Raw genomic sequence first — 57,671 nt, 5'->3', positions numbered from 1 at the left:
TGAAACTGTTGAAATAACACCAGCTTCCAAGCTGCTTCGATTTCTGCTTTAGGATACGTCACACCACAGCTTACGGTTGCCAAGGTAGCAAATAGTTCAGCTTGATACAATAAATTTTCACAACGACGATTCCAACGTTTTTGATCTGCGTGAGTAGTGTAGCAACCGCGATGGAATTCTAAGTATAGTTCGTCATTCCAGGTGGGGAAGGGAGGGGGAGCAGGGGAGGCAGGGGGGGAATTATAATTACTGACAGACGCGATGAATCGCGTCTCTACAATTTGCTGTAAATATTTTTCAGCCGTTGTGAATTCTAAGTTTGGGAAGAAAGGCGACTTTTGCCAGCGTTGGGCGGTTTCTAACATATCACGGGTGGGGCCGCCGCCGTGGTCACCGACACCGGGAAGCCAGAGAGATTCTGGTAAACCAGTTTGGGATTGCCACTCAAGAGCATAGGATGCCATTTTAACTGGGTCTATAGCTTCACCGATAGGTGCAGACATCAAACTAAAGACTTGGCACCCGTCAGGCGATCGCCACCAAAAAGCCCCATAATCAAATTTAGTAGTATCATTCCACCGCAACTTCTGGGTGACAAAATACTCAATTCCGGCATTAGCGAAAAACTGCGGTAAAGTTGCACAAAAACCAAAAGTATCTGGAACCCACACCACAGTTGAAAGCTTACCAAATTTTTCTTGGATGTAGCGCTGACCATACAATAGCTGACGGACTATTGATTCACCAGCAATCAGGTTAAGTTCCGGTTCCACCCACATCCCACCGATAACTTCCCAACGTCCTGCGGCTACCTGTGCTTGAATCGCTTGAAACAAATCTGGGCGATGTTCTTCAATCCAAGCATAAAGTGCGGGAGTCGAATGACAGAAAATTAACTCAGGAAAATCTTCTTGTAACTTCAGAACCGACTCAAAAGTATTTTGCGCCGCATTCCAAGTTTCACTCACAGGCCATAGCCATGCTAAATCTAAGTGAGCATGACCCAATAAGAAAATTTTAGATTTTTGATCCCCCCAACCCCCCTTCAAAAGGGGGGCTAATATATCGGAATGAATTAGGTTTTGGCGTAAAGATAAAAATGACCTTACCAACTCTTCTTTCTCTGTGTCCTCTGCGCCTCTGCGGTTCGTAACCTCCCCTACCATCGCCGCCAAAACTTCCAGCTTCTCCGGCGCAAACCGTTCCAAATAAAGTTGCAGCACAGCTAACTCATCAGCCACAAAACCCGGATCGGGATTATTATCAACAGTAGACTCATAAACTAGGAGCGATCGTACTAAAGCACCATCACAATGTCCCGGACTCACTAACCGCAAAGCCACAGTAAATTCTTCCCCTGGTGTCACCCCTCGACCCAGAAGCACTCTAGGCGAACAATCAAATAAATCACCCTCCAGCACTAACTCCCCATTCACATAAATCTCAGCAGAATCTGCCCACCAAACCAGCGCCAACCGCAAAGATAACCCAGCTAAGGGATAGCCCTGTAAATCTTGGGGAACCACCAATCTTTGCACTAGCCATAGCACTTTTTTACCGCCTGTCCAAGCGATATGTTCTTTAGCATTCAACTGAACAGGTTGCCAATGAGACAAATCAGCAGCTACAACATCAGTAATAATCAGGTCAGATTCCTGATATAGCCATGTAGACTGAAGATTAACTTGACAAAAAGAGCGCAGTTGCTCGATTGCTTGGGAGATAAATTTGGTCTGGGATTGAGAGACAGTCGGGGTCATATTTTCGCTAAGATGAGGTGTTGGTTGTTTTTATTGTTTGGCGCGAGTCTCACAACTTAACAAGACTTGAACTAAAAAATTACTACTATGTCTTCTGGTTCTTCTGGTCGTTATCAAAGCAGACTATTTAACTTTGTCCACCAGCAATCTCGGCGGGTGACAGAACAGTGGGAACACACCTTCCGGCATTTGCAAGTTGCTACTAAGTGGGGTGTGGAGGTACTACTTTACCCAGTGTATCTACTGTTTCAGTCATCTGAATCATCTGGGAAAACGCTACAGACCAAAGAACCACAAACTAGACTAAAGTTACAACCAAATGATACCGATTTCCAGTCCGAAATTCCAAATGTTGATAGTCCCATTCAACATGTACTAGAGGCAGTCAATTATCTGTCATCTGATGAACCCGCCTCTACTCTTACGAAAACATCTGAACCTTTCAATCCCTTGGTTTTTTTGGGAGTGTTGCGGCTGAAATTCCTTGATAATAACTCTACAAATAACGCTAGTCTTACAGAATCATCAAATATTACAGAGAATCAAGCCAGAAGTATCAACCCTTCACAGCTAGAGAACGCTCTCAAACAATATCTTCCAGTAGTGCGGGGAATCGCCACAAATTTGATGAATCGTAGTTTAGTACTTGTTACTACCGACAATGAAATTTTAGATGTTTTAACACCTCAACAGCAGGCAAAATTAGAAGACCGAATTATTAGCGAAGTTGCTAATTACTGGCAGTCTTCTCTACGAGACGCTGCGCGTTCGCGTAGCGTTCCGTTGGTGCAGCCTCTCGTAGAGAAGGAAAGGCAATTGATTACAGCTAGAAAAGAAACGGAGCTGTTACCACAAATTGACCGTTTATTAGCAAAGCTTACTGATGGGAATACAGCTAAAATGCCAGTTTTAGCTGAGGGGATATTAAAAGATTTCATTAATACAGATAAATTATTAGCATTTCTAGATATAGCCGTTGCTAAGTTGGAATCAAATGCTTTAGTACCTGTGCAAGAACGTAGCCAGGAAATTGTCCAAGTTGCCCAAACTCAGTTAAACATATTTCTTTATGGCAAAGAGCAATTAGCTGTTAAGGGAGAAATTGCAACTACTGCTGATGGTTTGGAAACTCATACACTGAATCTTCAGGCTTTGATTGAGGCTGCGCTTAATTACTTTTTTGGTGTTGGTAATAGAAAAACACTTGAGCCAACAACCAGTGATGAGCGATTGCCAGGTAAACTATTATCTTCACGCCTTAGAAAAGCCTTGTCCAAAAGCCGTCAGTTGCAGAATCAGGATTTAACAGATGATCCTTGGCTAACGTGGAATGATTTATTTGGTAATACTGAAATAATTGCTGATAAGCCAGTTACACTTTCTCAAAGAAAAAATCCTGCTTTCGCCTCAAGTTTATCAGTAGGAAATTTTTCACAAAATAATTTGACTGTAAAACAACCTAAAGTTAAATCTGGCTTGGTGCAAAGGAAACAATTAACTAGTAATCTCGCCTCAAGTCAAAAAATATCTGGAAAAGTTGCCTCTGCAAAACAAACCCGAACCAGTATTTCCCAAACTAAAAGCGAGAGTCGTAAAGGGGAAATGTTGCAACAACAGTTTCATCAAAGCAGTCAAGTTGAGGCACAACCAGACTGGATAGAAACCAAAGCAACTTCAACGGGCTATGAGAAGCACCCCTTAGAGCAACTTTTGGAATGGGTTGATTATGCTATGCTCTGGCTAGAAGAGAGATTTGTAAAGATTTTTAGGTCGTTACGGCAACTATGGCAGGGGAAATAATATTAATTCGTAATTCGTAATTCGTAATTCGTATTTCGCCAAATATTAGTTTGGTTTACAGCTTTATGGCTGTAGCCTAATTTTGGATAATCGGTATAAGCTGATCGATATTTTTTAAAAAACTATTATAATATTTACATTTTTTCAATTAAAGGATAATTTTGATTATCTATAATCTTATTGGTGGTTATCTAAGTGAAAATTATTGTTTACTGTAAATACTTCAATTTCAAAAATCCACTAGATAAACCAAAAGTTGAGACATTTGTGGTAAATATACCTCAAATCCCTAAGATAGGTGAAACAATTGTAGTTGAAAGAATTTCACCTCAAAAGGAGTTCGTAATTATCTTTGAGTACATTGTGACAGCAGTCCAGTTTAATGCATCTAGGGAATCGGCTGACTCGGCAGATGCTCAAGTAAACGCATTTTTAAACCACTGTTGGGAGGGAACATCAAATTTCAAAGTTACAAACTTTTTAGAGCAATAATCTCTTACCACAACATGTGATTTAGGAAAGAACGTAACAGCTTTAATCCTGTTGGTTCTTGATAGTTAGTTGGCAACAGAGCCAGCATAGCATTCTGTAACATTTCTAAAGCTACGTCCACTTCCTGGCGCTTTGGTCTGGTTGTTTGGGTAAAATGTAACGGTTCACCTACCCGAATTGTTAACTCTTTTCCCAAATAAAGGTCATGAGTTCCAATTAGCCCAACTGGAATAATCGGTACACCAGCCCGCAAGGCATAAATTACAGTCCCGCGTTTCAAAGGGAGATGCAACTTACCCTCAGCAGTTCCTAGTCGTCCTTCAGGAAAGAGAATCATCCCATCTCCACGAGTCAAAATTGCCAGAATAATGCGGTCTATTTGTCGCAGTGTGTGTATATCTTCCCCTGTCGGTACTGTCTGTTTAATTGCTGCGGCTAGTTCAACTAAATCTTGCCTTCCTGCTTTAGCCGCTTCCATAACAGCAACTTCTTCTTTCCACACCCGTTCCAAAGGAATCACACCCCCCGCAAAACCCAGGATTAGGCGCTTCCACCACTTGTTATAGAGAGTACGGGCATCGCCCAGGATGTAATAGTGGGGTTGGGTAGGGAGTTCGGCTAAGAGGAGTAAGGGATCGATGTGGTGGAGATGGTTGACAGCTAGAATTGCAGGTTCCTGAGGTATTCTTTCGAGGTGTTCGACCCGTACCTTGAAAAAGGAATGGATGAGCGATCGCATTACAAAACGACGCAGCCCAGAGTTGGCTCTAGGTTCCGAATGTCCCTGATTAATACCTTCCAAGCGATTGAGAGTTTTTTCGATAATTTGGCGAACAGCGCGATCGCCAGCCGCAGCTACACCCTCTTTTACCCGCTTGATACTTGCAGCAGTCAAACTTTTTAATTGTGTACTATCTTCCTGCTGATGGTTGGATTTTGAGTCGGCATGAACTTCGGAAGTTACCCCATCAGCTAGGTTTTCCTGAACAGATTCCCTAGAAGAACTTTTGATAAAAACCTCTTTGAATTCATGAATAAATCATAATTCTTGAGGTCATATTATTAACCAACCCACGGTTAGAAGCTGTGGAATTATTTTATCGATATTTTAAATACATAAGGATAACTCAATTCACTGTAATTATTCCCATAGCCAGAAGCTATTTTTACTACAATGACTGTTGACATGTTAGTAACTTGCTGGGAAAATACGTAAAAAATTAACCCTATGATTGACCATAGTGATCGCGTAGCGTCTCGTAGAGAAGGCACATTCCAAGGTGTTGGAGGACTTGACCTGTATTACCAAAGCTGGCATCCAAAGGGTAAAGTACGGGCAATATTAGCCATTGTGCATGGACTTGGAGCGCACAGCGATCGCTACAGTAATGTAATTCAGCATTTGATACCCAAACAATATGCTGTCTACACCTTAGACTTGCGTGGTCATGGACGCTCACCAGGTCAGCGAGGCTATATCAACGCTTGGAGTGAGTTTCGAGAAGACTTAAAAGCTTTCTTAGAGTTAATTCAGACTCAGAATTCTGGATGCCCAATTTTTCTCTTGGGTCATAGTTTAGGTGGGGTGATCGTTTTAGATTACATTCTGCGCTATCCCCAACAAGCATCAGTTTTGCAGGGTGCGATCGCTTTAGCGCCAACCTTGGGGAAAGTCGGGGTTTCACCTATCCGGGTACTTTTAGGAAAAATGCTCTCACGGGTGTGGCCGCGTTTCACCCTGAATACAGGCATTGACCTGAGTGCTGGTTCACGAGATCAGCAGGTTTTAGCTGCCTATGCCCAAGATAAGCTGCGACATACCCTTGCCACAGCCCGTCTAGCTACTGAATTCTTTGCAACAGTTGATTGGATTAATGCTCATGCAGGTGATTGGCAATTACCATTGTTGATTCTCCACGGTGGTGCAGACCGAGTTGCTTTACCTGCGGGAAGTGATATCTTTTACCAACGGGTAAAGTGCAAAGATAAGCTAAGAATTGAGTATCCGGGAGCCTATCACGAAATTCAGAGCGACCTCAATTACCCTGAGGTAATGGCTGATTTGGAAGATTGGTTGGAGCGACACCTACCACCTGAAACAGCAAAGTTAGCACGGGGAAGCACTGAGTTAGAGTTTCCCAGTTCTTAGCTTTCAGTACTGAGGCTTGATCACTGTATCTTACCAGAGCGATCGCATATTAAAGAGTCAGTTATGTATATTATCTGAAAAATATGTTGCTGAGGATACAGAGTTTTTGCCAACCAAGATAGGTTCTCCCTTTACTCCTCCACGGGTAAGAGTACAAATTTTATAAAGGTTTTCGCACTCAAATATTGCCATAACTAACTCTTTCCCGGTTTGATAAGAGGATGGTAAGGGTTTACCTACCTCGCATTCCATATCAATTTCGCGATCGCGCCACTGTAACTTCCAAATACGCTTTTCGGTTATTGGTGCTTTCACAGACTGAGCGATCGCACTATACACCTGCTCTGCTTTGATATCATCCTTAGCTGCTGGCACAAAAAACTTCATAGGCTTTGGTTACAAATAACGTAAATTTCACTAGCACCAGCGTAACGCAGTTACCAAGGCAATCTGCTTCCATCCCACGAGAAAAACTGTCCACTATCGCCTTCTTGAAGCTGTTCGATAACAGTCAGTAATTGGATAACGGTGCGTTCCACTGAGAATAATTTTTCCGCAGCTACATTTCCCTGGAAAGGCCGGGAAAGACGCGTATCAGTTGTACCAGGATGCAATGTCACTATGAATGCTTTAGGACAGCTTCTTTTATACTCAATTGCCGCAGTTCGCATCAACATATTGAGTGCTGCTTTAGAAGCGCGATAGCCATACCATCCACCAAGTTGGTTATCGCCAATACTGCCCAATTTAGCAGAAATAGTGGCAAACACGCTGCGTTCTCCATGACGGAATAAAGGTAATAGATGTTTAGCTAGCAAGACAGCACCGATACTATTTATCTGAAAGTAGCGCAGCAAATTTTCTGAATTTATCTGTCTTAAGCTTTTTTCAGGTTGCAAAGTATCTTCATGCAATAGTCCTACACAGTTGACTACCAAATGCAGTTTGTCAACTTGGGTACGTATTTTTTGAACAGCTTCAATAATCTGCAACTCGTCAGTAATATCCATCTTAAGACAAATTAATCGCCCAGAATGTTCGCTTGCAAGAGCTATTAAATCAGAGGCTGACTCTGGTTGACGAGAAGTTGCATAAACTTTGGCTATTCTGTCATCTTGTAGCAATTTTTTTACAAAACCCAAACCAATACCTTGGCTGGCTCCCACAATCAATGCATTGACAGGATTAACTTCATTGATCAAAGACATATAAACTTAGGATTTGACAATAGTAACAATTAATACAAATTAGGATAGATATTGGGTTTGGTTTGCTTCACCAACTTAGTAAAATTAGCAAAATTAGAATTATTTTGGTTTATTTACCAATACAAAATTTGCTAAAAATTTTATCTAAAACTGATTCCGTTACTTCTTCACCAGTAATTTCTCCTAATGCCTGGATTGCACCACGTAAATCAATTGTCCAGAAATCAAGAGGGAGTTGCTGGGCAATTGTTACCTCTACTTGTTCCAAGGAAATTTTAGCTTGAGTTAAGGCTGCTGCTTGCCTTTGGTTAATGGCTAAATCCATATCAGCAGCTTGGATTTTTTCAGATTTAATTATCTCTAAAATTGCTTTTTCTAAACTATCAATGCCTTGATTTTTGGCTGCTGCTGTAACAATTTTAGATTTGGAATTTGGAATTTGGGATTGAAGATTTTTTCTTTCGTATTCTTTTACTAAATCGATTTTGTTAATAACTAGAATTAATGGACGGTGTTGCACTTGTTCGTAAATTTCTTGATCGCCTTCTGTCCAACCTGCTGAAGCGTCGATGGTAAGCAAGACTAAATCAGCTGCATTGGCGGCACGACGCGATCGCTCTACGCCAATTTTTTCCACTTGGTCTGTGGTTTCCCGAATCCCTGCTGTATCTAGGACTTGTACGGGAATTCCCCCGACAACTAACTGAGATTCCACCACATCGCGGGTTGTACCGGGTAAGTCAGTGACGATGGCGCGATCGCTCTGGCTCCAAGCATTCAATAAGCTCGACTTACCCACATTGGGCCGCCCAACAATTGCCACTTTTAAGCCAGTGCGTAGCAACTCACCTTTGTCTTTGGTTTCTATTAAACTAGTGATTTCGGCGGCAATTTTCTCGATTTCTGATATTATTGCTTTATCATCCAACGGAGGAAGGTCTTCCTCAAAATCGATTCGAGCTTCGATTTCTGCCAAAATATCTAAACAGTTGGCGCGTAACTGGCGGATCGGATGAGCTAATTTCCCCTGCAAACCAGCTAAGGCAGTTTGGGCAGCTTGGGGCGATCGCGCTCCCACTAAATCAGCAATACCTTCAGCTTGAGTTAGATCCAATCGTCCATTCAAAAATGCACGGAGAGTAAATTCTCCTGGTTGGGCTAATCTAGCGCCGTTTTCCAGACACAGTTGTAATACCTGCTGCACTGCCATAATTCCCCCGTGACAATGGAATTCCACCACATCTTCACGGGTGTAAGAACGGGGTGCTTTCATAATCAACAGCAGGGCTTCATCTACCAGTTGTTGCGTCTGGGGATGTCGAATGTAACCGTAGAGAATCTGGTGACTTTCCCACACTTGTCGCCCTGGTGTGTGAAAAAGAGTTTGGGCTAGAGCCATTGCTTGAGAACCAGACACCCGCACAATACCAACACTACCTTGTTGAGGGACAACAGCAGTAGCGATCGCAGCGATAGTTCCAGTAGTAGCAAAAACTTCTGACATGAGCGCCTTTCATAAGAGTGAGAAGTTAGGAGTCAAAATCATAACTCATAACTGATAACTTTCTAAATGGTAAGTATTTAGACTAATGGGATGGCAACTGGCAAGGTAAAATTTACCTGGAGGATAATGCCTGATAGTAAAGAGTTAAAGGTGAAAATTATAACTCCTGTACAGACGCGATTAATCGCGTCTCTGCTCATAACTTTTAAAGAGAGGAATTTATTGTGGAGCAAAAAATTAACTGCGCTGTAGCCTGTGTTAACGGCTGTGTTTTAGGGGATAAATGCCCCAATATCGAGTTTAGAGAGGCCGCTGCAAAATTTATTGAAGAGACTCCCTTAGACAAAATGTTGGAGTTGGCACAAGAACGCCTGCGGAAAAAAATGACAGAACCACCAAAATGGGTTTTTCCTGAAGATCCATAGCATTCGCGCCAACAGGCAAAAGCAAGACAGCGCGGAGGTTAAATAGTGTTTGGGGATCTATATTTAATTCTCGCAGTTTTGCCGCCAAGCGATCGCTGCATTGTTTCTCTTGGTTAGCGCGTTGCTTTTGTTGTTCAGCCTGTTGGGCAACTTCTTCTGGTGCCGGAACTAGTTCTCCTCCAGGCGTAAAAAAGCCTAACTTTTCTTGATAAGCACCTAAATATAAACCTAGCTGTTGACTTCACAACCAGCCTTGTGGATTGGGTTCCAACGCTTGATATTCACCATCAAGCGAATGTAACCCTTCAAATTCTAAGGTTTCTGGTCAAACCAGAAGTAAACATATTGTCTTCTTACAATCTTAACCAAAACCTCGCAGGAATAGGGCTACTCCAAGAATAAACTGGAGCACCCCTGCAAATGATCAAATCACTTAGATGTAACTAATCTTATGTTCGGTTTCTGCTCCAAGGGCCCCAAATCGCACAGGTAATTCCAGGACTCTGGATATTGACAAACATTGTGCGGTCATCAGGTGAGAAGCAAGCACCCGCGAATTCACTGCCGTTAATAGCATTTGCTGCAAACCTATACAGATCGCCTTCTGGGGTAACGCCGATCACGAATTCAGTATTGCTACCGTCTTCGCACAAGAAGATATCTCCAAAAGGAGCCACAGTAATGTTATCGGGGAAATTGAGTATATTCTCTGCGGGAGACTCCACAACCAGGGTGATAGTACCACTGTTGGGGTCATTATTGTTAGGTTTATAAGCAAAAACCTGCCCTTGCCCTGCATCGCCACCACTGCTACAGGTAAAGTAGATTAAGCCATTGCCATACCAAGCACCTTCACCACGTGCGAAGATGGCTGCACCCTTATCTTGCCCCTGCTGCCGCACGGAAGTAGCAGCACTATTGCTAGCAGGATCAACATTATCAATCTTTACCCACCTAACTGATAATGGTTGATTTTTATATTGAAGAAAATTCCTGCGAGTATCTTGAGGAGCACCTTCAATAACCAGGGCCTCAAGTATTCCATCACCACGAGTTTGAAGATCGCCATATTTAGTAGGACGGACATCAGCACGGAAGCGATAGAAGCAGCTAGCTCCGTCATCTTCAGTTTCATAAATCCATCCGCTTTCTGGATCAACTGCGACAGCTTCATGGTTAAAGCGACCCATTGCCACAAGGGGAATCGGATCGGCAACCTGAATGTCGGCTGTTGCTGGAACCTCAAAGTTGTAGCCATGCCTTTTCATAGCTCCACCCGTTCCAGGAAGAGTCAGATTTTCTTCACAGCTAATCCAGGAATCCCAAGGAGTCGGTCCTCCAGCACAGTTACGAATAGTCCCTGCTAGAGAAACAAATTGCTTTCTCACCCGACGGTTAGGGCCTACAACAATCGTCGTTGTACCTCCTCCAATCTGGTCATATCGCGGCAACACATTGAGTCCATTAGAACTAGGACTTAGCTCATGATTTCGCACCAGAATTGTAGTGTTATTAGGCCCAGCAAAGGCAGCCATCCCATCATGACCACCTGGTACTATTGTCCCATCATCCATAGGTTGCCCAGTAATCGATATTGCGGTGTAGTTAAAACCGGGGGGAAGTTCAAGCAGGGGAGTAGTCCCCAAGTTAATTCCACTACGAACAACACCAACAAGTTCATCCGCATTTTCTGGCATTTTTGGTGTTAATGGGCCGTAACCACCAGTTAATCCGACAACTTGGCCATTAGCACGTCTTGCATATAAGGCTTCCAGAGGAGAAAACATCGTAACACCGACAGCACTCGCGCCAGCCAATGTAAAGAAGTTACGTCTTGATAAATTCATTAGTATACTGTCAGCAAAAGTTCAGAAACCTAATGAATGGTAAAAGTTTGCCTTTAAGGTATTATTAAGAAAGCGTTAATAAGAACTTTTAGACATAAAATTGCTATGCTGTTAGTAAGCAGCGTTTAATGAAAATAGGAGCTTCAATTCTTTAATTACAATAGAATTTTTGCAAAAAATTTTTGTAGTGTTTTTCAAACTGATATTATTACATTTGCAATCTGCTGTAATAAAAATGAATGTTTAAATAAACAATATAGCGATTCTCAAATGTATGAAATACGCTGACAAACATCTCAGGAGTCAGAATATTCTGACTCCCGTCTTCCCAAAGCAGAGCCTATTGCATCCAATTAAGAACTGCTATAATATTCTGTTCAATGCTCATGTTGATTCTAAATATCTAACCCAACCACCATTAAGTCAGGTGGATGTTCAACATTGAACTGGTAATATATCTCTCTTCTTTCTTGTGCTAGAAGAGTTAACTGCCATTCTAAAATCCCCATTTCACCAAGTTGAATTTGCGGGTTGCTGCGGCTGAGGCGCACCTTAATTTGCTCGTTACGGCTAACCGGCAATTGTTCAGTTAGTTTTAGATTTACTTCTTTGTCTAGTAAGTTAGTAATGAACAATCGATAGCTATAAGTAATCCGGCGCTGGTTGCTAATCAATCTTTTGTCTACCAGACGCTCAACTAAGTCGCGCTCTATTTTCAACCCTTCATCAATTCCTAAGTTCAGTTTGAACTCTTGCTCTGGTGCAATATTTTCTAACTTAGTTGTTCCTATAAAAACATTGTCGCGGAAAATATTGGCTTTGCCTGGTAACAGAGTTGCACCGTTGGGACTATTTTTTACATTGGCTTGCAGATAAGCAAAACTTACTAAGCGTGGCATTGCCAGATAATCGAAGCTACAAGGATAATCATCATTGAAAATTGTAGTTTTATGAGGTGCGCCATCACTAGGAATATTACCGCCTCCATTCAATTTAAAGGTAACTACACTTCCTTCTTTGGATACTTCTGCTGTAACGGTTTCTGCTGGAATGAGACTATCCTCTGCAACTTCATCTTCTCCTTGCCAATCTGCTCTGGCAGCAGGAGCAGCCTGTTCTGCGATGGTAGGCAGGAGTGGTGGCTGGGCAGAAAATCGTCGTTGTCGTACTAGTTGTGGACGTGGGGCATCAATATACCAGGGTTCAAGTTTGGGTGGAAGTGTACCTAATCCCGGTTTAGCGGTAGAAAGGGTGAGATTTGCACCAATCCAATCTTCACCAGTGCTTTGAGTGATTTCTGCAAGATAGCTCAGATGTACAATATCGCTGGTGGTGCTAAAGCGCAAGTCATATCGCGGACTCCAACTAGCACGATTTACTAGGTAGGAAAGCTCTAGCTCAAACTCGCCTTCACCTGCAACTTCAACTCCTACAACTAAGCTAAAACTCTCTTTGGGATGGGGTGTTTGGATTTTTTGCAACGAGGCGCGGAGTGCTTGCAGTTGTTTGTCTAATTCTTGCTGTTGGGTTTTACACTCCCCAGATGCGATCGCATATTCACTATACTGGCTTCCGAGAAAGTTCAAAAAATCTAAAGCTTCGCTGAGGCTGAGATTTTTACGGGATAAACTCTGTGCAAAGGGTTCTTCTGTTTTTTCACGTAAGCCTGCAATAAAACTAGATTGCAACACTAAAGCATCTACCTGGGCTTGCAGGTGGCGTTTTTCTGCTTCTAGTTGCTGAATTTGCCTTGTCAAATGTGCGACTCGCTCGGCTACTGGTTCAGTAGTGTAGATGCGATCGCTACTCACTCCCACCAAGCGCACCCCTACCGTCCCTTTACCGCTAACTCTGACAGACTCAGTTTCCAGAGTCTCTGGTACTGAGGTAATTATTAATTCTTGTTCAATTCCTGTTAAATCAATTACACCACGCCGTGTAACCAATGCTCTGTCAGAGTACACTGTAACAGCTACAATCTCGCTTTGTACTGTTTTGCGCCAAGACGGTATTTCCGGGTTAACCACTACTAGTTTTCCCCCATTTTTAATAATTCTGCTGGTTAATTGTCAATGTTTCCCGTCTAGCCGTCAACCCCTTTAGGTAATTCGTAATGATGCTCCAAGAATCGCTAACGTCATTTATAATTCCGAATTATTTTACCCGTGAGTTGGTTCAAGCGCACTAGAAGTAGTAGCAGTGTTGTGCTCTACAAAATTCTTTGCCGCACCAAGGAGATACTCATAATAGGTACGAGCGACGATAGATAGCTGCTTGCCAGCTGGGTAAACCATGTACCAATGTCGCTCAATGGGAAAGTGTTGTACATCTAGAATGCTAAACTCCGAAGCGTCTAACAGTAAGGTATGACGCGATAAAACCGAAATTCCTAAACCACCTGCGATCGCTTGTTTGATTGCTTCGTTACTTCCCAATTCCAGCTTGACTTTTACTGTCACCCCTTGTTCTTCAAATAGGTTTTGGACGGCACGACGAGTTCCTGAACCTGGTTCTCGCATAATAAAAGGTTCGTTAGACAGTCGTTGTATCGGAATATTTTTTTCTTTAGATAACGGATGATTAATTGGTGCAAAGACTATCAAAGGGTTTTCTAGAAATGGCTCGCAATTCACATCTATATTGTCTGGAATTTGACTCATAATATATAAGTCATCCAGATTATTACTCATCCGTTCCAAAATTTGTTCGTGATTCGTTACTTGCAGGGAGATATCAATCCCTGGATAAAGTTCGCAAAACGGCCCTAACAAACGTGGGATAAAATATTTTGCTGTTGTAATCACTGCCAAGCGTAATTGTCCCTGTTTTACCCCTTTTAAATCTGCTACCTTCATTTCATATTGGGCTATATTTTCAAAAATCTGCCGACAAGTGGCAAATAATTCCCGTCCTGCTTCGGTGAGATACAATCGCTTCCCCACTTGCTCAAATAATGGCAACCCTACCGATTTTGTGAGTTGCTTAATTTGCATAGAAACGGTAGGTTGAGTGAGAAACAATTCCTCAGCAGCGCGAGTAAAGCTACTGTGTCGTGCCGCCGCCTCGAATACCTTTAACTGGTGCAGCGTCGCTTGCTTCAAAGGTGATTCTCCTGTAAATAGCTATTCATAGATATAAAACTAGTATTACTGAGGGCTTGCAAATGATATAGCTATGCTCATAGAAAGCTACGAGTTTTATTATAGATAAAACTCTATTGTTCATATTAAAATAAAGGTATTTTACTTATGGATTTAAGAAGCTATTATCAGAACAACAAGAAAAGCGTAAGATGCCTTCCATCACCCGATGAATGCTGAATGATGAATAAGGCTTTTCCAAAATTCATCTATCATCATTCATCATTCCATAATTCTTCTGCAATTTTTGTAGGTAGCTTAGTTAAATCTGGTAATCTTAGCACCTCTATTTCGGCAACTTGCTCTTTAATATTCACTGGTAAGTTTAACGGTTGACGTTCTTCTATCCAGCAGCTTGCTAATGGCAAAGTTTGCTCCATTTCGTCTAGCGGTCGGGGAATTACCATTACTGCATTTAATTCCCCAATGCGTTCTGCCTCGAACATTCCCGCTTCCACTGCTACCGCCACATTTGCTACAGAACCACGAATAATGGCTGTACATAAACCCGCACCAATTTTTTCATAAGCTGCCAAATGAACATCAGCAGCTTTGAGCATGGCATCACATGCTCCTACCATCGCTGGAAATCCTCGCGTTTCTACCAAACCAATTGCTTGGTTACTCAGACGGCTGTAATTACCTTCCTCCATCAATTTAGTGAAACGGGTTGTGATGGGAAGTACTATATCTAGGTTTGGATAAGGTCGGGGAATCACCAAGCTAGAAACCAACTGACCAAACTGTTCAGCAGTTTGGACACCAGATTCTACGGCAAGACGCACGTCAGCAATCCCACCCCTGACGATCGCAGTACAATGCCCACTACCAATTTTTTCATACCCAATTAGGTGAACTCCTGCGGACTTTAGCATCATATCCGCTGTCCCAACTATTGCTGGAAAGCTGCGAGTAGATACTAAACCCAAAGCAGTGTCCTGCATGGTACTCATAGACCGTTGATTAGATGTTTCCATGTGAACTTTCCCAGATAATCACAAAGCTGACAACTTACAATTAACACTTACTCAGACTAATCGTCAGAGTTTGGGTCGTTCAAGGATTGTCTATGGGGAAACAATGTAGTCAACAGTCTGTGTATGCTCCCTTGCCCATAAATTTGAGTCCCGAAACCGTTAGAGGATTCTGTGGTTGGCTGATTGGGGTCTGAGTCATATTCTGTAGACTCTTGGGGGGCTTCTTGCAAGGTGGAGTCAGCATCATTGGTCGGTTCCTCTACGGGAGGAGACTGGCTTTCTGGAGTGGCGGGAGATTTAAAATAAGAAATCGACTTATTTTGTTTGAAATCCACAAAAGCTGAAGCTGAGAAGTTAGTTGAGGAAGTTACTTTTTCCTTAACTTCCCCTAAGCCATTTTCCTTTTCCTTCTGCGGTGTTGCACTTGTAGGAGTTTGGTTATTTGTAGATGGTTCCGGTTGCATTGTTTGAGCAATCTGTCGACTGGTGTCTCCTAAAATTGAACCAGGTGCAATTACTTGTCCAGGTTCAACTGAATAGTTAAAAACTGTTGTTGCTGAACCAATGCAAGCATTTGCTCCAATTTTGCCTTTGCCAACCATCAAAAAACCGGCTCCCAAGTTTGCGCCTGCTTCTACCTCTAGGGTTCCTTCATGGACTTGGAGAATTGCTCCCATGCCAATACAGACCCCTGGCCCAATGATGATCTTGCTGTTTACAGCTGCTTGGAGGATCACCCCAGGTGCAAGTACTGCGCTTGGATGAATAGTCACCTCACCACTAATGTAAGAATCAAAGTTATTGCTGAGGCGCAGTGACAGCACAGACATGGAAATTTTAACCTCGGAAGCCGGAAGAAATTAGAAAGTGAGGAGTTTGTCAGAAGTTATGAGTTAGAAGAAGTTATAAGTTGGAAATTTTTTAAGATTAGAGTTTTGATTCAAAGCTTATTCCTAACTCCTGTACTGACGCGATTAATCGCGTCTCTCCTAACTCCTAACTCCTAACTCCTTAAGGTCGTTGGATAATGGTTTCTAATACCCGACGCTTGGCTTTGGGGTCAATACCAATTAAGCGCACATATTCCCCTTGGTATTCGCCAAGGTGTCCTTCTACGGCTGCGATCGCTTCTCTTTCTGAAGAGGCTTGAATTTGACCAGTACTAGTCCAGGAACCAGTACGGAACCGCCGTTGGTCTACGTGTTCAAGGCTAATTTTAGAGCCGCCAGCTAATAATTGTCGGAGTTGATCTACTACTTCAGCACTCAAACGGGTACTGGTAGCTGTTGCTGTTGCTGTTGCAGAGGGTGCACTGTTAGTAAATGATTTCTGACTGCCAGAGGAGGCTACTTGACCATTTGGACGTTGGATAATGGTTTCTAATACCCGCCGTTTGGCTTTGGGGTCAATACCAATTAAGCGTACATATTCCCCTTGGTATTCGCCAAGGTGTCCTTCTAAGGCTGCGATCGCTTCTCTTTCTGAAGAGGCTTGAATTTGACCGGTACTAGTCCAGGAACCAGTCCGGAACCGTCGTTCATCTACGTGTTCAAGGCTAATTTTATACCCACCAGCCAATAATTGCCGGAGTTGGTCTATGACTTCTGTACTTAAACGGTTACTGGTAGCTGTTGCCGTAGCAGTAGCAGAAATTCCACTGCTAGTAAATGATTTTTTACCACCACCAGAGGAGGCTACTTGACCATTTGGACGTTGGATTATGCTCTCTAATACCCGCCGTTTGGCTTTGGTATCAATGCCGATTAGACGCACATACTCGCCTTGATGGCTTTCTATACATTCTTCCAAGCCGGAAATTACTTGATTTATGGAAGTTGCTTCAATTGGCTTGCAGCTAGTCCAGGAACCAGTCCGGAAACGGCGTTCGTCTACGTGTTCCATGCCAATTTTGTAACCACCTGCCAAAAGTTGGCGGATTTGCTCTACAGTTTCGCCATTGACTTTGCCACTGCTAGAGCCGTTACCGTTACCATTACCATTACTGCTGTAGCTGCCATTGCTATGACTACTAGCCGGAGCCTTAAAATTGGTAGCTGGTTTAAAATCACCATCCGGGCGTTGGATGATGCTTTCTAACACACGTCGTCTATCTTTGTCAATACCAAACAGCCGGACATACTCGCCGCTATGGTCTCTTACACAGCTTTCTAAGGCTGCGATCGCTTCACCGATGGATCTTGGTTCAATTGGTTGGCAACTAGTCCAAGAACCCGTGCGGAACCGTCTTTGGTCTACGTGTTCTGTACCAATTTTATATCCTTGTTCCAATAGATAGCGCACCTGCTCTATTGTTTCTGCACCCAAGCTATTGCTCGACACTTCACTACTCCTTTCTAGCTCTAAAACAGTAACACCATTACCTTTATAAGATTTAGTGTTCTCATCCCGAATTGGTGCAATACATTTGCTATCCGCAGCACAAAGATAACCAGCTCGCAGGGCCTGATTAATCCCAACCACATGATGAGCAAAGTCCTTATCTTGATCTTGCACATCTGGCAAGCGGTCAGCTTGCTGCTGGCTGGTAATTATCGCTCCCGAAGGTATATATTTACCTGAGGGAATTTCTACGTCTTGAATCAAAGCGTGCATCATCACGATGCAACCTGCACCCACTCTGGCATTAAACACAGTAGAGCGGAAGCCAATGAAGGAATTATCCCCTACATAAGCTGGTCCATGAATTAGAGCCATATGGGTAATGCAAGTATTTTTGCCAACCCACACCGAGTATTTATTTTGATCGTCTCCAATTACTCGACCTTGCTCTAACCCATGAATCACAACACCATCTTGAATATTAGTGTTTTCACCAATATAAAAAGGTGTGCCTTCATCCGCTCTAATCGTAGTCCCCGGAGCAACGATTACATTTGCACCTATCCGTACATCCCCAATCAGATTGGAAAACGGGTGTACAAAGGCAGTTTCATGGATTTGGGCTTCAGCTAAATTCCTCGACCACGGGGTTGGGGGTGCCGCCGTGCTGCGGACTGCCATTTCGAGATTCCTCCTGTATTAAGTTAGGAGTTACGAGTTAGGAGTTATCAGTTTTAACTTTTCACTCCTGACTCCTCACTTCTCTAACTGTTGACTAACGATACTGATCTTTTTTGCTGTAAATGAGGCGATCTTCAACGTGAATGGTATCTATGATCGCCACTACCACTGCATCTAATGGTCGCTGTTCATTGCCAATAACTTGACGAGCGGCACTGCCACGACTGACAAGTACCCACTCATCTACTCCTGCTCCCACACTATCCGCTGCTACCTCGTATTGTGGCAGGATGTTTCCGTCTTCATCTACTAATTGTAACAACAGTAGCTTGACACCTCGAAGACTTGGATCTTTTTGCGTGCTAACTACTGTGCCGCGAACTTTGGCGACTTGCATTACAAATTACGGTCTTCTACCGAAAGGACGAATTGCATTCACATTTTCCCGGAACTGCTCTACGTCTTCTGTATAACGAATTGGTAGGACGTATTCCAAGTTTTCGTGAGGACGAGCAATGATGTGAGTAGATAACACTTGTCCGCCGTTGACTCGCTTCACTGATTCAACACCAGCGCCTACGGAAGCTTGCACTTCCGACACATCACCCCGGACAATGACCGTAACTCGACCACTACCGATTTTTTCATAGCCTACTAGAGTAACGCGGGCAGCTTTCACCATCGCATCAGCAGCTTCCACTACCGCTGGAAAGCCTAGCGTTTCAACCATTCCTACTGCGATTGACATTAGTTTTAATCCCTATTTAAAGTTTTTAGCCCTGGACAAAAGCGATGCTCAAAAAGGTAAAGAGCATTAATTACTTTTTTTAAACAGCTTTTAGTTAGGTACGGAACTGTTCCACAGCTTCTGTGTAACGGATCGGCAAGACGTATTCCAGGTTCTCGTGAGGACGAGCAATGATGTGAGTGGATAACACTTCACCACCATTTACTCTTTTCGCCGCTTCAACCCCAGCAGCTACAGAAGCTTGCACTTCCGAAACATCTCCCCTAACTATCACGGTGACGCGAGCGCTACCAATTTTTTCATACCCTACTAAAGTGACACGGGCGGCTTTCACCATCGCATCAGCAGCTTCTACCACTGCTGGAAAGCCCTTCGTTTCAATCATTCCAACTGCAATTGGCATCGCAGAACTCCTACAAAATTAATGCAATCTGTACTGTCGTTTGAATTTTTTGACGGGGAGAGCCTGATCTTAGAGCTAAGAAAACACTTCCAAATTAAGCATAGGAAAGCTTGGCGTTCCTGGCAATATAAATTACTATAATAGTTTATGATAAGAAAGTTTTAAAAAACTTAACAAAAATTTATCTGTGTTTCTGAGTAATTAAAGTTCACTGATTCCTAGAGCAGCCACTTATGCTTTATAATTTCTTTATCACATTTACAAAACGACATTCATAACCAAGGGTAATTCCATCTGGCGAGGGACGAGCAGAGGCTGTATCTTTTACTGTCTCTATCTTTTCTCAAATTTTGCTATATGTACAAGGACTAGGTGAAAAATATATAATTTTTTCAAATATATCGTATAAAGCACTTTGCTCAAAGTAGAAATACAAATGTAAAAACGGTTGTGATGTTAAGGCAAGTAAATGCTTTTGCTTATGTAAAGTTATATTTTACTTATATTTAATAGGATAACGTTAAGTAAAAGTACTTCCGGGAATTTAATTGAAATAATAGTAAAAAAACATCAATGTTTTGGTAAATTAATTTTATTACATTAAATAATTGTTTTTAAAGTTTTTTTAAATCAAGGCTGAGTCATCAAGGTAAATTTAAATGGATCAATTTCTATTTTCAACAAGTTGGTTTGTGCCTTTATATAGCTTATTAGGCGCAATTTTGACGTTGCCGTGGGGAATAGGAATAATTCAGCGAACAGGACCAAGACCTGCGGCATACATAAACTTGTTGACAACCGTTTTAGCTTTTGTACATAGTCTGTCTGTATTTAACATTATCTGGGATAGAGAACCAGAAAAGTTACTGGTGCGGTGGTTCAAAGCTGCTGATTTAGACTTATCTTTTGCCTTAGAACTCTCAGCAGTCAGCATTGGAGCAACAGTTTTAATTACGGGGTTAAGCTTACTGGCACAAGTTTACGCTCTGGGTTACATGGAAAAAGACTGGTCGTTGGCGCGTTTTTTTGCGTTGCTCGGATTTTTTGAAGCAGCGCTGAGTGCTCTAGCAATCAGTGATTCTTTGTTTTTCAGCTATGCCCTTTTGGAAGTGCTGACGCTTTCAACTTACTTGTTGGTGGGATTCTGGTATGCTCAACCACTAGTAGTAACAGCGGCGCGGGATGCGTTTTTAACCAAACGGGTAGGAGACTTGTTACTGCTAATGGCAGTGGTGACGCTTTCCACCTTAGCTGGCAGTTTGAACTTTTCGGATTTATATGAGTGGGCGCAAACAGCTAATTTAAGCCCAATTACATCAACATTGCTGGGGTTGGCGTTAATTGCTGGGCCTGCTGGTAAATGTGCGCAATTTCCACTGCACCTGTGGTTAGATGAGGCAATGGAGGGGCCCAACCCTGCCTCGGTAATGCGGAACTCACTGGTAGTAGCTGGTGGTGCTTATTTATTGTATAAACTGCAACCATTATTAGCTTTGTCGCCAGTTGCCTTGAATGTATTAGTAGTCATGGGAACGGTGACAGCGATTGGGGCAACATTAGTATCCATAGCTCAAATTGACATTAAGCGATCGCTATCTCATTCCACCAGTGCATACATGGGGTTAGTGTTTTTGGCGGTGGGGTTGCAGCAAGGGGGTGTGGCCTTGATGTTGCTGTTAACTCATGCGATCGCTAAAGCATTATTATTCATGAGTTCCGGTTCAGTAATCTTGACTACCCAAAGCCAAGACTTAACAGAAATGGGCGGTCTTTGGTCAAGGATGCCAGCCACAACTACTGCCTTTATTGTCGGTTCAGCCGGAATGGTAACACTGCTACCTTTGGGAAGCTTTTGGGCAATGTTAGCATGGGCTGACGGTTTTGTGAATATTAGCCCTTGGGTGATTGGGGTTTTATTATTGGTCAATGGCTTGACAGCATTGAACTTGACCAGAGTATTCAGATTAGTTTTTTGGGGGAAACCGCAACAGAAGACCCGTCGCACCCCAGAAGTTGCTTGGCAGATGGCCTTACCAATGGTGATTCTCACAGTCTTCACTCTGCTTGTACCTCTGATGCTACAGCAATGGTACTTGCTACCAGATTGGGAAAGTATTAATTGGTATGTGGCGTTAGCGTTGTTTACTTCTACCGTCGTGGGGGTAGGTGTAGGTTCTACAGTTCATCTACACAAAGCTTGGTCAAGATCCAGAATCTTGGCGTGGAGATTTGTGCAGGACTTGTTAGGTTATGATTTTTATATTGACCGAGTTTATCGGGTAACGGTAGTAGGTGCAGTCGCACTGCTATCTAAAATCTCTGCTTGGAGCGATCGCTATTTAGTCGATGGTCTAGTGAACTTAGTTGGATTTGCAACAATCCTTGGCGGACAAACTTTAAAATACAGCATTTCTGGGCAATCTCAGGGCTATATGTTGACCATCCTAGCAGTTGTCAGCGTCCTGGGTTTTTTCATCAGCTGGTCATCGGGTTTACTAGATAAATTGCCTTTTTAAGAGTGCTGTTAGCGGATAGCTATGGTTTAATCCGTGCTGAGTGAGAAGTTAGGAGTTAGGAGTTAAGAGTTAGGGATTATTCTCTCCCTCTTTCCCTATCCCGTATCCCCTGTCCCCTTTCCCCTATCCCCTTCTATCTATGCTTAGTGTTTTAATTCTAGTGCCGTTAATCGGTGCAGCTTTAATTGGTTTCTCGCCCTCTGGCATCAGTGGGAAATTTTCCCGTGGGGTGGCTTTGGTCTTTGCCAGTATTGCCTTCTTGTGGACAATCATACTAGCAATTCAGTTTCATCCAGGGGAAATCACTCAACAATTTGCCGAGTCTCTCCCTTGGATAGATGTCTTAGGTTTGAACTATAACCTGGGAATAGATGGTTTATCTTTGCCACTGCTGGTTTTAAATGGATTGTTAACTTGCATTGCCATTTACAGCAGTGATGAATCCCTACAGCGTCCTAAATTTTATTACTCTTTGATATTATTATTAAGCGCTGGGGTGACCGGAGCTTTTCTGGCACAGGATTTACTGCTATTTTTCTTGTTTTACGAATTGGAACTAATCCCGCTATATCTATTGATAGCCATTTGGGGTGGGGCAAAGCGGGGTTATGCTGCAACAAAATTTCTTATTTATACCGCCGTTTCGGGAATCTTGATTTTGGCAAGTTTCCTCGGCATGGTTTGGTTGAGTGGTTCTTCTAGCTTTGCATTAGCAACTTTGAATCCTACGACTCTACCTTTAGCTACACAGCTTTTACTGCTAGGGGGAATTTTGGTAGGTTTCGGGATTAAAATTCCCTTGGTTCCCTTCCATACTTGGTTACCAGATGCTCACGTTGAAGCTTCCACACCAATTTCTGTGCTGTTGGCTGGAGTGTTATTAAAGTTGGGAACCTACGGCTTACTGCGGTTTGGTATGAACTTGTTACCAGAAGCTTGGGCTTATGTGGCTCCTTGGTTAGCGAGTTGGGCAGTAGTGAGTGTATTGTATGGTGCATCCTGCGCGATCGCCCAGACCGATATGAAAAAAATGGTGGCGTACAGTTCCATTGGACATATGGGCTACGTGCTTTTAGCTGCGGCTGCGGCTACACCATTAAGCGTGTTGGGTGCTGTGATGCAGATGATTAGCCACGGCTTAATTTCTGCCATGTTGTTTTTGCTGGTAGGGGTTGTGTATAAAAAAGCCGGAAGTCGGGATTTAGAAGTTCTCCAAGGACTGCTGAACCCAGAACGCGGTATGCCTGTAATTGGTAGCTTGATTGTTGTGGGAGCCATGGCCAGCGCTGGTATACCGGGAATGCTGGGGTTTATTTCCGAATTCATTGTTTTTCGGGGAAGTTTCCCAGTTTTTCCAGTGCAAACGCTGCTATCAATGATTGGCACAGGCTTAACTGCGGTTTACTTCTTAATACTTCTCAACCGTGCCTTTTTTGGACGCTTGTCTGCACAAGTTACCAACTTACCACGGGTGTATTGGAGCGATCGCGCCCCAGCTGCAATTTTAGCTGTGCTGATTGTGATTTTTGGCATTCAACCTGGTTGGTTAGTGCGCTGGACTGAACCAACAATTACAGCAATGGTGAATAGCCAAAACATAGTAGCAGTGTCTTTGGATAAAGCAATGGGAACTAGGGATTAGGGATTAGGGAATGGGGACTAGGGACTGGGGAAGAGTTTTCCCAATGCCCGATGCCCAACGCCCAATGCCCAATGCCCAATACCCCAATCCCTATACTTTTTGGAAAGATGGCAATGGTAACTATTAAAAAGAAAGCTACTCACAATCCCTTAGCTGAGTATATTGAACGTTTGCAAAAAGGAGAGGCATTACTCCCCGATACTCCAGAAAATGTGCTGGAAGTTGTTGGTATCCTTAAAAGCTATGGCGTAGTTTTAGATGCCTACTCAAAAAATCTTAACTATATTGCCGAGCATCAGTTTTTAGTATTTTTCCCATTTTTTAAATACTTTAATGGAGAGGTTTCTTTTCAGAAATTACTCCGTCACTGGTGGCATAACCGAATTAATTTTGAATATGCCGAATATTGCATGAAAGCCATGATGTGGCACGGTGGTGGCGGACTAGATTCCTATTTAGATACAGAAGAATTTAAAGAAAGAGCGCAAGCCGTTATCGCCGCAAAGTTTAAAAATAATCCTTTAATATCGGGTATTAACCAACTGTTTCCAGATTTCTTAACGGAACACTTGCGTGTCTCTGCTTACTACACTGGTTTAGGTCAATTCTGGCGAGTAATGGCTGATATGTTCCTCAACTTATCAGACCGCTATGACCGAGGCGAAATCAAATCGATTCCCCAAGTTGTAGAACATATTAAAGCAGGGTTAGTGGCAAATGCATCAAACCCAATTACCTACGCAGTCAAAATTCGGGGTGAAGTCTATGAAATCATTCCCAAAAGCGTTGGTTTGACCTTCTTAGCAGATACAGCAATACCTTATGTAGAAGCAGTGTTCTTCCGGGGAACGCCTTTCCACGGTACAGTTTCATACAATGCCCAAGGATATCAAATTCCCCCAGATCAAACTCGATTTCAATATGGCGCATTGTATGCCGATCCTTTACCCATCGGCGGCGCGGGTATTCCTCCCACTTTGTTGATGCAGGATATGCGTCATTATCTTCCAGAGTATTTGCATGAAATTTATCGTCGCAGTCTTCGAGGTGAAGATGATTTGCGGGTACAAATTTGCATGAGTTTCCAAAAATCGATGTTTTGCGTGACAACAGCGACGATTTTGGGACTGATGCCTTATCCTTTGGATACTAAAGATCCAAATGAGGAAAAAGGTAATCGAGTTTATTTAGAGAAGTGGATGAGTCGGTTAGAAACTTCGAGGTTGCTGGATGTGAATAACTAACTGAATTTATACAAAGAAATTTCAGATGCTTCTCAATCGCTATAAAAATTTTCAGCTAATTCAGCAACTTGATCCAGTGCAAGATCATTGCCGGATTTATAACTTGATGAATGGCTATGAGTTTCCTTGGGATATGACGCGATCGCTCGAAGTTGCTTTGATGCGAACTTACTGCGTTCCTAGTATTTCTAAATTGCTGAATCAGACAGGAGAATTTACCCATTGTCCGCAAAAACGCTACGATGATACGTCAATAATTGTTGGAGAGATGATTAAGTGGGGTTATGATAGCGATCGCGGCAAACAAGCACTGCAACGCATGAATGCACTCCACGGACGCTTCAAGATTGACAACAGTGATTTCCTGTATGTACTTTCAACTTTCATTTTCGAGCCTATCCGTTGGAATGCACGGTTTGGTTGGCGGCTGATGTGCGAACAAGAAAAATTAGCATCTTTTTACTTCTGGCGAGAAGTAGGTAAGCAAATGCAGATTCAGAATATTCCTGAAACCTACGAAGAATTGGAGCGCTATAACCTTGACTACGAACGCCAAAAATTTTGCTATTCAGATACAAATTGTCGAGTAGGGGAAGCTACACGCGATTTATTTTTGAGTTGGTTTCCTTCGTGGATGCGTTCTTCCATCAAGCCAGGTATCTACGCTTTACTGGATGACACAATGCTCGATGCCTTTGGTTTTCCCTATCCTTCGCCATTGTTGCGATCGGCTATGGTAAGTCTACTAAAAATCCGAGCCAAATTAATCCGGTTATTCCCACCTCGGAATCAGCCTAATTTTTATATTGACTCTCCTATCCCCAGCTATCCCACTGGCTATGAAATTGCAAATGTGGGACCAGCGGAAAATCTTAAGCAGCAAAGCTCTGACTAACTTGTTTAAGCGATTGGTTTCATACCTTCATCCAAAAATCTAGGCTTCTGGTTCGATACCTAGCGATCGCAATTGAGCAGTTAAGCGATCGGCTCTTTCTTCACCAGTCAATAACAAATTACCTTGTAAATCCCACCAGCGTAGCCAAGGTAATTCCATATTGTAATATTGTCCCTGCCAAATTCCTAACTCAACTCCTAAAGGATGTATGGGATAATGTCCGCGTTCATTTGCTGTTAATAACTGATATTGTCCACCAATTAATTCATAAACTTCTACGCTGGCTTTATTCACTTCATAAATGCCGTAGAAGGGAGGACGAATCACCTGCTCATAAATCCAAAATTTCCCCTTCCAAGGAGTTTTATCTCGCTCCTCACTACCATCGCCAGAGACAAATTCTAATGCAATCAATGGGGCAATAAACTCTCGCCAGAGTACATAAGACCTGCGCGTTTGTCCATCCAGGGTAGGCGGTACATTGCCTACATAAAACCAGTCAGGAGCTTCTGCGCCTTTTTCTGGAGGGTCAGTTATCCGCCAGTAGATACCGCTATCTTGACCAATACAGTATTGCCCATCAGGATGACGTTTTTGCAATATCGGTTTAATCGAGTCTGTTAATAAAATGCTTTGGGGATGCTCCTGAAAGTTTTTCACGAATGTACCGTCAGATTCAGGAAGCTGTGTATGGTCTGGGAACGGGGTGAGGGCGGTGGATGGATCGGTTGCAGAGGTCATAAGGCTACCTTTGCAGGAGTAAGGGTTGTTTTTTAGTTTAGCAAGCGTAGATGCGGAGCGGCTTGTTCTGAAACATGGCGCTGTTTCTGTCAAGCTAGACTCCAGTTCTTCAGGCTTTTTTATGTGAAAATTAATACAAAGATTTTAGGAGTTGCAAGGATGGCTTGGGCAGCAGGTGATCAATTGCAAGGTGGCAAATATACTGTTGAAAAGGAATTGGGAAGGGGACGGTTTGGTATTACTTATTTGGCAAGAAACAGGAATAGCGATCGCTTAGTCATTAAAACCTTAAATGATAATCTGCTCCAATCCCTTAGCCAGTCGGAACGCGCTCGATTAGAGACTATGTTTTGGCAGGAGGCGGTAAATCTCACCCGATGTCAGCATCAGCATATTGTGCAGTTCAGAACACCGTTTAAGGAAGGAGATTATCCGTGTCTGGTAATGGAGTATGTGGATGGAGTGAGTTTGGCTGACCTCCGTCCACCAAAACTTTCGGAACCTGACGCACTATGTTACATTCAGCAAATTGGGGAAGCACTGATAGTTGTACATAAGAATGGACTAATTCATCGGGATGTGCGTCCGGGAAATATCTTGTTGCGGAACCGAGAGGGTCTGTCAGAAGCGGTGTTAATCGATTTTGGTCTAGCTCTAGATTTTGACCATATCTTAACCACAAGCCGAACCAAGGAAGTGTCTGATGGATTTACACCCCCTGAACTTTACGCTAAAGGTACTATAACTCATGCGTATAGCGATATTTATTCACTGGCAGCTACGCTCTATAAACTTTTGACGGGAAAAACACCTGTCGATGCAATAAACCGCAAACTGAACGGTGAGCATTTGGTGTCTCCAAAAGACCTTAATCCTCAGATTAGCGATCGCACCAACCGCGCAATTTTAACAGGTATGAAGCTAGATCCTAAAGAGCGCCCTCAATCAATGCGAGAATGGCTCGACTCTTTGGGGTTAACAGGGGAAACTCCTCAGCCTGTTTCAACTGTACCCCCTCAGCCCAACCCAATCAATTGGACACATGTTATAGCTGCGATCGCTGCTTTTGGAGGTCTACTCGGAGGTATCGGAGCTATGGCTGGCTGGATTCCTATTTTTAAACCCTCTCCGTCTTCTAGTCCACCGTCGCTCTCTCCCAGTCCATCAACTAGCAAAACACCGTAGAATTAGCTAAACTTTCATTAAAATGCTGGCATTAAAGTAATTTTTTACTTAGAGGTATTCATGCCCTGGATAGCAGGACAACAATTGCAAGGTGGCAAATATGTAATTGAGACAGTCCTGGGACGGGGGGGATTTGGGATTACTTATAAGGCTTTGCATGTTGAACTCAACCAGACAGTTGTAATTAAGACACCTAATGAATATCTCAGTCACGATCCGGAATATGAAAAGTACATAGAGAGATTTACCCAAGAAGGGCGGACACTCGCACGCTTATCAGAAGACCCTCATCCTCACATTGTGGGAGTGATTGATTTGTTTGAGGAAGGTGCTACCCACTGTTTAGTGATGGACTTTGTTGAGGGAGAAAATTTGTTTGAGGCGGTGAGGCTTAAGGGGGCTTTACCAGAAGCGGAGATTCTACCCTGCATCCGCCAGATTGGGGAAGCTTTGAGCGTTGTGCATCAAGCAGGTTTAGTACATAGAGATGCCCATCCTGGAAACATCATGGTGCGGAAAAATGGCAAAGCGGTTTTAATTGACTTTGGAATCGCCAAACAAGTAGTTCCCTCAACTATTAGTTCAACTAACAAGGATGGTCATGAAGCCTTTGCGCCCTATGAGCAGAAGGTCAGAGGCAGTCGAAAACCAACAGTTGATGTTTACTGTCTAGCTGCTACACTCTATTATGCGGTGACAGGTAAACGTCCCACAACCTCTCTGGCTCGCAAGCTTGATAATGCTTCTCTGACTTCACCTAAACAATTTAATCCAAAGATCAGCGATCAATTAAATAAAGCAATTCTTAAAGGTATGGCGCTGGAGGCAGAAGACCGCCCTCAGTCAATGCAGGCATGGTTGGCAATGTTAGAAGTACCAAAAGCAATGCCTCTATCACCTTTTGATCCAGTTTATAGACAAGGAATTGTTCCTTCCAAAGCCAAGCCAAAGGCGACTCCAGATAAACTAGCTACTAAATCACCTGGAATAAATCGTTATCAACCAGCTACTAAATCACCTACAATTATTCGCTATCAACCAACTACTAAATCAGATAGAATTATTCCCTGGGTCAGGTTGGTTGGTATATTGTTTATCTACATACTTCTAGGCTACGCCTTGGCTCTTGCTCTCCATACAGCTCCGTTATTGCAGGTAGTTTCTATTGGGACTTTTGTTTGGGTTTTTGTTTGGGTTTTTGTTTGGACTGTGGCTGTTGCTGGGACTTGGACTTGGGCTAAGGTTTGTGTTTGGGTTGTAGCTGGGGCTTGGGCTTGGGTTGTGGCTTCGACTGGGGTTGGGGCTTGGGCTTGGGCTTGGGCTTGGGTTTTAGCTTCGACTGAAAGAAAATTAGAACAATCTTTTAACAATTTTCATACTTTTCTGATTTTGATTGGCACTTCTGGTCTAGGGTTGGGTTTGGGATTTTTAGGACATAGGATTTTTAATACAGGTTTATAGCTTTATCATCTAAAGCTAACTAGCAAAAGATTTCATAGCTGTTGTATTGGTTGGAGAAGCGATGTCTAAGGACAAGCCGCTGTGCGTCTACGCACCCTTCAACCTCATACCAAAATATTAAATTTCCGGCTCAATACTAAGCGCTGGTTTTAAGAGCATTCTTATGGAAGATAAGCTAGGTAAATAAACTGATATCTACATTAAAATAGTTCGCCAATGCTTCTGCTTGAGTTTTATTAATGGTGCCGCCATTAACAATTTGCAAGGCAATTTCCAATGAACCAATTACCTCAGCTAATGCTTCGGTTGTAATATCGCGTGCGTCCATTAGATGCACTAACATCGAATTGGGTGTACCTTGGAGAATTAGGTAATGCGTTTCTTCAAACTGCTCAATTATGCTCAATTAAAGTCACCAACAGTTGCAACAGCATTTCTTTTTCTGGTGTACGATTGGGACGATGTTCTAAGGTTAATGCGAGTGCGTAGACGCGTAGCGGCTTGTCTCTGACATCGCTTGTTCGTTTTCTGCAACCGTGGTAATGATTTTTGGCTGATACTCGGCTAGCAATTTACCATAAGATTCTGGATTAAAAGTACGGGTCATTTTTCGATTTATCCTTATCATATTCAGCGTGAGTCAGGACATATTTAATATAGATTCTTTGAGTTTCGTAAACAATATCAGCAATCAAACGGTAATTGTTTCCTTTAATATTAAATACAGTGAAGTTACTAACTGCTTCTGCTTTTGGATAAATAGCCTGAACTTCAAGCAGATTTTTCCATTCATGCATTTAAATTTACTCTGATTACGATTCTTAAATTTTCTCTCAAATTCAGGGTTTTATAAAGCTGCCACCTAACCAAGAATCTCCCGATTTGAATTCGGGAGAGTGTCAAAAAACCCCAAATGTATTGTCTTTGATCAAATAACAACCTCTTGCTTAGGCTTCCGCACTGGACGCTTGCGTTCGCTGCGACGAACGCCCCCTGCCATTTTGTACTCATCGCTATTCTTGCCATACTTTGCAGCTACACTGACTAACACATGTTCTGTTAGTTCCATCAGCGACTTTTCGGCTAATTCTAAGGCTCCCTGAGTTAGATCCACGGTGGAGAGGCTGGAGTTATAAACTTCCAACTTGTCCTGTGTTTTTTTGATGGCGGCGGCAAAGGTGTCAATAGTGACTCCATTACCTAAATCTAAGGTGGAACTAATCGATTTTAAAGCCGCAATCCGACGCTGTGCCCTATCAAGTACTTTAGACCCACGTTTTGGACGTGACATAAATAACTTTCCTTTTGTTAATCATGCACTAGGATAAAAACTGGCTTATATCCTTGTCTTTACACCATTAGGATAAACAAAATTGGGGTGATTAACACCCGCAATATTCAGTATTGTTTAAAATATTTAGCACAAAAAATATTATATTTATTGCGTGAATTTATTGATATTTATCCGAATTCAATAAACGATCGCCCAAATTCAATAGACGACTGCCCAAATTCAATAGACGACTGCCCGAATTCAATAAACGATCGCCCGAATTCAATAAACGATCGCCCGAATTCAATAAACGACTGCCCGAATTCAGTAAACGACTGCCCGAATTCAATAAACGCACATTTATTTCGCTTCGCTCATGAAGATTCCCTGCGATCGCCTTGATTCCTCATGCTCAATCTACGTAAAAATATTTAGAAAAATATTTTACAATTATAAAATCCGCTAGTTAATAATTGGACTTTCGAGAAAGCAAATTAAGATTCTGGTTAAACACCAAGCAATCGCAATTTCGCCCATTAATTAAGTTAACGAATGTTATATATTCTCGAAGAAGTCGCATTTCCCATACGGTACAAATCAACCGGGGTTTTTCTCATATCAATCAGCTAAAAACCTATGCTTCTGGTTCAACACCGAGCGATCGCAATTGGGCAGTCAAGCGATCAGTTCTTTGTCTTTCCTGTTCGGCTCTTTCATCACCAGTCAACAACAAATTACCCTGCAAATCCCACCAGCGCAGCCAAGGTAATTCCGCATTTTGATAAACTCCTTGCCAAATCCCTAACTCAACTCCCAAGCGCGTAATTGGATAATGTCCGCGTTCATTTGCTGCTAACAACTGATATTGTCCACCAATTAATTCATAAACTTCTACACTGGCTTTATTGACTTCATAAATGCCATAAAAAGCCGGATGAATTACTTGCTCATAAATCCAAAACTTCCCCTGCCAAGGGGTTTTATCTCGTTCTTCACTACCATCCCCAGAAACAAATTCCAAGGCAATCAAGGGGGCAATAAATTCTCGCCACAGTACATAAGACCTCCGCGTTTGTCCATCGAGCAAGGGCGGTACATTTCCTACATAAAACCAATCTGGTGCTTCTGCGCCTCGTTCTGGCGGATCTGTTAAGCGCCAGTAAATACCTAAGTCCTGACCTATACAATATTCACCTTCAGGATGTAATTGTTTAAGGATAGGTGTAATTGAGTCAGTGAGTAAAATGCTTTGGGGATGCTCTTGCCAATTTTTGCCTTCGGCACGCTCCGCGAACACAAAGGTTCCGTCTGACTCTGGTAGCTGCGTATGGTCAGGGAAAGGAGTGAGGGCGGTGGATGGATCGATTGCAGAGGTCATAGGTCTAGCCTCGCGCTGGGGTGAAGTTTATTTTTTAGTTTAGCTTGCGTACTTAACCAAGTTTTACTTGCAGCTAAGAATCCTTTGAGGTAATTAAAAATTGGAGCAAAGCAACTTGACGAGCTTCACTCCCGACTAATCTCAAAGTACACGCAGTAAGCTAGGAATGCTTTCGATCGCTGACAAATCCCGAATTTCTGCCAAAGCTTGCCGAAAATTACCTTCTCGCACATCATGGGTAACAACCACAATCTCTGCAAGTTCCCCTTGAAAGCCAGTTTGGACAATTGATTCTAAGCTAACGCCATAATTGCCAAAGCAAGTTCCCAATTTACCGATAACTCCAGGTTGGTCATTGGTGAGGAAACGGGCGTAAAACCGAGTTATCAATTCTGCCATCGGCGCAATTTGGCAGTATTCCTGATGTCCACAAGCTAATAATGGATTTGCAACTGCTGTATTGGTTTTGAGGACAGCAACTAAATTTAAGATATCTGATGTGACAGCACTGGCGGTTGCACCAGCACCAGCACCGGGGCCAAAAAACATTACTTGCCCGATTGGTTCTCCTTCCACAAGAATGGCGTTGTAAACGCCGTTGATACTAGCCAGAGGGTGGGCTTTGGGCACTAGGGTAGGATGAACTCTGACGGATAGGGGGGATGAGGGAGTGTCACGTTTAGCGATCGCTAATAATTTAATCACAAATCCCAATTTTTCGGCGTAAGCAATATCTGTCTTGCTGACTTGCCGAATCCCCTCGGTATAAACGTCTTGTAAATTTATGCGTCCACCAAAGCCTAATGATGCGAGGATGGCAATTTTATCAGCTGCGTCTAAGCCTTCGACATCGGCTGTAGGGTCAGCCTCAGCATAACCCAAACGCTGGGCATCAGCTAAGACATCGCTGAAGTTGCTGCCTTCTGTTTGCATCCGGGTCAAGATGTAGTTAGTTGTACCGTTAACGATACCCGTTACCGTGTGAATACGGTTAACACTTAAAGACTGCTTCAAGGGTTGAATCACCGGAATCCCACCACCCACAGCAGCTTCTAGCATGACGTATACGCCGGCTTTATTGGCAGTTGTGAAAATTTCCGCCCCAAAGCGGGCGATCGCTGCTTTATTGGCGGTGACTACATGCTTACCATTACTTAAGGCTTTGAGAATTAGCGATCGCGCCGGCTCCAGTCCACCCATCACCTCGACAACTATATCTACCGCCGGATCATTGACAATAGAATCTAAATCTGTAGTTAAGACTTCCGTAGACAATTCTACTGCACGGGGTTTATCTAGCGATCGCACTCCCACCCGATAAATTTCTATCTCTTGCAACAAAGGGTGACGACCAACCCTATCTTGCAATAATTGCACTGTCCCCGTTCCCACGGTGCCTAATCCGAGTATTCCTAGTTTCACACCCACAATTTTTGCACCCAATTTCACCAATAACAATTGTAGGTAGAGCGTTTGCCCTACCTACTGATTATCCTGCTTCCTTTGTCATTTGTCCTTCGTCTAAAACTAATGACCAATGACCAATGACTAAATTAGTAAGTTTCTACATGCCAGCGACCGGCTTTCTTGAGTTGCTTCTGGTAATCACTCCAGGTTACGCCTTCCTTAGCAGCAGCAGCAGTTAAGGCTGCATCAATACCTTCTTCCATACCGCGCAAACCGCAAATGTATGTGTGGGTTTTTTCATTTTTAATCAATTGCCACAATTCATCTGCGTGTTCAGCTACGCGGTCTTGAATATACATTCTACCGCCTTGGGGATTTTTCTGTTCGCGGCTGATAGCAGCAGTGAGGCGGAAGTTATCAGGATATTTTTGTTGAATTTCTTCCAGTTCTTCCTTATATAAAAGGTTTGGAGTTGTTGGTACGCCAAATATTAGCCAAGAGAATCCTTTAAATTGGTATTCTGGGTTAGCTGCTCTTTCCGCATCTTTAAACTGACGCCACAGATAAGCCCGCATAGGAGCAATACCTGTTCCAGTTGCCATCATGATGACATTAGCTTCAGGATCATTGGGTAACAACATTTCCTTACCCACAGGCCCTGTAATTTTTACCTCTTCCCCTGGCTTGAGGAAACACAGGTGTGTAGAGCAAACACCGTAGACTGTTTCGCCAGTTTCTGGGTGCTTGTACTCCAACTGGCGGACACACAGTGATACTGTCTTATCATCTACATCATCGCCATGACGAGTTGAGGCAATGGAATAGAGTCTAAGTTTTTCCGGTTTGCCGTTCTTGTCTAATCCTGGTGGAATAATCCCAATACTTTGACCTTCTATATACTTCAAATCACCGCCAGATAGGTCAAATTTCAGGTGTTGAACAATACCAATACCGCCTTCTTTAACTAGCGGTTCATTAGATATTACCTTGCCAATAAACGGAGCATTGGGACGGTAAGTGTTAACAGGAACGTCACCGTGGTCTTTTTTGGCTTTCGCTTGAGTCATGGTGTTGCCTTTCTTGTCCTTGTTCTTGAGCTGTTCTTCAGCTGATGATTTAGCAAAGCCTTTGGCTTCACTATCAGCATTTACAGGTGTGGCTTTACCATTCCCTTCACTGTTAGCAGTTTCCCCAGATGTAGCTAACTCGCTGACTTCGCTTGTAGCATTCCCAGGTGAGGCTTTACCATTAACTGGCTGTAAAGCAGTTACAGGCTGGATGCTAACAATTGTGCCGCCTAGACGAGTGATACGTCGCATTTCTTGATTCATGCGGTTGTAAGGCACTCTGATGAACACACTGCCACTTTTCCGAATTGGGTAGTTAGTTTGATCAGTTTCTTCGCCTTGACGCAAACCCACTACTTCATAAAGGAAGACGCGGCTACCTAATTCTGTGTTGGCAGCACCCTCAACAGCACCTTGATTGTACATTCGTTCTACCACTCCGATAATTTACTTAACCGTTTTTCAAAAAAAACTATTCCCATCCCATGCCAGCTTTAGTTTACCGGATTTTCGTTTCACAAAACTGGCCATGAAGGAAAAACGGCATCGTTAAATTAATGCCTTGCTAAGTACACTCACCAAAGACATGCAGGCATAGCAAAAAACACACCTGTTCACCTTCTAAGGTAAAGGATAAGTCTTGTGGAGAATGTTAATAATGAGTCAATTTAATCTTTTTTTCGTTAACTACCAACCCTATTAGGGAGATAGTTTTTTTCCTTACTACCAAAGGAGCAAATTAAAAGACCAGATGATATTGTAGGAAGCCTACTTCGATTAGTGGAAGCTACTGCTCAGTTGGCTTCCAAAAATTGCGGTTGCGCTTGCCTAATCCAAGGATTTAATCGGAGAATGCCAATCCTGGAAGGTCTTCTTCCGATTGGTTTTACTTCTCACAATCTACTACTCTCCCACAATGTTGTTAGTTATATTCATGACCTGTCTATGGATAATGACATGACTAGAACAACTCCAGCTACAAACATAACGAGATAGAGAACCGTGATTTAAGCAACTGTAATCAGTTTCACTTGATGTGAAAAATCTGTCAACCTCTATCAGTACTTTCCATAAAGCCAACGCTTCTATTTGAGCATATCCATAAATTTACAACCAATAATTTGACTAATGCAAGTTGTTCGCTCATTCGTTGGATAGATTTTTGCTTTGAATATCTTAAGTATTCTCGAACAGGAATTAGAATTTAGGAGTATTAGAAAATTGGCCGCAATAATAAATTATACTTTACAGTCTTGATTATATATAGTCACAAGTAGCGGAGTGATAAAGGCGCAACGCTGATGGGCGGTGCTGATCCCCATTTTTAAATTAATAACTAAATCAACAAAAAAATGATTGATGAACCAGGCTAATTCTTCTTGACAGCAATCTTGTATGGGATACCCCCTTCTGTTAAAATCAAATATACCACTAGGATTAAATACTTACCGGCACCAACATTCAGGCTAGTCCGACGAGTAGCAACTTAATTAATTTGTTGTCTGCCCGCTTGGTGTCTTATAGCTGTGCTAGGTAGCAAGAACGCAGGATAAACCAAAGAGGTAAACTCCTGGCTTCAGAATCTGCTGTGTGAAAAATTATTGACACAACTTTAGTATTTTAGAGGAGATTTATGACAAGTAAGCCGGAACGCGTGGTACTGATTGGAGTAGCCGGAGACTCTGGGTGCGGTAAATCTACGTTTTTGCGTCGTTTGATAGATTTGTTTGGTGAAGATTTAATGACAGTCATTTGCTTGGATGACTATCATTCCCTGGATCGCAAACAGCGTAAAGAAACTGGGATAACGGCTTTAGACCCCAGGGCGAACAATTTTGACCTGATGTATGAGCAAATTAAAACGCTCAAAAGTGGTCAAGCGATTGATAAGCCGATTTACAACCACGAAACCGGCTTGATTGATCCACCAGAGCGGGTGGAGCCGAATCATATTATAGTTGTTGAAGGGCTGCATCCTTTATATGATGAGCGGGTGCGATCGCTAATCGACTTCAGTGTTTATTTTGACATTAGCGATGAAGTCAAAATTGCCTGGAAAATCCAGCGAGATATGGCTGAACGCGGTCATCGCTACGAAGATGTGTTAGCGCAAATCAATTCCCGTAAACCTGATTTTGAAAAGTTTATCGAACCACAAAGAGAATTTGCCGATGTGGTTCTCCAGGTATTGCCCACAAACTTGATCAAAAACGACACCGAGCGTAGAGTCTTAAGGGTACGTATGCTCCAAAGGGAAGGTAAGGAAGGCTTTGATCCAACCTACCTGTTTGATGAAGGGTCAACAATTAATTGGACTCCTTGTGGACGCAAGCTGACCTGTTCTTATCCTGGTATGCAACTGTACTACGGTTCAGATGTTTACTACGGTCGCTATGTCTCAGTACTAGAGGTAGATGGTCAATTTGACAACTTGGAAGAAGTAATTTATATCGAAACCCATCTCAGCAATACATCCACTAAATATCAAGGTGAATTGACTCACTTGTTACTCCAGCACCGTGAGTATCCAGGTTCCAACAATGGTACTGGTTTCTTCCAAGTGCTTACAGGTTTGAAAATGCGTGCTGCCTATGAGCGGTTGACAGCTACAGAAGCAAAGTTAGCGGTTCAGGTTTAAAGCAGCAGTGTTTGTGTCAAAGCTTGTGGGGGCGCTTCCGGGTGTCCCCCTTTTTTTGTGTTATTAAATACATTTTAACCAGAAAATAATTAGCATACATTTGTCTTCTTTACAGATACTTACCTTATAGTTAGTGATTTTTATCAATATCAAGAAGATACTAACTACTGAAGTATAAATATTGTTATGATTTCATAAATTAGGTAGTTGAACTAAATACTCACATTTAGTCAGCGAAAAAAACCCAAGAAAGGAGGAATTTCCTTTGTCCCGTCGATATTTATTTACCTCCGAGTCAGTTACCGAAGGTCATCCAGATAAAATCTGCGATCAGATTTCTGATACCATTCTGGATGCCCTACTGACACAAGACCCCAGCAGCCGTGTCGCTGCTGAAGTAGTAGTTAATACTGGTTTGGTGCTAATCACTGGTGAAATAACCACCAAAGCCAATGTTAATTTCGTCAATCTCGCCCGCAAAAAAATTGCCGAAATTGGCTATACCAATGCCGATAATGGCTTTTCTGCTAATAGCACCAGCGTTCTGCTGGCTTTAGACGAACAATCACCTGATATCGCCCAAGGCGTTAACACCGCCCAAGAAACTCGCCAGCAAGATAGTGATGAGCTATTCGACAAAATTGGTGCGGGCGATCAAGGTATAATGTTCGGTTTTGCCAGTAACGAAACACCAGAACTGATGCCCTTACCCATCAGTCTTGCCCACCGCATTGCTCGCCGATTGGCAGCAGTTCGGAAAACGGGTGAACTTTCATACCTGCGTCCTGACGGTAAAACCCAAGTAACTGTGGTCTACGAAGATGGACGCCCAGTAGGTATTGATACTATTCTAATTTCCACCCAGCATACAGCCAGTATAGGGGAAATTACGGATGAGGTGGCTGTACAAGCCAAAATTAAACAAGACCTCTGGTCAGCAGTGGTCGAACCTGTTTTTGGCGATATTGACGTTAAACCTAATGAGGAAACACGTTTTTTAGTCAACCCCACTGGCAAATTTGTCGTTGGTGGTCCTCAGGGAGACTCTGGTTTGACAGGACGGAAAATAATCGTTGACACTTACGGTGGCTATTCACGACATGGTGGCGGCGCTTTTTCTGGAAAAGACCCCACAAAGGTAGACCGTTCTGCTGCCTATGCGGCTCGCTATGTCGCAAAAAATATTGTCGCCGCTGGGTTAGCAGAAAAAGTTGAAATTCAGCTATCCTATGCTATTGGCGTAGCGCGACCAACAAGCATTCTAGTGGATACCTTTGGCACTGGTAAAGTGGATGAAGAAACCTTACTGGAATTAATTAACCAGCACTTTGAACTGCGACCAGCAGGGATTATTCATACCTTTAACTTACGCAACTTACCAAGTGAACGAGGCGGACGTTTTTATCAGGACGTCGCGGCTTACGGTCATTTTGGGCGGGCTGATTTAGACTTACCTTGGGAACAGACCGATAAAGCCGAATTGTTGAAGCAAGCAGCAAACGAGTCACTTTCGGCAGCAGTTGCTCAGGCATTAACTTAGATTTATACGCTACTACAAAGACCTAGCATGTTGATTTGAGGGTATTAGCAACTTCACAAATTGCCTATACCCTCATTTATATTTCAATTTTCACCCGCAAGATAGATCAGTTAAGTGTTATCAGGCGTGTGGAGACACGTTAGCGCAGCAGGAAGAAGCCCAGGAAATGCGCGACTTTTTCCCTTAACGACCGATTTCGACATCTTCGAGAATTCCCAGTGCGTCAGGAACAAGGACAGCTGCGGAGTATGCACTCGCAATACGGTTTGAGCGACGCTCAACTCATATTCCCGGGGTGAGAGTTCGTAATCTACGAAGGTTCCCGGCAACTCAAGCTCTCCGACGTACCCTGATGTCACCTCAATGGCAGCTTCACCGGACTCTTCGAGGAGATTTTTAGTACTCTCGGAGAACCGGAGCCGCCAGTCCGCAGACTTGGTGAACGCGGTGCGAAACTATAGGTCAGCCAAGCCGCGCTCTACCGGGTTGGTAGGCACTGGGGGAGTGCTGACGGGGTAGATTGGCATAAACGCCGGCAGTCGGTCGAGGTACTCTTTCGCACCAGCCATGTCTTGGGTGCGCTTATAGATTTCAAGGAAGTGATCGTCGAAGAAGAACACCCAAACATACCAGTCGGTCACTAAGTCAAGCTCCGTACCTGGCGCATCTGGATGGGTATACGAGCAAAGCAAGGCGTAATCGTGAGCATCGAATGTGCGTTCGTCCCAGATAGGCTAGCTTTCCGCTTCCTCTTGTGAACCAAGTATTCCCATCTGGTAAGCCCACGCCTTGGAATGCACTCGCGCCGCTTCCAAGTTTGGGTTCAGCCGGGCGTGCCAAGGCATGTAAAATTCAGGCAGTTCAAAGGGTTGCATGATCTGCGCGTAAACTCCTCTGGGGTATTCTTGCTATCTTCATTTCGTGACTGAGATGAGGATCGTGGCAGTTGACGAGCATCCTCACTTAGCTACGTCCCCATGTGTAATTTGCCCGTGGTAGCTCGTATCAAGGGGATAATAAATACAAAATGCTCTTAGTCCAATTGAAGGAGGCAGAAGGAGTAAATAGACCTCTTGCAAAAGTGCTTTTTGCACTCTTGGGGAAAAGGTTAAAGGTTAAAGGCGAAGGGGACAATACAGAACCTTTTCCCGACTTATGCAAGAAGTCTAATAAATATCAATGAGCAAAACCCTATCTGGATAAAGGTTTTAGGACATATAACCAAAAATCTCCAAAGCCATAACTGCGATCGCTGCTAGAATCAAAAAAACAACATTGTAACTAGCACTTTTAACCACAAACCCAGCTATGTTGCAGAAGTCGGGAAAAGGCTTCGCACACGAGTAGGGTTAAATAGTGCAGATTCGGCAGCGATTGGCACAAGCAATACTGGAGTGGAATAACAATAAGATTCCCGACTTTTCTAAGAAGTGGGGAATCTAAGACTTTCGAGCCAGTCTGAATAAATCCTATTTAAAACAATAACTACGAAGAAAGAAGACTCGACTGATTCGTGACCACAATTAGCTAATCAGGTGTTCTTTTCGTTCGTTACCTCTGCTCCTGCTTTGTTTGACTCATTAGATGAAGATGATTCTGTCTTCTCTGATTGCGTCTCACTTGTTTGTTGCAATTGGTTGAGATGGATATTGTTCACTTGAACAATAAAGTATTCTAATGCTTGACTTGCCTTTTGTTGCTGTTGGGTTTCGTCAGACACATCATAGCAACGATAAGGTGAAGTCACTCCCAATATAAATTTCTCTTGTTCAGCTTCTAGCAATTCAACAGCTGTATTGGCAGCAAGCGAATTCTTCTGAAAAGGAAAAGAGGTAACTATACTGGCAACTATAGAAGCAATAGCTGGGCAAAGCACGGGGAGCCACTTGAGCCAAGCTTGTCCAGCTTCTAATTTGTCTACCAGAACTAAAATTGGTGTGACTCCTGATAAAATCACTGTCGCAATTTGCAAACTATAGTAAAGGTTCCTTGATACACCTCTAATTCTTTTATAATCGTCAATCAAGTCTTGGCTGTATTGTAAAGCTTTCCCTCTTGTCAGAGTCAGCGTATCTTTATCCCAGGAATTAGGATTAGTCAATAGATAACTATAGAGTTCAGCCTTTTTGGTGAGTTCAGACTGATAAGCGGCCTTCTTATAGTTCTGAAATACTTGTCTATTGATGAGCAATAAAAAAAACAAAAATGTTAGAGCTACTGCTCCAGAAATTACAACTTTTTTATCATCTGAAAGAAAAATAATAAAGAGTCCAGAAGATACAAAAGCTGCAAGTAATAAATACTCAATTACCTTCAAATTAAACAACTTTTTTTCATCTGATGGAGAAGATAAATTTTCAATCCTATCAGAAACCTTACTTTGGTTTTTTTGCTCAAAATTAGTTAATTCAGAAGTAGTCATTGCCTCTTACTCAATTCGTTATCAGATTAAATGTAGCAATCAAATGAATAGCAACAAGTAGAATTGCTTTGAGGGGGTAGAAGTCAGGATAAGTTAGCCAGAGAGCAGCTTTACTATAAATAGCTAATCTTCTAACTTTTGTTTAAATATCCTTTTTATGACCGTTAGGTAATTCTTTTCCTTCCCAAAACCTTCTAGCATCTGCTATTTGCTCCCAGTTTACGATTGACTAGTTGGCTTAAAATGCTTTACAACAGTCAGACATATTTCTTTCGGTTGACATAAAATTATTTAAGTCCAGTAAGTCTAGTCAATCCTAACCATACATATATTTGATTGATAATGCAAGACTTTCTTGATAGTAATTTTACGTAGGCACAAAAAATATTTCAAACATAAGTAACGTGCCTGCCCTAAAAAATATATGATTTAGACTTTGCAATACTTGAATTGTTTTTTTTGGAATTTTAACCCTATCTGGGGTGATAAGGTGTCGTGCAGAGATTGGCGACAAATATTTTGAGAGTAAATTATGCAAGAGTCTGTGATTTATCAAGATATCCTTCAAAAAGGAAGACAGCAGGAAGCGCTAGCACTGATAAGATGCGAACAATTGCAGAAATTAACGAGAAAATTAGCCGCCAACGTGCGGTAGTGTTGACAACTGAAGAGTTAAAAGCACGAGTTGTAGAAATCGGTGTTACTAAAGCTGCTAAAGAGGTGGATGTAATTACCACTGGCACCTTTGAGCCGATGGAATCAAGTGGTGCAATTATCAATCTCGGACATACCGATCCGCCGATAAAAATTCGCCGCTGCTGGTTAGATGGTGTGCCAGCGTACTCTGGTTTTGGGGCAGTAGATTTATATTTGGGTGCGAGTTGTGCTGTAGAGACGACGGACGGGGAAGAAGTCCGAGAACGTGGCGGTGGTCATGTAATCGAAGATTTGATTGCTGGCAAAGCTATACACGTAAAAGCGCAAGGACAAGTAACAGATTGTTATCCCAGAGCAACTTTTGAAACTACAGTTACCAGTGAAACTATTAATCAGTTTTACTTATTTAATCCGCGCAATCTTTATCAAAATTTTATTGTTGGTGTAAATGGTGGCGATCGCCCCCTTTTCACCTATCTCGGCCCTTTACAACCCCGTCTGGGAAATGCTGTTTACTCTAACCCAGGTGCTATTTCGCCCTTACTCAACGACCCCGATTTGCAACTCGTTGGTATAGGTACAAGAATTTTTTTAGGCGGTGGTATTGGTTATGTTGCCTGGGAAGGCACTCAGCACTTCCCTTTACAAAAGCGTTTAGCTAATCGTACACCGATTGGTCCTTCCGCCACTTTAGCTTTAATTGGTGATGCCAAGCAAATGGATGCTCATTGGGTGCGGGGTTGTTACTTCAAAAGCTATGGTCCCTCATTGATGTTAGGTGTTGGTGTACCACTCCCTGTATTAAATGAACAAGTAGTTGAACACTGTGCCGTGCAAGATCAAGACTTAGTAGCCCCAATAGTGGATTTTTCCATTCCCCGGCGCGTCCGTCCCACCTTTGGTTTGGTGAGTTACGCCCAACTCAAATCTGGGCGGATCACTATTGAGGGCAAAGCTGTACGCTCTGCCCCCTTAGCGAGTTTATTTTTTTCTAGGCAAGTCGCCCTAGAGTTGAAAAAGTGGATCGAAGCAGGGACATTTACCCTCACAGAACCAGTTTCTCCAATTCCGATGGAGCGATCTTTTCTACCCCAAGACCGTCGGACGGATTTTTAAGGAGATTGGGGAGTGGGGAGTAGGGAGCAGGGGGAGCAGGGGAGACAAGGGGACAAGCGGTGAAAACTTGAAACAAGTCTTTCCCCTTGTCCCCAATTCTCCTTGTCCCCAAGTCCTCTTGCCCATGCCATGCCCCATGCCCAATTCCCTACTCTTGAGTTGGTTTCGGTCGCTTGATGGGCTTAGGAGCGGGTGTTTTGGGTATAGGTTTTGACACCACAGAGGTATCACTGCCTGCGCCTGTTTTCTTGATAGGACGCGGGGTTTCGCCACTGCGTCTGGGGGGGAATGGTTTTCTACCACCAGCAGCACCACCACTACCAGTACGAGGGCCACCTCTGAATGGTGGTTTGCGTTTTTTGGGCAAGTCAGCGATCGCCTCAGCTTTTTCTACTATCAAAACGTCAGCTTCTCGCTTGGCTTGGAAGTCCCAGAACTTTCCTACTGCTTTGGTGGTCAGCACACCCCTCAATTTCAACTTAAAATACTTGGGTTTGTCAGTTGGTTTGCGTGCAGCCTGCCTAATTTTGACTACCAAGCTCTTAGCGTCAAAAGATTGGTATACTACCTCACCACGAACAGAAAAACCACCATCTGTAACTTCTGATGAGGGGATTACGGGAATTGTGCTTAGTTCAGAGTTTTCGGATAAGCCATCATCGGGTGTCTGTGACTCTTGCAACTCCAAGTCTGACTCGTCTTCATCTGTTGAGCTTTTAGCCAAATTTTCTGGCTCCCAAACTCCGACGATTTGGATGTGCAAGGTATCATTTTCTTGTCTTGTCCGTGGATATACTACCCACAAGTGTTCTTTTTCTAAATCTAGGTGATTCTTGACTAAGCTCATAATCCGGCCTAGGAGGACGGCATTGAGTTCTACACCATCGGTAGTCAGCAGCGTACCTTGAGTAAATTGTTCGCTGCTAGCATGATAGCGACCCCGGACTAACCCGATCGCTCGGTACTGCATCGGTTCACTGGGAGGCGGAATCGGTTGCTGTCGATTGACGAGGTTCCCATTTGAGTCAGTTTCGCTGGGGTTAACAGGCGAATTTTCAACTTTAGAGGACTGGGCTGCTATATGAACATTAGCGGCTGCCCCTATTTTAGTTGGGCCCTGGTTAGAGGCAGAAGAATTGGAGGATTCAGGCAACGGCATCAGGTCGGAATTCATAAAAACTCCTTGCGGCGGAGACACATCCCATTGTGGGATTTTACAAAGGCAGCTGGAAAGAGCATTTGTGCGACTGATGAAAGTATATTTGCTTTTCACAAAATCACACCAGAGTGCTCTATACAATACTAAAGGCGCTAAATTGAGTGTATAAACACTAAACGTGTAATTTAGCGCCTTTACACTAGTTTCGGAAGCATATCATAGCTACAATTCTGACGGCTCCTCCTAAAGTCATCACTTACTTTAGCAGTGTAGATAGTTAATTGTTATAAAATTCACAGGCAATTGGCGGTATTCCGCAAAGTTTTGGAAATTTTTAACTTTCCGATTTGTGTAAAGGATAATGTCATTAGAGTTCAGGAGAAAGACAAAACTGTGTCTCAACCGCGCAATCGCTGGGTAGTTCAAGTCGTCTTGGCACTGGCAGTTCTTGCTTTTGTGGGTGTTTCAGTGCTTCCGATCATTGGAGCATTTAATAATACGCCACCCTCAAACCAGAATACTGCTAGCACCAGAGGCAGCTTGCCCTCCTCTGACCAAAAATCAAAACTGGAAGACGAAGTACGGGGTTATGAACAGGTTTTGCAAAGGGAACCAGAAAATCAGACTGCGCTCAAGGGCTTATTGCAGGCGCGGCTACAATTACTGAGTCAAAAAGAAAAAAGTGAGGTTAAACCAGCTGATATTCAAGTCGTCATTGAACCTTTAGAAAAGCTAGCCAAGCTGAATCCCGAACAGTCAGAATATTCAGTGCTACTGGCTCAAGCCAAACAGCAAATTGGCGATCGCGAAGGAGCCGCTCAAGCTTATCGTTCGATTTTGTCTACAAAACCAGGCGATTTGAAAGCTTTACAAGGAATGGTGGCTTTGTTGATCAGTCAACAACGCCCGGAAGCAGCCATTGGTTTGCTGCAAGAAACCCTCTCTAACGCAACCCAAGCAAATACAATTCAGCCTGGAAGTGTAGATACAGTAGCCGTGCAGGTGCTGTTAGGTTCTGTTCACGCTTCCCAGAAACGCTACCCTCAAGCTAGCTCTGTATATGACCAGGCAATTAAGAAAGATCCTAAGGATTTTCGCCCCGTTGTGGCAAAAGCGATGCTCCTAAAACAACAGGGTAAAGACGCAGATGCAAAACTTTTGTTTGATAGTGCCGCAGCTTTAGCACCTGCTCAGTACAAAGATGAAATTAAGAACGCAGCAACGGCTTCTCCTACGCCTAATCCTGCTGTATCTCCCGCGCCTTCATTGGAAAGTACGCCTAAGTAATGGGGAGTAGGGAGAGACGCGATTAATTGCGTCTGTACTAAGTGTGGACAAAAAGTAATTATTGAATAAGTCTCTTCCTTTTCCCCTAATCCCCTCATCCCCTCACACTCCTTCAATAGCAGCAAGGACACCAAAGACCAAAAACAGGCATCCGCCAATCAGGGTGAGTTGACGCTCAGAAATGCGTCCGGCAATCATTTTACCGCCAATAACTGCGATCGCAGCACAAATGGCATGTCCTAAAATTGCACCTATTGTTACTCCAATGGGATTATTACCTGCTGCTAGGGCAATGGTGGCAATTTGCGTGCGATCGCCCCACTCTGCCATAAATGTCAACACAAAGGCTTCTATGATAATTGCCAATGAAGTCTTTTGCTTTGGTAACTCCAAATCTGCTTTTTTTACCGCAGCTTCGGCCTCTTCCATAACTTCTGTATCACAAGCAGCAGACATCTTACTAGCGTCATATAACAGCTTGATACCAAAGGCGAGAAACAAAACGATTTCGGCGTAATGAATATAAACTTTTGGCAACAAAGACGCAGCTTGTCCAAATAGCACCGAAAGGATTGTCATTGCGGCTAAAGCAGCTGTCACACCTATAAATACCAGCCGCCGCGAGTGGTGCATTGCCAAAATTACAGCAATAAAAAATGTTTTATCCCCTAGTTCTGAAACTGTTATTAATAATAAACCTGCGGTAAAAGCTGTTAACACTCTCTCAAGCTCCTGAATAATCCTTTACCGATGTGAAGCTTGATGAGAACCAAAAGACCTCACCAAGTTTACACTTTTCGGTGTGAACTTAGTGAAGGTCTCGCTTTCAAATATTTGATTATTTGCCACCTGAACCAGGCTCATCGCCAGTATGTTGATTCAGACGTACTGGCTTTTATTGTTTTGCCAGCAGCTACTCCCCTTCTACGTAAACGTGATTGTATATTTACTAAAGGTAGAAGTCAATAGTTGGGAATGGAGAGCAACAGCGAAACCCAACTTATATCTGAATCCTTAAATGCTTCTACCTAACTGGGTAATTTACCAATGCTTGCTATATAGCTTTCGTTAGGCAATCACAGTAATATTTGCACTACTAAGCATTGCCTGATTCGAGAACTGGGCTATTTGAACTTGTGCTGTACCACCAACTCCATCTTGATCAAAGAATAGGTTACCGGTAGTTTGATCATAGATGAAGCGATCGCCTGCGGTTGTCGCACTAGTCCCAAGAAGGAATAAGCTCGAATCAAGTGTCGTATCCTGAGATTGCCCCAGTCCAAATTCTGCCTTGGAAACAAAGAGAGTATCATCTCCAACAGTAAAATCAACGATGATATCATAGCCTCCAGTGAGGGGATAAGTCAGGTTGAAGCTATCTTGACCAGTTCCACCAGTGAATACATCGTTGCTATTAACCACTGTCAGTGCAAAAACATCGCTGACACTTGTCGTTTCATCACTAGCAATAACTTTGATGTTGAGGCTGCCAACGTTTTCATTTGTGGGAGTACCACTGAAAGTAATGCCGTTTAACGTCAACCAACTGGGGATTGGGTCACCATTTTCCAGGGTGGCGCTATAACTGAGGTTATCTCCCGCATCTACATCCACGAAGGTATTTGCTGGTAGGGTGAAGTTGAAGGTGGTGTCTTCTGTTGCCGTTTGGTCGGCAATGGTATTTTCCAGTGTTGGGCCATCATTAGCATTGTTGACTGCGATCGTGATCGCTTTTTCGTAGAATAAGCCACCTTGATCTGTAGTGCGTAAACGGATGTTGTAGCTATTCTTGGTTTCGTAGTCAGGTAAAACGTTGATTTGTAACTCGTTACCTACAATTGTGAAGGCGCTGTTATCGGTGCTGTCTGTACCTGAAACGAGGGTATATGTGTGGGTATTGTCTATATCAGCGTCAGCAGTGCTAAAGTTGCCAATTACTGTGTTGGCAGGAACATTCTCGTTAACACTGGTGGCACTCAGGCTCAGACCAGTGGGAGTACTGTTCAGGTCAAGCTGAAAAAGTTCTTGCCCAGTGTTCCCGTTGTCAGCAAAAAAGTAGAGTTTGCCATTGATGTAAGTTAGGTTGTTAGGGTTAGAGCTAGCCGTGCCAGAGAAGATATCCTGGACGCAGACAGTACCAGCTTCGGTGCCATCACTCTTCCACAATTCATTGCCCCCACTGCTGTCGTTGGCACTGAAATAAAGGGTGCCGTTGACATTGGTTAGATTTTGCGAGTTAGAGCTACCTGTGCCAGAGAAGATATCCTTAACACGGAGAGTACCATCTTCAGTGCCATCACTCTTCCACAGTTCATTGCCCGCAATGTTGTCATAGGCAATGAAGTACAGAGTACCGTTGACATTGGTCAGATTTTGCGGGTTAGAGCTAGCCATACCAGAGAAGATATCCTTAACACGGACAGTACCAGCTTCGGTGCCATCACTCTTCCACAGTTCATTGTCTCCACTGCTGTCGGTGGCACTGAAATACAGAGTGCCGTTGACATTGGTCAGATTTTGCGGTTTAGAGCTACCCGTGCCAGAGAAGATATCCTTAACGCGGACAGTACCAGCTTCGGTGCCATCACTCTTCCACAGTTCATTGCCCGCAATGTTGTCATAGGCAACGAAGTACAGAGTACCGTTGACATTGGTCAGATTTTGCGGATGAGAGCTACCCGTACCAGAGAAGATATCCTTAACACGGACAGTACCAGCTTCAGTACCATCACTCTTCCACAGTTCCCGACCCCCACTGCTGTCGGTAGCACTGAAGTATAAGGTGTCGTTGACATTGGTCAGATTTTGCGGGTTAGAGCTACCCGTGCCAGAGACGATATCCTTGACATGGACAGTACCAGTTTCGGTGCCATCACTCTTCCACAGTTCCCGACCCCCACTGCTGTCAGTGGCAACGAAGTACAGCGTGCCGTTGACATTGGTCAGAAAGTTCGGGTCAGAGCTACCCATGCCAGAGAAGATATCCTTAACACTGACAGTACCAGCCTCGGTGCCATCACACTTCCACAGTTCCCGACCACCACTGCTGTCGGTGGCAACGAAGTACAGGGTGTCGTTGACATTGGTCAGATTTTGCGGGTTAGAGCTACCTGTGCCAGAGAAGATATCCTTAACACTGACAGTACCAGCCTCGGTGCCATCACTCTTCCACAATTCATTGCCCCCAATACTGTCGGTGGCTCTGAAGTACAGGGTGCCATTGACATTGGTCAGAAAATACGGGTCAGAGGAGAGTGTAGCAGTATTAATATCCTTGACGCGGATAGTACCAGTTTCGGTGCCATCACTCTTCCACAGTTCAGAGCCACCGCTGCTGTCAGTGGCTCTAAAGTACAGGGTGCCATCGACATTGGTCAGAGAGTTCGGGTTGGAGCTACCTGTGCCAGAGAAGATATCCTTGACGCGGACAGTACCAGCTTCAGTGCCATCACTCTTCCACAGTTCATTGCCTCCACTACTGTCGGTAGCACTGAAGTACAAGGTGCCATTGACATTGGTCAGATTTTGCGGATAAGAGCTACCCGTGCCAGAGAAGATATCCTTGACACGGATAGTACCAGCTTCAGTGCCATCACTCTTCCACAGTTCCCGACCTCCACTGCTGTCGATGGCACTGAAGTACAGTGTGCCATCGACATTAGTCAGAGAGTTCGCGTAAGAACTACCTATGCCAGAGAAGATATTCTTGACGCGGACAGTACCAGCTTCAGTGCCATCACTCTTCCACAGTTCATTGGCCCCACTGCTGTCAGTAGCACTGAAGTACAGCGTACCGTTGACATTGGTCAGATTTTGCGGGTTAGAGCTACCTATGCCAGAGAAGATATCCTTGACGCGGATAGTACCAGCTTCAGTGCCATCACTCTTCCACAGTTCAGAGCCACCACTGCTGTCGGTGGCAACGAAGTACAGGGTGTCATTGACATTGGTCAGATTTTGCGGATAAGAGCTACCCGTGCCAGAGAAGATATCCTTGACGCGGATAGTACCAGCCTCGGTGCCATCACTTTTCCACAGTTCCCGACCTCCACTGCTGTCGATGGCACTGAAGTACAGCGTACCGTTGACATTGATCAGATTTTGCGGGTTAGAGCTACCTATGCCAGAGAAGATATCCTGGACGCGGACAGTACCAGCTTCGGTGCCATCACTCTTCCACAGTTCCCGACCACCACTGCTGTCGGTGGCAACGAAGTACAGTGTGCCGTTGATATTGGTCAGATTTTGCGGGTTAGAGCTACCTATGCCAGAGAAGATATCCTTGACGCGGACAGTACCAGCTTCGGTGCCATCACTTTTCCACAGTTCATTGCCCCCACTACTGTCAGTAGCACTGAAGTACAGCGTGCCGTTGACATTGGTCAGAGAGTTCGCATAAGAGCTACCTGTGCCAGAGAAGATATCCTTAACGCGGACAGTACCAGCCTCGGTGCCATCACTCTTCCACAGTTCAGAACCACCACTACTGTCGATGGCACTGAAGTACAGTGTGCCGTTGACATTGGTCAGAGAGTTCGGGTTAGAGGAAACTCCACTGGTGTTTATATCTTTTATGAGGTTAATCGATGCTTCTTCTGCTGCCATAACCGTTTTTCCTTAAACCTTTAGATTACAGAATCACAAGCGAAATCAGGCGTTGGTTGATGCTCTAAGTGCGATCGCTATTTTTCTTACATGCAAAGATGCGATCGCTGAATCCTCCGCTTTCTTGCTTGCAAAGATGAGGTCGCTGAATCTCCTAGCTTCGCTTTTTTAAAATTAAACAGCCTCAGTAAAGATGTTGAATTTTATCAAGAAACAATTCAGGAATCAGCGGCCATAATTCAGAAGAAGGTTAAGCAACTGGGGAATAAATTAGGGCGTTTTCAACCCAACTAAATATTCACTTTAGTGGACTTCAATGGTGGGTCTGAATCTTCCAATAATTGAGTCTGAATTCTTCTTCAAGTTTCTTTATATAAAGCCAATTATCTTTAATCTAGTAAGCACTGCAATATAGCTATATATCAAGATGTGCATAGTTAGGATTTTGTGAAATTTGGCGGTATTTTTATGAACAAGCAGAAAGCAGCAGAATTTTATAGGGTTCGTGTCAGTGCATTAACAGTCAAGTATCCAGTTAAATAAAGATAACCTCGATCAAGCCTTAAAAAGGGGGAATAACCTTCTAAAAGTCTTCAGTAAAAAGCAGGGCTGAGAAGCATCTAAACTTTTGGATACAGGATTTAGCAATTTTAAAACATCCTCTAAAACACTAAGTGCAACAGTGGCAAATTAACGTCATCATAATTTGTAATTATCCTATAAAGTGCACTTTTTTTACCAGTTATAATTTATCATGCAATCTTCTTTGCTTTGACTGAGGTTTATGTCAGAGTTATAGCTTACAAGAAGAAGTGGTAGTTAAATACAGCTATCAATAAAGTCAGAGGTGACTTAATAATCACCTCAAGCATCGGTTTCCTGCACATAATATCGATTCAAAAAAGTGGATCGATAAATCGATGAATCATGCACAAAGGTAACGCCAAATCCTGTCGCATCATGCCAGTCCAACCAACTTTGCACTTAGTTCCCACATGCGATCGCCTTTTTCATCATCGCGGGCTTGAGGAGAAACCTTTTGAACAAAGGACTTGCCATCTTTCTTCTGACGATTTCCCCAGCTCCAGTAAGCACCAGATTGATTGTATTCAGGATCGGCAACTACCGCAGCAACTCGTTCTCCCGCCAACTCCTGAGACACGTATCCCCCAGTGATGTACTTCTGGAATAAAGGGAAGATTTTCTGAAATAGGGGATAGTGGTTTCGGAATAGCGGCGTTTCTGCAACACATCCTGGATAAAGAGAGCTGAAGGCGATACCGGTTGACTCATGATAGCGCCGATGCAGTTCCCTCATGGTCAGCACATTGCAAACTTTGCTGTCCTTGTAAGCTTTGACGGGTTCAAATTTCTTGCCATCAATCATCGAGATTGGCTCTTTAAATCCTTCTGCAAAGCCTTGCAAATCGCCCAAATCTGGACGCGGCGGAATCTTACCGCCCAATTCATCTGGATTGTGGGTAACTGTTCCTAAAATGACGAGCCTTGGCTCTGAAGATGACTTCTTTAGATCCTCAAGCAAAAGGTTGCACAAAAGGAAATGTCCGAGGTGATTTGTGGTGACAGTTAACTCGTAACCTTCTGGACTGCGTAAAGGTTCCTTTATTAAGGGCATATAAATTGCGGCGTTGCACACCAAAGCATCTAGGGAGTTGCCGCTTGCTCGAAAGTTATTCACAAATTGTCGAACGCTTTCCAAAGAGCCAAGGTCGATATGCATGATGGTGTAGCTACCCTGATGCGGGATTCCCACAGATTGGGCTGCAAGTTGAGCCTTCGCTATATCCCTACAAGCCATCACTACATACCATCCTCTTTCAACAAGAGCCTTGGCAGCGTACAAACCGACTCCTGAAGAGGCACCTGTGATTATAACCGTTGGCTTGTGATGTTGTTCCATTATATTTAGCCTCCATTGACTGTCTCTAGAATCTCACACCAGTGAGCCATCATTCTAGAAAGTAACTAGTATTATAAATATATTTATGTTACATATAAATATAGAGAGAATAAATACACAAGGATATATAATGATGCCAGTTATCAGAATACCTGATCCCATTTACAAGAGGCTCCAAGCCCTGGCTGTGCCTTTCGAGGATACACCCATCACTGTTATTGAGAAGTTATTGAATGAATATGAGGCACGTTACCAGCCTCAGCAAGTTTCTGAAACCGAGAATTATAGAGTTCTTGAACCTGATACTCCAAGCAATTTGCACCATACCAGAGTGCTTCGAGCCGTCATTGGTAGCCAGGAAATTCATCAACCGAACTGGAACAAAATCGTCGATGCAGCACACGAAATTGCTATTCGACAAGGATTGTCTGTAGAGGAACTCATGAAGCTAACCCTTGCCCATGTTGTTAAGGGTGAAAAAATTAATTCTGGTTTTCACTACTTGCCAGAGGTAAACATTTCTATACAAGGTGTAGATTCAAATCTTGCTTTGCGTAACTCTTTGCACTTAATGAAGAATTTGAAAATGCCAATTGAAATATACTTCGAGTGGCGTGACAAAGAGGGAGCAGCGTATCCCGGTGAGAAGGGGAAGTTCATTTGGAATGCTAAATAGGATGTGAGAATCACAACTATAAGAGCATCGCTGGATAAGTTTACATAATTAAATCTGTTACATATAAAATTATAAAAATAAATATTCATGGACGAGCTACAACCAAGAGTAGAACAGCTACAATCCTTATATAGACTTTGCCATCAACTTACAAATGTGATGTTTCAGCCAATTCATATCGTGCGATTAGATGAACGATCGCTCAATATATTTATATTAGCTGGGCAAGATGAAGGAATAGAGCTAGAAATTAAGCCAGATGGTAGTATAGAACCATGAATGTAGTATAGAACTATGAATCAGGTAAACTATACAGCAATGAGCGACCAAGAGCTAAAGAGCTACTTTCTTACCCACAAGGATGATAAGGAAGCCTTTTATGCTTATATGGATAGACGAAAATCTCGTAATCATGATGCTGCAATACAATTAAACGATCCGGCTTGGGAAGAAAAGATAATAGCTGTGATTCAGAAACAATTAGGTTCTGATTGATAACTTAATCATTTCATATTTTTAATCGAGGTGGACAAAATTTTTGTAGTCCCCTCGATTTTCCATATAAATTTCTTTTGGCTAATACTTCCGCTCTTTTGGCTCAAACATAGTAATCGCCACCGGTCGATATTGAATATCAATTCCTGCTGGTGAATAGTAAGCCATTGTGTGTTTTAGAAAGTTGGTATCATCTCGCTCGGAATAATCTTCACGGAAATGAGCGCCACGACTCTCTTGGCGATTTAAAGCTGATGCCAAAATAGTCTGTCCCACTATCATCAAACTTCGCAATTCCAAAGCTTCCACAAGTTCCGTATTCCAGCAACTGCCTTTGTCATCTAAATAAATTTGTGGATATTGCTTTTGTATTTCTTCTAATTTGTGTAACCCTTCACTCATTAATGCCTCAGTGCGGAAAACACCGCAGTACTCGGTCATACAATCCTGGAAGGCTTGACGAACTTGGTTAATGCGATACTGTCCTGGTTGTTCTAGCAAAGCTTGGATTTGTTGCTGGGCTTCCGTTACATATCGTTGCTCATCTACAGAGGGCAACTTACGTTTTTGCACAAATTGCGCGATCGCAGCCCCAGTTCTCTTGCCATAAACGACACATTCCAGCAGAGAATTACTCCCCAAGCGATTAGCACCATGCACGGAAACACAAGATGTTTCGCCAGCAGCAAAGAAGGCATCAACTAAACCATCACCACTACTGCGGACTTGACCATCAGTATTAACTGGAATACCACCCATACAATAGTGAATTGTCGGACGGACTGGCATAGGTTGAGTTACCGCATCAACACCCACCAAACGGTGTGCTTCTTCCCAACAGAAGGGGACGCGACTCATAATTTTTTCTTTGCCCATATGGCGTAGATCCAAATAGACAAAGGGGCCACCAGCAGTTCCATCAAGATGAATGCCACGTCCGGCGCGAATTTCGTAAGCGATCGCTCGTGAGGTAATATCACGAGGAGCCAGTTCCATACGACTGGGTGCGTAGTTCGCCATAAAGCGATCGCCTTCACTATTAATTAGATACGCCCCTTCTCCCCGTACCGCTTCCGAAATCAGCACCCCTACAGGATATAAGCCAGTGGGATGAAATTGGACAAATTCCATATCTTCGAGGGGCAAACCTGCGATCGCAGTCATTGCCAAACCATCACCCGAAGAAGCGTAATCATTAGAGGTGGTGTTATAAACGCGACCATAGCCCCCTGTGGCAAACATCACTGCCTTAGCCCGCACTACCTCTATATGTCCATCCAAAAGATGGAACATCACTACACCTTTTGCCTCATTTTCTTCCAAAATGAGACGCATCACATACCACTCTTCATAAACTTGCACCCCATAACGCCGCAGGTTGTTGACCAATTCGTGCAAAATCGCGTGACCCGTCTTGTCAGCGGCGTAGCAAGTCCGGTTGTGGGAATGTCCGCCAAAAGCCCGTTGGGCAATGCGCCCATCGGGTAAGCGAGAGAACAAAACGCCCATGTGTTCCAAGTCAATCACCACATCTGGCGCTTCTTGGGTGAGAATTGCTACAGCGTCTTGGTCTGCCAAGTAATCAGAACCCTTGACAGTATCAAAGGCATGTGCTTTCCAAGTATCTTCTGAATCAACATTTTTCAGCGACGCAGCCATACCACCTTGAGCCGCCACTGAGTGGGAACGAATTGGATGGGTTTTGGCAACCACAGCAATATTTAAATTAGGGTCAGTGCGGGCAATTTCCACAGCAGCGCGACATCCCGCCAATCCACCCCCGACAATAATCACATCGTGTTCCAGCATAATTAGCCCCTGATTGCAAACCCCTGCTGTTCTATTGTAGAGAGGTGATTAATCAGGTAGTTAGAGGAATTGCGATCGCGTCTCTACAAAAAAATTCCCTGCCTATAGACAGGGATAATATTACAAATTTTTAAATTACGAGTGAAAAGTTAAAAATGAAGAGTTGGGTCTTCACTTATAACTCCTAACTCCTAATTTGTAACTCTTTAGCTAGTTGCTTGTGCAGGTTGTTGCTGAGACACATTACCTGGTATGGGTTCCATTTTGGTTCCAGGCCCTACAGGAGTGACTTCAATATGATTTAACAAGGTAGTGACAAACGCAAACAACAAGAAAGGTAGTGATAGCAGAACGACCAGACCCGCTGTTGCTAAAGCGTATACGGGGCGCTTGGCACCCATCAGCGCCAAAGCTGATGCCAAACTTAGGGTAATTGTAATCAACCAAACAATTATTTGACCGTAGATATCACCGAAAGTCAGGGTACAGACAAACCGATACTTTTGAATATTATTTCCGCTCATCACATTTGCCTCAAGTCTCTCCTAATAGGTTCTACCTTAGAACCATGTTTGCTTTGTAGACAATTTCTAAATATTTTTGCAAGCTTCGTAATATCACTTTACAATCAACTTTTTTTGTTACAAAGCGCAATTTATAGTACAGCATGGCGTAAATAGAGCATAGCCTATGGGAAGCCTTTCTCCTGTACTCGTCGCTGTCTGGAATTCTCCTAAGGGTGTGTTATCGCATAGGCTAACGCACCATGCAAGATTTTCAGTGCGTTAGGACTAACATCTACACCCTACCAGATTCAAGCTAATGTGGTGAACAGTTGGCACAAAGACTAAGAAAACTGGATGTTGACGTAGACTAATTTTTTTGGGAAAATTTTTCGCAATTTTGATAACCTTTTCAACAAATAGACTCTTTGCTGAAAGCCAATATAATTTTTGTCATCTGTCAAATTCCAGATATTTAGGATATGATATTTAATTTTTTGCTAGTAAATATTAACTAGATACCAGCAAAGTAGATACCAGCAAAGTCAAAATGGAAAAACCGATTTTTTGGTGTTAAATTTTGAGTATTGCGCGATTTCGTTGATTTATGTCAACAAAAACCTTTATTTCTCGCGGCAATATTGTTTTAGGAGTGAACGTGAATACTATTTTTCTTAAAGGTGTTTTTTGGTTACCAAGTATAGCTGCTCTCACAGTCCTGAGTAGTGGCTTATCTGCAAGTGCCCAGACAGTGGACAAGGTGAGCAGTCAGGCATTAACCGACCCTTCCACAACCGTAGCGTCTCCCAACGAGTTTAGTACAGAACTAGACACTGCAAGTCAAAATTTCTCTACAGAAACAACTGAAACACTTACAGTAACAAATTTAACTAGTGTACAGCAACTGCCCAACGCTGCGATACAGGAAAACGCTAGTGTAACGCTTACACCCATTCCAGGTACAGTGGCAACCTCATCTGCGACGCTCACCTCTGAGTTTGTAGAACCGACTTCTCAAACTACTCCTCAACCATCTGCTACCAAGGTAGCGCAATCGGATATTGATTTAGGTAGAACTACTGCTGGTGGCAGCAGTTATATTGGCGTTGCTGCTAACATTGGTTTGAGTGGTGGAGACTCATCTTTGGGCGATGGTAATTTCGCGGTAGTCAGCAAAATCGGACTGACAAATTCTATATCTGTGCGACCCTCAGCCGTATTTGGGGACAACACCACAGTTTTACTTCCTATCACCTACGATTTTACTTTCCAATCAGCAGATGCTTTTAGCGAACCATTACCAATTGCACCTTACGTCGGAGTAGGTGCAGCTTACAAAACTGGTGATGATTCGCAATTTGCCTTTTTAGTATCTGGTGGCATTGATGTGCCTCTAACTCCTCAATTCACAGCAACGGCTGCTGTGAATGCCGGATTTTTTAATGAAACTGATATAGGCTTGTTGTTAGGAGTTGGTTACAACTTCAGTGGGTTTTAGGAGTTAGGAGTTAGGAGTTAGGAGTTATTAAGATTAAATTCATAACTCACAACTCCTAACTTTCTATTTAGGGGTAACTTTGTCAATTACCTTGATTTGACCATCGTCTCCTACCGTCCATACATCATATACACCAACAACATCACCGTTAGCATCAACATCTACGTTGCCGCTGGCACCTTGGTAGTTGATATCTTGACCCTCTTTAAGCAACTTTAGCCCCTCGCAGACATCGGTAACTTCTGTGCCAGGCCCATTCGCAACTTCACGAATTTTGCTGGCTACGCCAACGCCTGTATTTTCCTTAGCAGCTTGCGCTGCCAACGTCAATAAGGCAGCCGCATCCCAAGCTTGAGGAGCATATTCCCCTGGCGCACCACCCTTTTTATCTTTCCATAACTTGTTGAAAGCTTCTAGTGCTTTACCATCGGAACCGGGTACTGTACCGATCGCACCAGTTAAAATATATTTACCATCACTGCCTTTGCCAACTTGTTCTGGGAAAGTGGGTGATTTTACTCCATCTGTAAGCAGAATCTGCACTCCCTTAGCTACACCTTGCTGATAGGCGGCTTTCAAGAACAGACTGCCAGTTTCAGCGTACAGTACAGCCAGGACTGCATCTGGCTTCCCAGCAAAAGCAGCAGCCGCTTCTGTATCAAATGTCTGGGCTTTCGGGTCGTAGCGGACAGGCTTATCTTTATTAACGATGGTTCCACCCAATTTTTCAAAAGTTTGCACAAATGCTTTTTCAAAGCCTACGCCATAATCGTTATTAATCACGACTGTAGAAATTCGTTTGAAACCTTTTTTATTGGCAAGTTGGGCTAATGCTAGTGCTTGGTAGGTATCGGGGGGAGCGGTACGCGCCCAAAAACCTTTAAAGTCGCCTTTTTGGGACTTTTCGGTAAACACAGGACTGGTACTCCCTGGGGAAACCAGCATAACTTTATTCGGCGTTGCAATGGAGACTGCTGCACTAGAAACGCTACTGGCAAAGGAACCAACTACACCTGCAACTTTATCTAAAGTTGCTAGTTTGGTCATACCAGCAGCACCAGC

The 57,671-nt window shown here is 43.3% G+C and carries 49 protein-coding genes and 3 pseudogenes (2 of these 52 cut by a window edge); 18 read left to right on the top strand and 34 right to left on the bottom strand.

The features are described from left to right. Positions 1–1,760, bottom strand: the 5' portion of a protein-coding gene (locus ACEYW6_RS02050; protein WP_412978417.1) for an alpha-mannosidase. The gene continues 1,513 nt to the left of window position 1, outside the view; only the first 1,760 of its 3,273 coding nucleotides appear in the window; the start codon lies at positions 1,758–1,760; the stop codon falls past the left edge of the window. Between the two features lie 87 nt (positions 1,761–1,847). On the opposite strand from ACEYW6_RS02050, the gene ACEYW6_RS02045 reads away from it, so the two are divergent. Continuing rightward, the gene (locus tag ACEYW6_RS02045; protein ID WP_412978416.1) at positions 1,848–3,560 is read left to right on the top strand and encodes a hypothetical protein; all 1,713 of its coding nucleotides are present in this window, start codon (positions 1,848–1,850) and stop codon (positions 3,558–3,560) included. Between the two features lie 195 nt (positions 3,561–3,755). Then, positions 3,756–4,052, top strand: coding sequence for a hypothetical protein (locus ACEYW6_RS02040; protein ID WP_412978415.1), 297 nt, complete (start codon positions 3,756–3,758; stop codon positions 4,050–4,052). A gap of 4 nt (positions 4,053–4,056) precedes the next feature. Here ACEYW6_RS02040 and ACEYW6_RS02035 read toward each other — a convergent pair whose 3' ends face one another. Further along, positions 4,057–4,947: a lysophospholipid acyltransferase family protein gene (locus ACEYW6_RS02035; RefSeq protein ID WP_412978414.1), complete on the bottom strand. Its 891-nt coding sequence runs from the start codon at positions 4,945–4,947 to the stop codon at positions 4,057–4,059. Positions 4,948–5,280: 333 nt separating this feature from the next. Here ACEYW6_RS02035 and ACEYW6_RS02030 point away from each other — a divergent pair, with 333 nt between their 5' ends. After that, positions 5,281–6,201, top strand: coding sequence for an alpha/beta hydrolase (locus ACEYW6_RS02030; RefSeq protein ID WP_412978413.1), 921 nt, complete (start codon positions 5,281–5,283; stop codon positions 6,199–6,201). Positions 6,202–6,258: 57 nt separating this feature from the next. Here the strand turns inward: ACEYW6_RS02030 and ACEYW6_RS02025 are convergent, their stop codons facing one another. The 3 genes from ACEYW6_RS02025 to mnmE form a co-directional block, all read right to left on the bottom strand. Further along, a complete protein-coding gene (locus ACEYW6_RS02025) occupies positions 6,259–6,576 on the bottom strand; it encodes a hypothetical protein (protein ID WP_412978412.1) in 318 nt (105 codons plus the stop codon). A 62-nt stretch (positions 6,577–6,638) separates the two neighbouring features. After that, positions 6,639–7,409, bottom strand: coding sequence for an SDR family NAD(P)-dependent oxidoreductase (locus ACEYW6_RS02020; RefSeq protein WP_412978411.1), 771 nt, complete (start codon positions 7,407–7,409; stop codon positions 6,639–6,641). A gap of 109 nt (positions 7,410–7,518) precedes the next feature. Further along, a complete protein-coding gene (mnmE, locus tag ACEYW6_RS02015; protein ID WP_412978410.1) occupies positions 7,519–8,913 on the bottom strand; it encodes a tRNA uridine-5-carboxymethylaminomethyl(34) synthesis GTPase MnmE in 1,395 nt (464 codons plus the stop codon). Between the two features lie 224 nt (positions 8,914–9,137). On the opposite strand from mnmE, the gene ACEYW6_RS02010 reads away from it, so the two are divergent. Further along, the gene (locus ACEYW6_RS02010) at positions 9,138–9,338 is read left to right on the top strand and encodes a hypothetical protein (protein ID WP_012410641.1); all 201 of its coding nucleotides are present in this window, start codon (positions 9,138–9,140) and stop codon (positions 9,336–9,338) included. A gap of 43 nt (positions 9,339–9,381) precedes the next feature. On the opposite strand, the pseudogene ACEYW6_RS02005 reads toward ACEYW6_RS02010, so the two are convergent. The 10 genes and pseudogenes from ACEYW6_RS02005 to ACEYW6_RS01960 form a co-directional block, all read right to left on the bottom strand. Then, positions 9,382–9,677 (bottom strand): annotated as a pseudogene (locus tag ACEYW6_RS02005) (Uma2 family endonuclease); the annotation flags it as partial. 110 nt (positions 9,678–9,787) lie between these two features. Beyond that, the gene (locus tag ACEYW6_RS02000) at positions 9,788–11,185 is read right to left on the bottom strand and encodes an alkaline phosphatase PhoX (RefSeq protein ID WP_412978409.1); all 1,398 of its coding nucleotides are present in this window, start codon (positions 11,183–11,185) and stop codon (positions 9,788–9,790) included. Between the two features lie 395 nt (positions 11,186–11,580). Beyond that, positions 11,581–13,212, bottom strand: coding sequence for a mucoidy inhibitor MuiA family protein (locus ACEYW6_RS01995; protein ID WP_412978408.1), 1,632 nt, complete (start codon positions 13,210–13,212; stop codon positions 11,581–11,583). Between the two features lie 132 nt (positions 13,213–13,344). Further along, positions 13,345–14,286 (bottom strand): LysR substrate-binding domain-containing protein, encoded by a 942-nt coding sequence (locus ACEYW6_RS01990; RefSeq protein ID WP_412978407.1) that lies wholly within the window; start codon positions 14,284–14,286, stop codon positions 13,345–13,347. 254 nt (positions 14,287–14,540) lie between these two features. After that, positions 14,541–15,302 (bottom strand): BMC domain-containing protein, encoded by a 762-nt coding sequence (locus ACEYW6_RS01985; RefSeq protein WP_190891128.1) that lies wholly within the window; start codon positions 15,300–15,302, stop codon positions 14,541–14,543. A 56-nt stretch (positions 15,303–15,358) separates the two neighbouring features. Further along, a complete protein-coding gene (locus tag ACEYW6_RS01980) occupies positions 15,359–16,132 on the bottom strand; it encodes a transferase (protein ID WP_412978406.1) in 774 nt (257 codons plus the stop codon). A gap of 181 nt (positions 16,133–16,313) precedes the next feature. Then, on the bottom strand, positions 16,314–18,323 hold the full coding sequence (locus tag ACEYW6_RS01975) for a ribulose bisphosphate carboxylase small subunit (protein WP_412978405.1): 2,010 nt from the start codon (positions 18,321–18,323) through the stop codon (positions 16,314–16,316). 94 nt (positions 18,324–18,417) lie between these two features. Next, complete coding sequence (locus ACEYW6_RS01970) at positions 18,418–18,720, bottom strand: EutN/CcmL family microcompartment protein (RefSeq protein ID WP_100899927.1); 303 nt, start codon at positions 18,718–18,720, stop codon at positions 18,418–18,420. 6 nt (positions 18,721–18,726) lie between these two features. Continuing rightward, on the bottom strand, positions 18,727–19,071 hold the full coding sequence (locus ACEYW6_RS01965; protein WP_039748664.1) for a carbon dioxide-concentrating mechanism protein CcmK: 345 nt from the start codon (positions 19,069–19,071) through the stop codon (positions 18,727–18,729). Positions 19,072–19,165: 94 nt separating this feature from the next. Beyond that, positions 19,166–19,474, bottom strand: coding sequence for a carbon dioxide-concentrating mechanism protein CcmK (locus ACEYW6_RS01960; protein ID WP_190891121.1), 309 nt, complete (start codon positions 19,472–19,474; stop codon positions 19,166–19,168). Positions 19,475–20,133: 659 nt separating this feature from the next. On the opposite strand from ACEYW6_RS01960, the gene ACEYW6_RS01955 reads away from it, so the two are divergent. The 4 genes from ACEYW6_RS01955 (at position 20,134) to ACEYW6_RS01940 (ending at position 25,771) form a co-directional block, all read left to right on the top strand. Further along, positions 20,134–21,990, top strand: coding sequence for an NAD(P)H-quinone oxidoreductase subunit F (locus ACEYW6_RS01955; RefSeq protein WP_412978404.1), 1,857 nt, complete (start codon positions 20,134–20,136; stop codon positions 21,988–21,990). A 139-nt stretch (positions 21,991–22,129) separates the two neighbouring features. Then, positions 22,130–23,632 carry an NADH-quinone oxidoreductase subunit M gene (locus ACEYW6_RS01950; RefSeq protein WP_412978403.1) on the top strand — a complete coding sequence of 501 codons (1,503 nt, stop codon included), beginning with the start codon at positions 22,130–22,132 and terminating at the stop codon, positions 23,630–23,632. Between the two features lie 113 nt (positions 23,633–23,745). Further along, positions 23,746–24,876, top strand: a complete 1,131-nt coding sequence (locus tag ACEYW6_RS01945) for a CO2 hydration protein (RefSeq protein ID WP_412978402.1) — start codon at positions 23,746–23,748, stop codon at positions 24,874–24,876. 25 nt (positions 24,877–24,901) lie between these two features. Beyond that, positions 24,902–25,771 carry an oxygenase MpaB family protein gene (locus ACEYW6_RS01940; RefSeq protein WP_412978401.1) on the top strand — a complete coding sequence of 290 codons (870 nt, stop codon included), beginning with the start codon at positions 24,902–24,904 and terminating at the stop codon, positions 25,769–25,771. A gap of 39 nt (positions 25,772–25,810) precedes the next feature. On the opposite strand, the gene ACEYW6_RS01935 is transcribed toward ACEYW6_RS01940, so the two are convergent. Beyond that, entirely contained in the window at positions 25,811–26,512 is a 702-nt protein-coding gene (locus ACEYW6_RS01935) for a Uma2 family endonuclease (RefSeq protein ID WP_412978400.1), read from the bottom strand. Between the two features lie 159 nt (positions 26,513–26,671). Between ACEYW6_RS01935 and ACEYW6_RS01930 the strand changes: the two genes are divergently transcribed. Both ACEYW6_RS01930 and ACEYW6_RS01925 read left to right on the top strand, forming a co-directional pair. Further along, entirely contained in the window at positions 26,672–27,697 is a 1,026-nt protein-coding gene (locus ACEYW6_RS01930) for a serine/threonine protein kinase (RefSeq protein ID WP_412978399.1), read from the top strand. A gap of 60 nt (positions 27,698–27,757) precedes the next feature. Then, positions 27,758–29,158 carry a serine/threonine protein kinase gene (locus tag ACEYW6_RS01925; RefSeq protein ID WP_412978398.1) on the top strand — a complete coding sequence of 467 codons (1,401 nt, stop codon included), beginning with the start codon at positions 27,758–27,760 and terminating at the stop codon, positions 29,156–29,158. Between the two features lie 175 nt (positions 29,159–29,333). On the opposite strand, the gene ACEYW6_RS01920 is transcribed toward ACEYW6_RS01925, so the two are convergent. The 7 genes and pseudogenes from ACEYW6_RS01920 to petH all read right to left on the bottom strand — a co-directional run bounded on the left by ACEYW6_RS01920 (position 29,334) and on the right by petH (position 34,709). Further along, positions 29,334–29,564 (bottom strand): hypothetical protein, encoded by a 231-nt coding sequence (locus tag ACEYW6_RS01920; protein WP_412978397.1) that lies wholly within the window; start codon positions 29,562–29,564, stop codon positions 29,334–29,336. 66 nt (positions 29,565–29,630) lie between these two features. Then, a complete protein-coding gene (locus ACEYW6_RS01915) occupies positions 29,631–29,765 on the bottom strand; it encodes a hypothetical protein (protein WP_412978396.1) in 135 nt (44 codons plus the stop codon). After that, positions 29,749–29,949: pseudogene (locus ACEYW6_RS01910) on the bottom strand (type II toxin-antitoxin system HigB family toxin); the annotation flags it as partial. The gene ACEYW6_RS01915 and the pseudogene ACEYW6_RS01910, both read right to left, overlap by 17 nt. A 137-nt stretch (positions 29,950–30,086) precedes the next feature. Continuing rightward, positions 30,087–30,449: a hypothetical protein gene (locus tag ACEYW6_RS01905; RefSeq protein WP_069071529.1), complete on the bottom strand. Its 363-nt coding sequence runs from the start codon at positions 30,447–30,449 to the stop codon at positions 30,087–30,089. Positions 30,450–31,065: 616 nt separating this feature from the next. Next, positions 31,066–31,809, bottom strand: coding sequence for a Uma2 family endonuclease (locus ACEYW6_RS01900; protein WP_412978395.1), 744 nt, complete (start codon positions 31,807–31,809; stop codon positions 31,066–31,068). A gap of 141 nt (positions 31,810–31,950) precedes the next feature. Beyond that, complete coding sequence (locus tag ACEYW6_RS01895; protein WP_190891471.1) at positions 31,951–33,237, bottom strand: homoserine dehydrogenase; 1,287 nt, start codon at positions 33,235–33,237, stop codon at positions 31,951–31,953. A gap of 125 nt (positions 33,238–33,362) precedes the next feature. After that, a complete protein-coding gene (petH, locus tag ACEYW6_RS01890) occupies positions 33,363–34,709 on the bottom strand; it encodes a ferredoxin--NADP reductase (protein ID WP_412978394.1) in 1,347 nt (448 codons plus the stop codon). Positions 34,710–35,916: 1,207 nt separating this feature from the next. Between petH and ACEYW6_RS01885 the strand changes: the two genes are divergently transcribed. Next, the gene (locus ACEYW6_RS01885; protein WP_012409283.1) at positions 35,917–36,921 is read left to right on the top strand and encodes a phosphoribulokinase; all 1,005 of its coding nucleotides are present in this window, start codon (positions 35,917–35,919) and stop codon (positions 36,919–36,921) included. A gap of 265 nt (positions 36,922–37,186) precedes the next feature. After that, the gene (metK, locus tag ACEYW6_RS01880) at positions 37,187–38,461 is read left to right on the top strand and encodes a methionine adenosyltransferase (protein ID WP_412978393.1); all 1,275 of its coding nucleotides are present in this window, start codon (positions 37,187–37,189) and stop codon (positions 38,459–38,461) included. A 183-nt stretch (positions 38,462–38,644) separates the two neighbouring features. Here metK and ACEYW6_RS01875 read toward each other — a convergent pair whose 3' ends face one another. From ACEYW6_RS01875 to ACEYW6_RS01860, 4 genes and pseudogenes are all read right to left on the bottom strand, one after another. Continuing rightward, the gene (locus tag ACEYW6_RS01875) at positions 38,645–38,722 is read right to left on the bottom strand and encodes a hypothetical protein (RefSeq protein ID WP_412978439.1); all 78 of its coding nucleotides are present in this window, start codon (positions 38,720–38,722) and stop codon (positions 38,645–38,647) included. Beyond that, positions 38,689–38,838: pseudogene (locus ACEYW6_RS01870) on the bottom strand (Crp/Fnr family transcriptional regulator); the annotation flags it as partial. The gene ACEYW6_RS01875 and the pseudogene ACEYW6_RS01870, both read right to left, overlap by 34 nt. 78 nt (positions 38,839–38,916) lie before the next feature. Next, complete coding sequence (locus tag ACEYW6_RS01865; protein ID WP_412978392.1) at positions 38,917–39,102, bottom strand: terpene synthase family protein; 186 nt, start codon at positions 39,100–39,102, stop codon at positions 38,917–38,919. Positions 39,103–39,992: 890 nt separating this feature from the next. After that, entirely contained in the window at positions 39,993–40,883 is an 891-nt protein-coding gene (locus tag ACEYW6_RS01860; RefSeq protein WP_412978391.1) for a DUF4231 domain-containing protein, read from the bottom strand. Positions 40,884–41,486: 603 nt separating this feature from the next. Between ACEYW6_RS01860 and ACEYW6_RS01855 the strand changes: the two genes are divergently transcribed. Then, complete coding sequence (locus tag ACEYW6_RS01855) at positions 41,487–42,656, top strand: homocysteine biosynthesis protein (RefSeq protein ID WP_190891089.1); 1,170 nt, start codon at positions 41,487–41,489, stop codon at positions 42,654–42,656. Between the two features lie 148 nt (positions 42,657–42,804). Here ACEYW6_RS01855 and ACEYW6_RS01850 read toward each other — a convergent pair whose 3' ends face one another. Next, positions 42,805–43,830, bottom strand: a complete 1,026-nt coding sequence (locus tag ACEYW6_RS01850) for a hypothetical protein (RefSeq protein ID WP_412978390.1) — start codon at positions 43,828–43,830, stop codon at positions 42,805–42,807. A 378-nt stretch (positions 43,831–44,208) separates the two neighbouring features. Between ACEYW6_RS01850 and ACEYW6_RS01845 the strand changes: the two genes are divergently transcribed. After that, positions 44,209–45,102 carry a tetratricopeptide repeat protein gene (locus tag ACEYW6_RS01845; protein WP_412978389.1) on the top strand — a complete coding sequence of 298 codons (894 nt, stop codon included), beginning with the start codon at positions 44,209–44,211 and terminating at the stop codon, positions 45,100–45,102. Positions 45,103–45,204: 102 nt separating this feature from the next. Here the strand turns inward: ACEYW6_RS01845 and ACEYW6_RS01840 are convergent, their stop codons facing one another. From ACEYW6_RS01840 to ACEYW6_RS01830, 3 genes are all read right to left on the bottom strand, one after another. Beyond that, positions 45,205–45,822, bottom strand: a complete 618-nt coding sequence (locus tag ACEYW6_RS01840; RefSeq protein ID WP_412978388.1) for a TMEM165/GDT1 family protein — start codon at positions 45,820–45,822, stop codon at positions 45,205–45,207. A gap of 348 nt (positions 45,823–46,170) precedes the next feature. Beyond that, a complete protein-coding gene (locus ACEYW6_RS01835) occupies positions 46,171–49,707 on the bottom strand; it encodes an ELWxxDGT repeat protein (protein WP_412978387.1) in 3,537 nt (1,178 codons plus the stop codon). A 958-nt stretch (positions 49,708–50,665) separates the two neighbouring features. Continuing rightward, the gene (locus ACEYW6_RS01830; protein WP_412978386.1) at positions 50,666–51,628 is read right to left on the bottom strand and encodes a protochlorophyllide reductase; all 963 of its coding nucleotides are present in this window, start codon (positions 51,626–51,628) and stop codon (positions 50,666–50,668) included. A gap of 130 nt (positions 51,629–51,758) precedes the next feature. On the opposite strand from ACEYW6_RS01830, the gene ACEYW6_RS01825 reads away from it, so the two are divergent. From ACEYW6_RS01825 to ACEYW6_RS01815, 3 genes are all read left to right on the top strand, one after another. Beyond that, positions 51,759–52,304 (top strand): T4SS efffector SepA family protein, encoded by a 546-nt coding sequence (locus ACEYW6_RS01825; protein ID WP_412978385.1) that lies wholly within the window; start codon positions 51,759–51,761, stop codon positions 52,302–52,304. 87 nt (positions 52,305–52,391) lie between these two features. Then, entirely contained in the window at positions 52,392–52,583 is a 192-nt protein-coding gene (locus ACEYW6_RS01820; protein WP_114084054.1) for a DUF6888 family protein, read from the top strand. Positions 52,584–52,598: 15 nt separating this feature from the next. Then, entirely contained in the window at positions 52,599–52,799 is a 201-nt protein-coding gene (locus tag ACEYW6_RS01815; protein ID WP_412978384.1) for a DUF6887 family protein, read from the top strand. Between the two features lie 81 nt (positions 52,800–52,880). On the opposite strand, the gene ACEYW6_RS01810 is transcribed toward ACEYW6_RS01815, so the two are convergent. After that, positions 52,881–54,608: a succinate dehydrogenase/fumarate reductase flavoprotein subunit gene (locus ACEYW6_RS01810; protein WP_412978383.1), complete on the bottom strand. Its 1,728-nt coding sequence runs from the start codon at positions 54,606–54,608 to the stop codon at positions 52,881–52,883. Positions 54,609–54,814: 206 nt separating this feature from the next. After that, on the bottom strand, positions 54,815–55,132 hold the full coding sequence (locus ACEYW6_RS01805) for a hypothetical protein (RefSeq protein ID WP_190891069.1): 318 nt from the start codon (positions 55,130–55,132) through the stop codon (positions 54,815–54,817). A gap of 586 nt (positions 55,133–55,718) precedes the next feature. Between ACEYW6_RS01805 and ACEYW6_RS01800 the strand changes: the two genes are divergently transcribed. Continuing rightward, entirely contained in the window at positions 55,719–56,609 is an 891-nt protein-coding gene (locus ACEYW6_RS01800) for a hypothetical protein (protein WP_412978382.1), read from the top strand. Positions 56,610–56,672: 63 nt separating this feature from the next. Here the strand turns inward: ACEYW6_RS01800 and ACEYW6_RS01795 are convergent, their stop codons facing one another. After that, positions 56,673–57,671, bottom strand: partial view of an ABC transporter substrate-binding protein gene (locus tag ACEYW6_RS01795; RefSeq protein ID WP_412978381.1) — the 3' portion only. It continues 324 nt past the right edge of the window; only the last 999 of its 1,323 coding nucleotides appear in the window; its start codon lies beyond the right edge, outside the window; its stop codon occupies positions 56,673–56,675.

It is taken from the genome of Nostoc sp. UIC 10607, from assembly GCF_047228265.1.
GTDB classification, from domain to species: Bacteria; Cyanobacteriota; Cyanobacteriia; order Cyanobacteriales; family Nostocaceae; genus Nostoc; species Nostoc foliaceum_A.
The sequence above is the reverse complement of the archived record's forward strand: the minus strand, read 5'-3'. Positions and strand labels throughout refer to the sequence as shown.

What these genes read in the sequence shown, in the direction of transcription:
- ACEYW6_RS02045 (WP_412978416.1), top strand. Translation starts at nt 1,848, where the DNA reads ATGTCTTCTGGTTCTTCTGGTCGTTATCAAAGCAGACTATTTAACTTT.
- ACEYW6_RS02030 (WP_412978413.1), top strand. Translation starts at nt 5,281, where the DNA reads ATGATTGACCATAGTGATCGCGTAGCGTCTCGTAGAGAAGGCACATTC.
- ACEYW6_RS02020 (WP_412978411.1), bottom strand. Translation starts at nt 7,409, where the DNA reads ATGTCTTTGATCAATGAAGTTAATCCTGTCAATGCATTGATTGTGGGA.
- mnmE (WP_412978410.1), bottom strand. Translation starts at nt 8,913, where the DNA reads ATGTCAGAAGTTTTTGCTACTACTGGAACTATCGCTGCGATCGCTACT.
- ACEYW6_RS02000 (WP_412978409.1), bottom strand. Translation starts at nt 11,185, where the DNA reads ATGAATTTATCAAGACGTAACTTCTTTACATTGGCTGGCGCGAGTGCT.
- ACEYW6_RS01985 (WP_190891128.1), bottom strand. Translation starts at nt 15,302, where the DNA reads ATGGAAACATCTAATCAACGGTCTATGAGTACCATGCAGGACACTGCT.
- ACEYW6_RS01980 (WP_412978406.1), bottom strand. Translation starts at nt 16,132, where the DNA reads ATGTCTGTGCTGTCACTGCGCCTCAGCAATAACTTTGATTCTTACATT.
- ACEYW6_RS01975 (WP_412978405.1), bottom strand. Translation starts at nt 18,323, where the DNA reads ATGGCAGTCCGCAGCACGGCGGCACCCCCAACCCCGTGGTCGAGGAAT.
- ACEYW6_RS01970 (WP_100899927.1), bottom strand. Translation starts at nt 18,720, where the DNA reads ATGCAAGTCGCCAAAGTTCGCGGCACAGTAGTTAGCACGCAAAAAGAT.
- ACEYW6_RS01965 (WP_039748664.1), bottom strand. Translation starts at nt 19,071, where the DNA reads ATGTCAATCGCAGTAGGAATGGTTGAAACGCTAGGCTTTCCAGCGGTA.
- ACEYW6_RS01960 (WP_190891121.1), bottom strand. Translation starts at nt 19,474, where the DNA reads ATGCCAATTGCAGTTGGAATGATTGAAACGAAGGGCTTTCCAGCAGTG.
- ACEYW6_RS01955 (WP_412978404.1), top strand. Translation starts at nt 20,134, where the DNA reads ATGGATCAATTTCTATTTTCAACAAGTTGGTTTGTGCCTTTATATAGC.
- ACEYW6_RS01950 (WP_412978403.1), top strand. Translation starts at nt 22,130, where the DNA reads ATGCTTAGTGTTTTAATTCTAGTGCCGTTAATCGGTGCAGCTTTAATT.
- ACEYW6_RS01945 (WP_412978402.1), top strand. Translation starts at nt 23,746, where the DNA reads ATGGTAACTATTAAAAAGAAAGCTACTCACAATCCCTTAGCTGAGTAT.
- ACEYW6_RS01940 (WP_412978401.1), top strand. Translation starts at nt 24,902, where the DNA reads ATGCTTCTCAATCGCTATAAAAATTTTCAGCTAATTCAGCAACTTGAT.
- ACEYW6_RS01935 (WP_412978400.1), bottom strand. Translation starts at nt 26,512, where the DNA reads ATGACCTCTGCAACCGATCCATCCACCGCCCTCACCCCGTTCCCAGAC.
- ACEYW6_RS01930 (WP_412978399.1), top strand. Translation starts at nt 26,672, where the DNA reads ATGGCTTGGGCAGCAGGTGATCAATTGCAAGGTGGCAAATATACTGTT.
- ACEYW6_RS01925 (WP_412978398.1), top strand. Translation starts at nt 27,758, where the DNA reads ATGCCCTGGATAGCAGGACAACAATTGCAAGGTGGCAAATATGTAATT.
- ACEYW6_RS01915 (WP_412978396.1), bottom strand. Translation starts at nt 29,765, where the DNA reads ATGACCCGTACTTTTAATCCAGAATCTTATGGTAAATTGCTAGCCGAG.
- ACEYW6_RS01905 (WP_069071529.1), bottom strand. Translation starts at nt 30,449, where the DNA reads ATGTCACGTCCAAAACGTGGGTCTAAAGTACTTGATAGGGCACAGCGT.
- ACEYW6_RS01900 (WP_412978395.1), bottom strand. Translation starts at nt 31,809, where the DNA reads ATGACCTCTGCAATCGATCCATCCACCGCCCTCACTCCTTTCCCTGAC.
- petH (WP_412978394.1), bottom strand. Translation starts at nt 34,709, where the DNA reads ATGTACAATCAAGGTGCTGTTGAGGGTGCTGCCAACACAGAATTAGGT.
- ACEYW6_RS01885 (WP_012409283.1), top strand. Translation starts at nt 35,917, where the DNA reads ATGACAAGTAAGCCGGAACGCGTGGTACTGATTGGAGTAGCCGGAGAC.
- ACEYW6_RS01860 (WP_412978391.1), bottom strand. Translation starts at nt 40,883, where the DNA reads ATGACTACTTCTGAATTAACTAATTTTGAGCAAAAAAACCAAAGTAAG.
- ACEYW6_RS01855 (WP_190891089.1), top strand. Translation starts at nt 41,487, where the DNA reads ATGCGAACAATTGCAGAAATTAACGAGAAAATTAGCCGCCAACGTGCG.
- ACEYW6_RS01850 (WP_412978390.1), bottom strand. Translation starts at nt 43,830, where the DNA reads ATGAATTCCGACCTGATGCCGTTGCCTGAATCCTCCAATTCTTCTGCC.
- ACEYW6_RS01835 (WP_412978387.1), bottom strand. Translation starts at nt 49,707, where the DNA reads ATGGCAGCAGAAGAAGCATCGATTAACCTCATAAAAGATATAAACACC.
- ACEYW6_RS01830 (WP_412978386.1), bottom strand. Translation starts at nt 51,628, where the DNA reads ATGGAACAACATCACAAGCCAACGGTTATAATCACAGGTGCCTCTTCA.
- ACEYW6_RS01825 (WP_412978385.1), top strand. Translation starts at nt 51,759, where the DNA reads ATGATGCCAGTTATCAGAATACCTGATCCCATTTACAAGAGGCTCCAA.
- ACEYW6_RS01820 (WP_114084054.1), top strand. Translation starts at nt 52,392, where the DNA reads ATGGACGAGCTACAACCAAGAGTAGAACAGCTACAATCCTTATATAGA.
- ACEYW6_RS01815 (WP_412978384.1), top strand. Translation starts at nt 52,599, where the DNA reads ATGAATCAGGTAAACTATACAGCAATGAGCGACCAAGAGCTAAAGAGC.
- ACEYW6_RS01810 (WP_412978383.1), bottom strand. Translation starts at nt 54,608, where the DNA reads ATGCTGGAACACGATGTGATTATTGTCGGGGGTGGATTGGCGGGATGT.
- ACEYW6_RS01805 (WP_190891069.1), bottom strand. Translation starts at nt 55,132, where the DNA reads ATGAGCGGAAATAATATTCAAAAGTATCGGTTTGTCTGTACCCTGACT.
- ACEYW6_RS01800 (WP_412978382.1), top strand. Translation starts at nt 55,719, where the DNA reads ATGTCAACAAAAACCTTTATTTCTCGCGGCAATATTGTTTTAGGAGTG.